The organism is uncultured Thomasclavelia sp. (genome assembly GCF_944324745.1).
Taxonomy (GTDB): Bacteria; Bacillota_I; Bacilli_A; order Erysipelotrichales; family Coprobacillaceae; genus Thomasclavelia.
In genome coordinates this window covers 1-57083 of the sequence record NZ_CALUXO010000051.1, presented here as the reverse complement: position 1 = coordinate 57083, position 57083 = coordinate 1, and the positions used below count along the sequence as shown (strand labels likewise).

Here is a 57083-nt window from a genome sequence, read left to right as displayed (position 1 = left end):
TTTTTAATAATTTCATATTTTTTTAATTCGTTCATTCTTAAATCGACCTTTCTCATAATCAAAACCTCCAATTTAAAATGTGAGGTTTATAGTATAGCATTTTTTTGATAATGTCCCAACATGTTGGAACATTATCAATCTTGTTACATTAAGACATTATCATATTTGAATCAGATGGTGTTTTTTTACGCCGTTTACAATCTTGACTATTATATAAAAATATGTTAAATTTTTTTAAGAAAAGAAACATTATCTTGTGATAATGAAATGTTCTTAGGGCATAAATCTTTTTATAAATATTAAGCAAGGAGTTTATTATGAAGTATAATCGAGTATTATTGAAACTAAGTGGTGAAGCACTTGCCGGTGACGACAAAACTGGTATTAATGCGCATACTGTTGCTGACATTGCTCGCCAAATTAAAGATGCCAAAGAATTAGGAGTTGAAATTGCCATTGTTTGTGGTGGTGGAAATTTATGGCGTGGTAAAACTGGTGCTGATATGGGAATGGATCGCTCAAGTGCTGATTACATGGGAATGTTAGCAACTGTTATGAATGGCTTAGCTGTTCAAAATGCATTAGAAACAATTGGTGTTCCTACTAGATTGCTTACAGCAATTGAAATGCGTCAGGTTGCTGAACCATACATTCGTCGTCGTGCTATTCGTCATCTTGAAAAAGGACGTATCGTTATTTTTGGAGCTGGAACAGGTAGTCCGTTCTTTACTACTGATACTACTGCAGCATTAAGAGCAGCGGAAATTAATGCTGATGTTATTTTAATGGCTAAAAACGGGGTCGATGGTGTTTATTCTGCTGATCCAAAAGTTGATCCTAGTGCAAAACGTTTTGATAGCATCAGTTACTTTGATGTATTACAAAAGGATCTTAAGATTATGGATCAAACAGCAATTACTTTATGTAAAGATAATAATATTGATTTATGCGTATTTAATATGCAAGAAGATGGAAACATTGCTAAAGCTTGTAATGGTGATGTAATTGGTACAATAATTTCAGGAGGAAAATAGAATGATAGATTTGATTTTAGAAGACACTAGTGAAAGAATGACTAAAGCAATCGAAGCTTATCGTCGCGATTTAGCAACAATTAGAACGGGACGTGCTAATCCAAATATGCTTGATCGAGTTATGGTTAATTATTATGGTTCTCCAACTCCAGTTAATCAAATTGCTGGTATTTCAGTTGTTGAAGGTCGTCAATTAGTAATTAAACCATATGATAAATCTAGTATCAAAGATATTGAACATGGCATTTATGAAGCTAATTTAGGACTTACACCACAAAATGATGGTGATTTAATTAGAATTATGGTTCCTGCTTTAACTGAAGAAAGACGTCGTGAGTTTGCAAAAAATGTTTGGAAATTTGCTGAACATGCAAAAGTATCAATTCGTAATATTCGTCGTGAAGCTAATGATGAAATTAAAAAAAGTGATGCCCGCGAAGACGAAATTAAAGATGGTCAAGAGAGAGTACAAAAATTAACAGATAAATTTGTTAAAGAAATTGATGAGATTGGAAAAGAAAAAGAAAAAGATATCATGACTGTATAATATTAGAACACCTGAGGGTGTTCTTTTTGATTTTCGCAAAGCCTTTTTTTTAATGTAGTTTTATGGTATAATCTCGAATAGCTATACGAGGGAGGAAAACTAGATGTTTTTTAAAAAAGATAAAAAAGAAGAAATCAACTATCAAGATCTTGATATGAATAACATTCCTCAACATATTGCTTTTATTATGGATGGAAATGGACGATGGGCCAAAAAAAGAAAAATGCCACGAACTTATGGCCATCACGAAGGAACTAAGACAATTCGTGATATTGCACTATGCTGTAATAGTTTAGGGGTCAAAGCAATGACTGTTTATGCTTTTTCGACAGAAAATTTTGCACGACCTGATTCAGAAGTGCAATATATTTTTAAATTACCGAAAGATTTTTTCGAGGCTTACATGAAAGAATTGATGGAAAATAATGTTAAAATCACGACTATTGGTCATTTAGAAATGGCACCTGATGAAACGCAGAAAATCATCAATCGGGCTATTGAAAAAACAAAAAATAATACCGGAATGATTTTATGCTTTGCATTTATTTATGGTGGTCGTGATGAAATTGTTACAGCCACTAAAAAAATTGCTGGAAAAGTTTTAGAGGGAGAAATTTCGGTTGAAAATATAGATGAAAATATTTTTGCCTCACAATTAATGACTGCTGATTTACCAGATGTTGATTTAATGGTTAGAACCAGTGGTGAACAAAGGTTATCAAATTTCCTTTTGTGGCAGTTGGCTTATGCAGAATTTGTTTTCACTGATGTTCTTTGGCCAGATTTTGATGAAATTGAACTAAAAAAGGCCATTTGGCTATATCAAAATCGTGATCGACGTTTTGGAGGGTTAAAGTAATGAAACAAAGAATAATTACAGCAATTTGTTTGATGCTTGTAGCGATACCATGTGTAGTTTTGGGCGGCTATTATTTTAAGGCTTTAATTGGCGTAATCATGGTTTTATCGGTATATGAAATGTTACATATTTGTGCTCGCCCAAAGATAAAATTATTTTTATATCCAATTGTTTTATTGTTCTTTATTTATGGTTTTATTTTTGATCATCATGATTTATTTATTGCTTCCTATGGGATGATGATTTATTTAATCGTTTTATTTGCGGCTACAATTTTTGACGAAACTTTGACCATAGAGCGAACAGGATACATTTTTACCATGGGAGTTTTGATTTGTGCCGGGTTGCATGCACTGTTAGTTTTAAGAGAAACATATGGTTTCCAGTATGTAATATTATTGGCATTGGCAACTTATGGTAGTGATACTGGTGCCTATTTTAGTGGTGTTTTTTTTGGAAAGCACAAACTAATTCCACGCTTATCACCGAAAAAAACAATTGAAGGCTCAATTGGAGGAATTATTTTAGGTACGATTATGTCTGTTGCCTATGGAACATATTTGGGCTATATTGATAATAATCCAATCTTAATCTCAGCCTTTTTTGTACTAACAATGACAGGACAAATAGGAGATTTAGTTTTTAGTGCTGTTAAACGTTTTTTTGGAGTTAAAGATTACTCTAATTTATTACCAGGTCATGGTGGTATTTTAGATCGAATCGATAGTATTGTTTTTAATGCCGTAGTATTTAGTTTCTTTTTAGTTATGGTGAGGTTATAAGATGAAAAAGATAACAGTTTTAGGAGTAACTGGTTCTATTGGAACACAGACGGTCGATGTTGTTTATCATCACCAAGATAAATTTGAAATCGTTGCAATGTCAGCTGGTTACAATATTAAAAAAGTAGAAGAAATATTAAATTTAATAAAAGTAAAAAATGTCTGTGTCGTAAAACAGGAAGATGCTACTTATTTGCAGGAAAAGTATCCAGATATCAATGTATATTATGGCGAAGATGGATTAGTTAGAATTGCTACTTTAGATGAAGTTGATGTTGTATTAAATGCAATCGTTGGTTTTGCTGGTTTATTACCGACAATTGAAGCAATCAAGGCTAAAAAGGATATTGCCTTAGCTAATAAGGAAACATTAGTCGTTGCCGGACATATAATTACTAAGCTGGTAAAAGAAAATAATGTTCATTTATTACCGGTCGATAGTGAACATTCTGCAATTTTTCAATCTTTAAATGGTGAAAAACATAGTCAAATCAAAAAGATCATTTTAACAGCTAGTGGCGGTAGCTTTCGTGATAAAACTCGTGAAGAACTAGTCGGGGTCAGTGTTCAAGAAGCTTTAAATCATCCTAACTGGTCGATGGGCGCTAAAATTACAATCGATAGTGCTACATTGTTTAACAAAGGACTTGAGGTAATTGAAGCTAAATGGTTATTTGATGTGTCTTATGATCAAATAGAAGTCTTGATTCATCCTGAAAGTATCATTCATTCAATGGTGGAATTTGTTGATACATCTGTTATTGGACAATTGGGGAATCCTGATATGCGTTTACCAATTCAATATGCTTTAACATATCCTGATCGTGATGTATTAGTAAATGGTGAAAGTCTTGATTTAGCTAAAATTGCTACTTTGAACTTTAAAAAACCAGACTTTAATCGTTTTAGAGCTTTGGAAATGGCTTATCAAGCTGGTAGAACTGGTGGCAGTATGCCATGTGTTTTAAACGGAGCGAATGAACAGGCAAATGCTTTATTTAGAGAAAATAAAATTGAATTTTTACAGATTGAAGATTTAGTTGCTAAGGCATTGAAAGCCCATAATTTAGTTGAAAATCCAACTTTAGAACAGTTAATTGAAATTGATGCCTGGGCTCGTAATTTTGTTTTAAAACAGATAGGAGAAGATTAATGCATACTTTAATTACGATAATTGTCTTTATTTTAATTTTAGGAATTGTTGTTTTAATCCATGAATTTGGACATTTTATTACTGCCAAATCATTTGGAGTATATTGTAGTGAATTCTCTATTGGAATGGGACCGAAACTTTTTTCAAAAAAAGTTGGCGAGACTGAATATGAGGTTCGAGCTTTACCGATTGGAGGCTTTGTATCTATGGCTGGTGAAGCTGATAATGAAATTGAAGAGTTAAAAGATGTTCCTTTTGAACGCACTATCAATGGTATTAGCTGTTGGAAAAGGGTAGTTGTTTTTTTAGCTGGTGTCTTTATGAACTTTGTTTTATCCATTGTTATTTTAATTGGGGTTTATTCTTTTATTGAAGTGCAAGATACTAATCCGATAATTGGATCAGTTACAGAAAATGGTCCTGCCATGATGGCTGGTATTGAAGCGGGTGATCGAATAACCAAAATTGTTTATGATGGACAAGAAAGTATAATTGGTTCATATGATGATATTCGAGAAGTTATGGCCGAAATAACAACGGCCGATAATTCTGATGTTACTATTACCGTAGAATTAGTTAGAGATGGAAAAACACAAACTAAACAAGTCAATGCTACCTATAATCAAGAAAGTGGTTCATATATTTTAGGAGTCATTTCAGCAACACGACAATTAAGTTTTTTTGAGGCGATAAATTATGCTCTGTCTCAATTTAAAACACTATCATTATTGATATTTACTACATTAGGTAAATTATTTTCAGATACAGCTAACACTATTGGTCAATTATCAGGACCAGCTGGTATTTTTACTACTACTGCTGAAATTACAGCGACCGGATCGATTAGCCAAATACTGATATTTTTAGCTTTAATTTCTACCAATGTTGGTATTTTTAACTTGTTACCAATACCGGGATTAGATGGTTGTCAGGTAATCTTTGCTTTAGTTGAAAAGTTAATTGGTCGCGAATTACCTTTAAAACTTCGTTATGTTTTGCAGGTGGCTGGATTAGCACTGGTATTTGGTTTGATGATTTATGTAACGATAAATGATATATCAAGAATATTTGGATAAATTAACTTTAAAAGATATTAAGATGTTTAATAACTACCTCGTAACTTGTAGCGAGGTAGTTTCTTATGTTATAATAGTCATCATGATAGAAAAGTAGGGTGGTTAAATGGAAGATAAATTATTAATACTTTTAAAAAATTTACAGATTGATCAAATGGCTGATAAGTTAAAAGAGGGTAGAATTGAAAAAGTAGTTGTGACAAAAGATGATAGTTACATATTCTATTTATCTTTTAAACAGATGCTCCCATTTCATGAATATCAGTTATTATTAAACAATACTGATAATTTCCCTTATCCATCTAGTTTTTATCTACATTATAGTGATAATAACTATGATCAAGAACAATTGATGTTGTATTTAGGTTATCTTTTAGAAAAATTAAAAAATGATTATCCAGCTTTTGCAACTCTTACAACTGAAAACTTCAAAATTGACAATAAGATCAGAATTGGAGCTGGAAATGAAATTCAACTAGAACAGTTAAAACAGTTAAATAGTGAAATTATTCAGATGTTAGATCAGTTAGGAATTACGATGGGGTTAGAATATTTTATTGATTTAGATAATGATGAGTTTAAAAGTATTCAAGATCAAATGGAAAATCCGCAATTACCTGTAATTGAAATGCCAAAAGAAATAAAAAAAGCCCCGGTTACTAATAACAACGATTATAAAAAGAATTATTATAAAAAAAGTAATCCGATATCATTAAAGATTGCGGAAATAACCAATCAAACGATGGAAAGTAATATTGTTATTAGTGGCTATGTTTTTAAAACTGATTTAATCAAGATCAAATCTGGAAAACATATTCAGAGTCTGTGGGTTACTGATTATACTGATTCAATTATCGTAAAACGATTTGAAAATAATTCTAAAAATAGTTTAGAAGAACTTAAATTGATTGGAAAAGGTGGTGTTTGGGTTAAAGTTCGTGGGGATGTCAGATACGATACTTATGCTAAAGAAACTAGCATCATAGCACGAGAATTAGAAATAATTAAAGGCCCTGCTCCCCGTCAAGATCAAGCTGAAGTCAAACGGGTTGAATTGCATATGCATTCTAAGATGTCAACGATGGATGGTATCAGTACCGTAAGTCAATATGTCCAAACAGCAGCTCGGTGGGGCCATCAGGCTATTGCCATTACTGACCATGAAAATGTTCAATCTTTTCCAGAAGCCCAAATTGCAGCTGGTAAAGCTGGAATTAAAATGATCTATGGTATTGAATTTAATATGGTTGATCCAATCTTGGATATTGTTTATAATCCTGTTGATACCTCAATTGAACACGCTGTCTTTGTATCTTTTGACCTAGAAACAACCGGATTATCAGTTATTCATGATGGTATTACGGAATTTGGTGCGGTTAAAATTAAAAATGGCGAAATCGTCGATCGGTTACAGATGTTCATCAATCCAGAAAAAGTTATTTCTACCCGAATTAGTAATTTGACAAATATTACTAATGATATGGTTAAAGATGCACCAACTATTAAAGAAGCTTTGCCAACAATCATGGATTTTTTCGATGATTGTATTCTGGTAGCACATAATGCTAGTTTTGATATCGGTTTTTTAAATGAAAACTTACGCAGAAATAATTTGCCTGAAATTAAAAATCCCGTAATCGATTCATTAGCATTGGCTCGGGCAATTTTAAAACCGTTAAAATCCTATCGATTAGGAAATGTCTGTCGGTTATATCGGGTTAATTATGATGATGAAGTAGCTCACCGTGCCGATTACGATGCTCAAGTTTTAGCTGATGTTTTTACAATGATGCTGCATCAAATCATGCAAAGTGGTAAATATAATTTGTTAGATTTAGTTGCGCTTACTGGTGATGATATTTATAAAATTGTCCATCCTTATCATTTGACGGCTTTAGCTTTAAATAAAGATGGTTTAAAAAATATGTTTAAGTTGGTCAGTGAAGCTAATACTAAATATTTTCATGGAAGTTCTAGAATTCCTAAAGAGCGTTTAGAATATTACCGTGACGGCTTGTTGTATGGTACTAGTTGTTATAATAGTGATGTTTTTGAAGCAGCTCTTAATTTGTCAGATGATAAATTAAAAAAGGCGATGGAGTTTTATGATTATGTAGAAATCCAGCCATTAGAAGACTATCATCATTTAGTAGATCGGGGTAAATTACAAGATCAAGATGAGCTGATTAAATCATTGTTGCGAATTGTAAACTGTGCTAAGGAATTAGATAAAATTATCGTAGCAACAGGGGACGTCCATTTTTTAGATCCTAAGGACAAAATTTTTAGAGATGTCTTTATTTCTAATCCTACTATTGGAATTGGTCATCGGGCTCATCCTCTTTGTGATCGGCGTAATCCAAAAGCTGAAAATCCTTGTCAATATTTTAGAACTACTGATGAGATGTTAAAGTGTTATCCATATTTGCCAGAAGATGAAGTATACGAATATGTAGTTACTAATACTAATAAAATTGCTGATATGGTTAGTGAAATCAAGCCAGTTCATGATAAATTATACACGCCAAAAATTCCTGGAGCTGATGATAAATTGAAAGAAATTTGTTATGATACGGCACATCGTAAATATGGTAATCCATTACCATCAATTGTTGAAAAACGATTAGAAAAGGAATTAAGCAATATCATTAAACATGGTTTTGGGGTAATTTATTATATTTCGCATTTATTAGTAAAGAAATCTAATGATGATGGTTATTTAGTTGGTTCCCGGGGGTCAGTCGGTTCTTCATTTGTTGCTACAATGGCTGGAATCACCGAAGTAAATCCATTGCCACCACATTATATTTGTCCTAATTGCTGTCATAGTGAATTTTTAGATGAAGGGGTAATTAGTGATGGTTATGATCTAGAAGATAAAGTTTGTCCTAAATGTGGAACAGTGATGAAAGGTGAAGGACATAATATTCCTTTTGAAACCTTCCTGGGATTTAATGCTGATAAAGTTCCTGATATTGATTTAAACTTTTCTGGAGAATATCAGGCTAAGGCCCATGCTTTTACTAAAGAAATTTTTGGTGAAGATCATGTTTTCAGAGCGGGAACTATTTCTACCGTAGCTGAAAAAACGGCTTATGGTTATGCCAGAGGCTATGCTGAATTGATGGGAAAAGAAAATACGATTCGTTCGGCTGAATTAGAAAGAATTGCTGCTGGGTGTGGTGGCGTAAAGCGGACAACAGGACAGCATCCTGGTGGTATTATTGTTATCCCAAGTGATATGGATGTTTTTGATTTTACACCTTATCAATATCCAGCTGACGATTTATCAGCGGCCTGGCGGACAACGCACTTTGACTTCCATGCTATCCATGATAATGTATTAAAATTTGATATTTTAGGCCACGTTGATCCAACCGTAATTCGTTTGTTGCAGGATTTAACTGGTGTTGATCCTAAATCAATTCCTACCAATGATAAAAAAGTAATGAGTCTGTTTACTAGTTGTGAAGCTTTAGGCTGCAACTTAGATTTTATCGGCTGTAAAAATGGAGCTTTAGGATTACCAGAGTTTGGTACAACATTTGTTCGCGGAATGCTTGATCAAACACAACCTAAATCATTTAACGATTTAGTCATTATTTCTGGTTTGTCTCATGGTACGGATGTATATTTAGGTAACGCTGAAACTTTGATTAAATCAGGTACTTGTACTCTATCAGAGGTAATTGGATGTCGTGATGATATTATGGTCTATTTGATTGAAAAAGGTTTACCCAATAAAGATGCTTTTGATATCATGGAATGTGTTCGTAAAGGGAAATCACCAGCGGTTTTCCCAGAGAAAAAATATGAAGAGCTGATGAAAAAATACAATGTTCCGCAATGGTATATTGATTCATGTAAAAAAATTAAATACATGTTCCCTAAAGCCCATGCAGTTGCATACGTATTATCAGCTGTACGAGTTGCCTGGTGGAAATTATATTATCCTCGAGAATACTATGCCGTTTATTTTTCTACTCGTTGTGATTTTTATGAAATTGAAACTCTTGTAAAAGGAAAAGATGCTATCATGGCTCGCCGTGAGGAAATCACCAGATTAAGACAGGAACATAGTTCTTCAAATAAAGATGAAGGTTTATGGGATGTCTTTGAAGTGGCTTTAGAAATGATCGAACGTGGCTATCATTTTAATCCCATTAGTTTAGAATACTCACAGGCTAGTAAATTTATTTTAGATCCTAATGATGAAAAGGGATTAATACCCCCATTTAGTTCAATTGATGCTTTAGGCGATGCGGTGGCAACAACAGTAGTTGAAGCTCGCCAACATGGACCATTTTTATCTAAAGAAGATGTTATTAAAAGAACTAAATTAAATAACTCTCATATCAAAACTCTTACTAAAATGGGCGTATTTGATGGAATGCAAGAGAGAAATCAGCTTTCACTTTTTTAAATATTGCATTATTTTGACAATTATGTTATCATATCTATAGTTTCATAGCGAAGCGGAGTGGGGGAACCCACTCTTTATTATTGAATTGAGGTGAGATGATGGAACTTTTACAAAACATTAAAACGATTATTCAACCACTTTTAGTTGAACATGATGTCTATTTAGATGATATCGAATATGTAAATGAAAACGGTGAATGGTATTTAAGAATTTTTGTTGAAAAGAATGTTGGTTCACTTGATATGGACACGTGTGTTGCTGTTAGTGAAGCCATTAGTCAAAAATTAGATGAAGTTGATCCAATTCAAGGTGAATATTATTTAGAAGTTTCTTCACCGGGGATTGAAAAACCATTAAAAACTTTTGAACAGGTGCAAAATTCAATTGGTAAATATGTTTATGCTAAGTTTTATGATCCTAAAGCTGGAATGGATGAAGTTGAAGGATTTATTAAAGGAATTGAAGATAAAACGATTGAATTTGAATATTTAGTTAAGAATATTAAAAAGACGGTTAAAATTGACTATGATAATGTCAAATTTATAAGATTAGCGGTAAAATTTTAGGAGGAAGAAAAAGTGGCTTCAAGTACGAATAAGAATTTTTTGAATGCTTTAAATTTATTAATTGAAGAAAAAGGAATTGAAAAAGACGTTTTCTTAGATATGTTAAAAGAATCAATTGCCAAAGCATATAAAAAGAACTATTTAAGTTCTGACGCTAATGTGCGTGTTGAAATTAATGAAAAAACTGGTAAATTTAGATTATTTGAATTAAGAACTGTTGTTGATGATCTTCAAGATGAAGATATTGAATTGTCATTGGAAGAAGCACAAGCAATTAACCCTAAATATCAAATTGGTGATGTAGTAGAAACTGAAGCTGATGTGGAACATATCGGTCGTTTAGCTGCTATTCAAACTAAACAGTTATTCAGACAGAAAATTCGTGAAACTGAAAAAGAAACATTATATAATGAATTTGCTGATAAAAAAGATGATATCATTACAGGAATCGTTGATCGAGTTGAACCTAATTTTGCCATTATCAACATTGGTAAAACTGGCGCTTTTTTAGCTGGAAATAAACAGATTCCAGGGGAAAAATTAGTTGAAGGACAACATTTAAAAGTTTATGTTAGTGATGTTGATCGTGGAACTAAGGGAACACAAATTGTTGTTAGTAGAACAGAACCAAACTTTGTTAAAAGATTATTTGAATTAGAAGTACCTGAAGTTTATGATGGAACCGTTGAAATTAAAGCTGTTTCCAGAGAACCAGGGGAAAGAAGCAAGATGGCGGTTTATACAAGTAATGAAAATGTTGATCCTATTGGCTCATGTGTTGGACCTAAAGGAAGCCGGGTAAAAAATGTAGTTGATGAATTAAATGGTGAGATGATTGATATTATTTTATGGAACAGTGATCCAGTAGTCTTTATCTCTAATGCCTTAAGTCCTTCAGAAGTAAAACATGTATCAATTGATGAAGAAAAACATAGTGCTTTAGTTATTGTTCCAGATGATCAATTATCATTAGCTATTGGTAAACGTGGCCAAAATGCTCGTCTTGCAGTTAGATTAACAGGTTGGAAAATCGACATCAAATCTTATAGTGAAGCGTTAGAATTAGGATTAATTGATACTACACCAGTAGTTGAAGAAGAACCTTCACCGGTTGATGATGACTTCCAGCAAGAATTTGCTCAAGAGATGCTTGAGGAAACTAATGATGAAAGTGAAGAAAATGTTACAAGTAGTCAAGAAGACTCTGAAGAAATTGAAGAAATCGACGATGGTTTCTACGATAATTATGATGATTTCGATGATTACGATGATGAATATAATAAATACGAAGAAGAAATCGACTATGATCAATATGATGAGTACTATGATGATAAATAAGGAGGGATAATATGCGAAAAATTCCATTAAGAAAATGTTTAGCAACCGGAGAACAGCTGCCCAAACAACAATTGATTCGAATTGTTCGTAACAAAGAAGGAGAAGTCTTTGTAGATCCTACTGGTAAAATGAATGGTCGTGGTGCTTATTTAAAACGAAGTCATGAAGCTTTCGAAAAAGCCAAACAGAAAAAATTACTTGAACGAGCTCTGCAAGTAAAGATCCCTGATGAGATTTTTGAAGAATTAGAGAAATATGCTAACTAACGATTTTTATAATTGTTTAGGTTTGGCATCTCGAGCTCGAAAGGTTACAACTGGTGAAACATTATTACAGAAAATTCGTAGTAATAAAGTTTATTTAGTTATTATTGCTAGTGATGCTAGTGATAATACTAAAAAGAAATTATCAGATAAATGTACCAGTTATAATATCGATTATCATATTGCCGGTGATATAGAACATTTATCTAGAGCTATTGGCAAGCATAATCGTGTTGCAGTCGGTATTTTGGATACTGGCTTTGCAAAATTATTAAAACAAAAGATAGGAGGGTGAATGTATGGCAAAACACAACAAACAAAATAAAAACAGAAATAAAAAAGGAGCCGGAAAAAAGAAACAATTAAAGTCTAATTTTCCAACAAAAAAAGAAGAAACAGCTGTTAAAGATGGCGTTATTGTCTACGAAGAAGGGATTACAGTTGGTCAATTAGCTGAAAAAATTGGTCAAACACCTGCGAATGTTATTAAAGTTTTATTTTTACTTGGAATGATGGTTACGATTAACTCTTCTTTAACTGATGAACAAGTGGAATTGATCTGTCTTGAATATGGTTTTGATGCTGAAAAACATGTTGAAGTCAGTGAAGTTAATTTTGAGGATTTAGAAGTTCAAGACGATGAAAAGGATCTAGTTCCTCGTTGTCCAGTAGTTACTATTATGGGACATGTCGATCATGGTAAAACTACATTGCTAGATACAATTCGTAAATCAGCAATTGTTGAAGGTGAATTTGGTGGTATTACTCAGCATATTGGAGCTTATCAGGTTGATGTTAATGGTAAAAAAGTCACATTCTTAGATACTCCAGGTCACGAAGCATTTACAGCGATGCGTGCTCGTGGTGCTCAAGTTACTGATATAGTAATTATTGTTGTGGCGGCAGATGATGGGGTAATGCCACAAACTAAAGAAGCAATCGATCATGCTAAAGCTGCCAACGTACCAATTGTAGTTGCTATCAATAAAATAGATAAAGAAGGCGCTGACCCTGAAAGAATTAAGGGTGAAATGGCTGAACAAGGGTTATTACCTGAAGAATGGGGTGGAGACACCGTTTATTGCGAAATTTCAGCTAAAAAAGGAATTGGAATTGAAGAATTGCTTGAAACATTAACAGTTGTAGCTGAATTGGCTGATTTAAAAGCTAATCCTAATCGTTTAGCTTACGGTAGTGTTGTTGAAGGTAAACTTGATAAAGGTCGAGGACCGGTTGCTACTTTATTAGTTTCTAATGGAACTTTAAGAACTGGTGATCCAATCGTTGTTGGTACTTGTTATGGACGAGTTCGTCAAATGCTTGATGATCGTGGAAAAGTTATTAAAGAAGCTTTGCCAGCTACACCAGTTGAAATTACTGGATTAAACGATGTACCTATCGCTGGTGATAAATTCATGGTATTTGAAAGTGAAAAACAAGCGCGTAGTATTGGTGAGGCTCGTTTAAAAGCTAAACAAGATAAAGAAAGAAGTACTGGAGCAGCTTTATCGCTAGATGATTTATTCTCACAAATTAAAGAAGGAGAAATTCTTGATTTAAATATTATTGTTAAAGCTGACGTTCAAGGTACCGCTGAAGCAGTAAAAGCATCTTTAGAAAAAATTTCAGTTGAAGGTGTTCGTGTTAATGTTATTCGTTCAACTGCCGGTGGAATCACTGAATCAGATGTATTATTAGCATCAGCATCAAATGCGATTATTTATGGTTTCAATGTTAGACCAAATGCTAAAGTAAGACAAAAAGCTGAAGAAGAAGGCGTTGAAATCAGACTTCATAATATTATTTATAAAATGGTAGAAGAAATTGAAACAGCAATGAAAGGAATGCTGGCTCCTGAAGTTGAAGAAGTAATTACCGGGCAAGCTGAAATTAGAGAGGTTATTAAAATTTCTAAGATTGGTAATATTGCCGGATGTTATGTAACTGATGGATATATTCCACGTAATTGTGGTGTTCGCTTGATTCGTGATGGTGTTGTTGTTTATGAGGGTAAATTAGCATCATTAAGACGTTTCCAAGATGATGTCAAAGAAGTTCAATCAGGTTTTGAATGTGGTTTAAGTATTGAAAATTACAATGATATCAAAGAAGGAGATATTGTTGAAGGGTATATCATGCAAGAAATTGAAAATAAGTAGGTGAAATAAATGGTTTTAAAAAAAGATAAAATGAATGCCATTATTCAACGTGAGTTATCGCAAATCCTGCAATTTGAAGTCAAAAATTCTAAGATAGGATTTTGTACTATTACTGCCGTTGAAACTACTAGAGATTTATCAATTGCTAAAGTTTACGTTACTTTTTTAGGTAAAGAGGATCGAAATGTTGAAAAACGAATGGAAGCTTTAGAACATTCAAAAGGATTTATTCGTTCTTTACTTGCAAAAAGACTGACAATCAGAAAGGTACCTGAATTACACTTTGTATTAGATACTTCTTTAGAATATGGTAATAAAATTGAAAAAATCATTAATGAATTGAATCATCAAGATAAATAGAATTACTAAGCAAAAACATTAAAACTGTTTTTGCTTTTTTTTGTAGTGATTATATTTGTTTCATCTTCTTTTATTTGTGCTATAATATTAAATATGTAGGAGGATTTAATAATGAAATACTGTATTTTAAATGGGAAAGTTATTTTAAAAGATGAAGTTATCGAAGCAAACGTTTATGTTCGAGATGACCGGATTTGTGAGATTTCATCTAGAAAACCACAAGATGAAACGATAATCGATGCTAAGGGACGTTATGTAGCACCAGGATTTATCGATGTTCATAGTCATGGACGTGGTGGTAGTGATACGATGTATCCAACATTTGATGATATCAATACTATTTCTAAAACATCATTAAAAACTGGAGTGACATCAATTCTTCCAACTACTATGACAATGTCTCAAGAAGATACTTATGCTGCAATCAAAAATGTTGCCATCAGCATGGATAAAACTGAAGGTAGCCGAATTCTTGGAGTTCATATGGAAGGACCATTCTTCAATAAAAAATATAAAGGAGCGCAGCCAGAAGAATTTATGATTGCTCCAACTGAAGAAAATTTTAAATCTCTAACGGGTGAATACGCTAATATTGTTAAGAAAATAAGTTTAGCTCCTGAAAGAGAAGGATCTGAAGCGTTAATTGAATACTTAGTTAAAGAAGGGATTGTTGTAAGTATTGGTCATACTGATGCTACTTATGATCAAGCTGTTGCTGGTATTAAAGCTGGAGCAACTTCTGGTACTCATACTTATAATGCTATGACCCCACTTACTCATCGAAGTCCTGGTGTTGTTGGTGCGATTATGGAACATGATCAAGTTTATGCTGAATTAATTTTAGATGGTATACATGTAAGTTATCCAGCTGCCAAGGTATTATTAAAAGCCAAAGGTGTAGATAAAGTAATGTTAATTACTGATTCAATTGAAGCTTCTGGTTTACCAGATGGACAATATAAATTAGGAAATCAACCTGTTTATGTTAAAGATAATGCCGCTCGCTTAAAAGATGGTACCTTGGCTGGTAGCATATTAGCATTAAATGTTGCAGTCAAGAATGCTTATCAACATTTGGGACTAACTATCAATGAAGCTGTTAATCTAGCAAGTTATAATCCAGCTAAAAATTTGAATTTAATCGATCTTGGAGAAATTGCAGTCAATAAAATTGCTGATATCATCATGTTTGATGAAGAAGTAAATGTTGATTTTGTTATGCTTGCTGGAAAAGTGAAAATCGGAGGGTAAAATGGTTGTTTTAAAAAATGATTATCTAGAAGTTACATTGGCTAGTAAAGGAGCCGAAATTATTAAAATAATTGGTCAAGAGGATCATATTAATTATATGTGGCGCCGTGACCCAATTCAATGGGCTAACAGTGCACCAATCTTGTTTCCAATTGTTGGTGCTTTAAAAAATAATGAATGTCGCATTGAAGGTAAAGTATATTCTATGACGCAACATGGTTTTTCACGTCATAATGAATATGATACTAATCAAATCAGTGATGAAGAAGTAGTTTTTACTTTAACTTCAAACGAAGAAATTGCTAAACAATATCCATATTTATTTAAACTTGAAGTTACTTATCGTCTAGAAAAAAATATTTTAGTCTGCAACTGTAAAGTTACTAATATCGATGATAAAACAATTTATTTCCAAATTGGTGGTCATCCTGCTTTTGCTTGTCCGTTTATGGAAAATGAGTCAAGCAATGATTATTATCTAGAATTTAGTGAAAATGAAACATTATCGCAAAAAGTAATTGATGTTGAAAAGAAGGGAATGTCACGAGTTACTTTACCATTTTTTGATAATGAACGAAGATTTTTTGTTCGTCAACGATTATTTGATAATGATGCAATTGTCTTTAAAGATTTTAAATCAGAATCAATTGCTTTAAGATCATTAAATCATAATAAATCAATTGTATTCCATATGAATAATTTTAATCATGTTGGTTTATGGGCTGCTAAACATGTGGGAGGTTTAATTGCCATTGAACCTTGGGTAGGACATAGTGATTATGTTGATTTTGATGGAGAATTTAAAGATAAAGAAGGTATTGTTGCTTTAAATCCAGCTGAAGAATTTGAATGTACATTTAAAGTAGAAATTAACCAATAATGACATATTTCATATCATGATTATTTTATAATCATGATATGAAAGTTAAAATAATCGAAAAAGATCATGAATTAGATTTAGAAGATGAGATTAATGACTTCATTGATGATAAACAGCCAATAATCTTATCAATGCATTATCAAGTAGCTATGACATTTTCTAGTGAATTAGAATATAGTTTTAGTTGCCTGATCGTTTATGAGGATAAATGATTTTCATTTATCCTTTTTTTGTATAATAATATAACTTTGGTTAAAACTATAAAGGGAGGTGATTTGATGGCTAGAGGCGTAAATTGCCAGGTTGACAGTTGCGTTTATAATGAAAATTGCAATTGTACAGCTAAAGAGATTGTCGTTTGCAATTGTCATTGTAATGAAGCAAAAGAAGTGCAAGAAACAGCTTGTAAGACGTTTAAATGTCGATAGGAACTTTATGTTCCTATTTTTTTATAAATGCTGGAAAGCTTTTTTAATGAACTAAAAAATGTGTTATAATAAGCTGGTAGTAATTAATCTACATTAATATTCCCTTAAAAGAATGTGAGGTTACTATGAAAAAATTTTTAATATTATTAATATGTGCTATCTGTTTATGTGGATGTAAACAAGAAGATAACAGTGTAGATGATAAATACTATCAACAATACCAGCAATATGAAGAAAAACTAAATGATAATGATACTTTTGAAACTGCTGTTTCTGATTTTTCAATTCGTTTAATTGTCAATCCTACTGATGATAATCAATATCGCTATGATGTTATTATTGACAGCCCTAATGTAAATATGTATTATTTACAGGCAATAGCCAAAGTTGAAGATGACGATAGTGAGAGTTTACCAACTTTAGGAGTATTGGAAGAAAATAATTATTCTTTGGTTCCTGGTGTAATTGATAAGGAAAACGGTATTTATAAAGGAATAAATTTATCAGGAATTACTACTAAAACAAAATTTAGTGTTTATGTCTATTTGACATATTATTCTTCCAAAGAAAGTAATCAAAAAATTGAAAGGTATATTAGTTTATATGGAAATGCGACTGGACAAGATGCTGGCTAAATATGGATTAGGTTCTCGTAAGCAAGTTAAAAATCTAATTCGTAAGGGTTTTATTACTGTTAATGGCCAGATTATTAAAAATGATGATTATAAAGTTAATTTAAATGAAGATGAAGTTGTTTGTGATGGTGAAGTGATTAACTATCAGCCCTATGTTTATTTAATGTTAAATAAACCTCAAGGGTATGTTTGTGCTACTAAAGATAATGTTCATCCGACAGTTTTAGATTTAATCTTTGGTTATGAAAATTATGAGTTATTTCCAGTGGGAAGATTAGATTTAGATACAGAAGGATTATTACTAATTACTAATGATGGAGATTTTGCTCATCGACTGATGGCTCCTAGTCGTCATCATAGTAAAATTTATCATGCTAGAGTAGATGGTATTATGGATGAAAATGATGTTCAATTATTTAAAAAGGGAATTGTTTTAGATAATGGCCATCATTGTCTGCCAGCTAATTTAAAAATTTTGCAGGCTGATCAAAATAGCTGTGAAGTGGAAATAGAGATTTTTGAAGGAAAATTTCATCAAGTGAAAAAGATGGTAGCCGCCTGCAATAAAGAAGTTGTTCATTTAAAAAGAGTTGCGATAAAAAATTTACAGTTGGATCGTTCTCTAGCTTTAGGAGATTTTAGGGAATTATCTCAAAATGAACTAGTCGACTTGATGAGTGATTTGTGATAGAATATTTTTATATGTAAAGGGGAGTTGTAATGCGTTTAAGAAATAATCCAAAAGCTTATGATATTTTAAAAGAAAATGATGATATAGTGGTATTGAATCCAAATGAATGTTACAATCAATGGAAAGCAGTATTCGGTAATGATCATCCAATCTATATTGAAATTGGAATGGGTAAAGGTGATTTTATTTATCAATCTGCTTGTCGTAATCCAGAGGTTAATTTTATTGGGATTGAAAAATTTCCAAGTGTTTTAGCAGCTGCGGTCAATAAAATCAATACGAATGATTTTAAACCTGAAAATATGAAATTAATTCATTTTGATGCTATTAATTTAGATGAAATCTTTGCCGAAAATGAAGTTAATCATATTTATTTGAATTTTAGTGATCCATGGCCTAAAAAACGCCATGAAAAACGGCGACTTACTTCAAAAAAATTTTTAGATGTGTATCGAAAAATCTTGGTTGCTGATGGTGAAATTGAATTTAAAACCGATAATCGCAGTTTGTTTGAATACTCGATTGTATCGATAAATCAATATCCACTTGATATATTAAGTGTTAATCTGGATTTGCATAATAGTCCTGAAAATGAAATGAATATTATGACTGAATATGAACAAAAATTTTCACAGAAAGGGCCAATTTATAAATTGGTAGCAAGGTATCGTAATAATGGATAAATTAATAGAAATTAAAACAATTGAAGAATTTGATAAAGTTAGAGTTGGTAAAACTATTATAATGTTTACTGCAGACTGGTGTCCTGATTGTATGTTTATTAAACCATATATGGGAGAAATAGTTGACAATAATCCTGAGTTTAAATTTTATGTAATTAATCGTGACAATATGCTTGATTTATGTAAGGATTTAGATATTTTAGGTATCCCTTCGTTTGTTGCCTATAATGATCATGAAGAAATTGGACGTTTTGTCAGCAAACTTAGAAAGACTAAAGAAGAAGTTCAAGCATTTATTGATAGTTTAAAATAAGAGGTGTAACGATGTTATTTCATGGATTTTATAATTTTGAGCAAGTAGGAGATATTTTATTAGCTCGTTTGGGGGAAGGCAAAACTTTCTCTTATGATAAAAAAGATGATTTAGTAGTTTTAAAAGATAAAAATGATAATGTTATTGGTTATAATTTATTAAATGCCAGTAAGTATTTAGGAACAATCAATGATGGCTTAGTGGCATTTAGCGATGAACAGGTTGATAAATTTAATCAAATACTAGATAAATATGATTTGTCACCAGTATCAGTTGATCGAACTCCAAAATTTATTGTGGGAAAAATTGTGGAAATTGAAGATCATCCTGATTCTGATCACTTACATATTTGTCAAGTTGATTTAAAAACTGAAACGAAACAAATTGTATGTGGGGCACCTAATGTTGCTTTAAATCAATTAGTTGTTGTAGCTGTTTCTGGAGCAATCATGCCAAGTGGTATGATTATTAAACCATCTAAATTAAGAAAAGTGCCCTCAGATGGTATGATTTGTTCTGCACGTGAATTAAATCTACCTAACGCACCTCAAAAAAGAGGAATCTTAGTTTTAGATGAAAATCAGTATCAAATTGGTGATTCATTTTTTTAACAGAAAGGGGTAATATCAATGTTTAGAGGTTTGTTTAAAAAACATGAAGAAGATGATGATATTTTTGAAGTAGATCCAGTAGTTGAACAAAGACGAAAAGAAAAGTTTAGTTCTCCTTTGATTTATGACGAAGAATTTCAAGAAAAAAAAGAAGAGAAGGAAAAAACTACCCCAAAATCTAAAACTAAAGAAACTTCCAAACCGGTCGAAAAGAAAGTTAATAATACTGAAAAGCCTAAAATTGTTTATCAGATGACCGAAGTCATTTCACCAATGAATGGTTTAACTAAAAATAATGTAGAAACCCAACCTGCTAAAACTCCAACAAAACGCCCAACACGGCGCAAAAAAACGGATGATTTAGTTCCGGTCATTAGTCCTTTTTTTGGTGATTATGAAGAAAAGAAACCGATTGATTCTCAAGCTTCTTTAACTAGTATTAATGAAGTAAACAGTGAAGATGATGAGGCAACACCTAAAGATTCAGTTACAAAAGTAGAGGAATCAGTTCCAACAGTTGAAGATAATTTACGTAATATTGCCAAAATCATTGAAGAAGAACAAGATCAATTAAAAATTATCGAAGAACGCACTGGTGAGTTTAAGTTAAATTTTGAATCTAGTGAAGAAGACAAAAAAGATTCATTGATTGATGAAATTGATGATAATATGTCTTTAGATGAATTGATGAGTTTATACGAAAAAAAATTTAAAGATTAATATGAGAAAAATGAAAACAACAGTACCTATCACAGACGATTACTGTTGTTTTTTTGTATTTAGGATTTTTAAATCAAATTTTTATTATAAATTATTATAGACTCAATCGGACTTAAATTACATATTTGGTCGTTATTTTGACAAATTTATTAATAAATCCATTAAATTTGAATGTAAACGTAATTTAAATATATTTTTTGACATTGTCGTTTCTTGAAAGAAAATGAAAAATATGATTATATTTTTTCTAAGGAGGGATGATATGCTAAATACAGTAGCGTTAGTTGGAAAGTTAGTAGAAATACCTATAATGCAAACAACGTTAAGTGGGGTTAAAGTTGCTAATGCGAAAATTGAAATCGAACAAGGTTTTAAAAATGGTTTAGGCGTTTTTGAAAGTGATTATATTATGGTGTCGTTATGGCGCGGAATTGCTGAAATGATTATTGATTCTGCCAAACCAGGAACGTTATTGGCAATTAAAGGACGTTTACATTCTAGAAATATTGAATGTAGCGATGCTAAAGCAATTACAACGATTGAAGTTATTGCTGAACGAGTATCTATTTTAGATAAATATTTCGTTAGTCCCGATTAATTATCGATTGTCTTTACTAATTTCTTTTGTTATAATTACTACACGAAAGTGGGTGATTAAATGACTATTGATCAAAGTAAAATTAGAAATTTTTCAATTATTGCTCATATTGATCATGGAAAAAGTACCCTTGCAGACCGAATTTTACAAATTACAGGTGCGGTAGCTGATCGTGATATGAAAGCTCAGTTATTAGACAGTATGGATTTGGAACGAGAACGAGGGATTACCATAAAATTAAATGCCGTTCAACTACATTATAAAGCTAAGGATGGTCAAACGTATTTATTACATTTAATTGATACTCCAGGTCATGTCGATTTTACTTATGAAGTATCACGTTCATTAGCTGCTTGTGAAGGAGCAGTGCTAGTTGTAGATGCTGTTCAAGGTGTTGAAGCACAGACATTGGCTAATGTTTATCTGGCTTTAGATAGTAACTTGGAAATCTTACCAGTTATTAACAAAATTGATTTACCTAGTGCTAATCCAGAACGAGTAATTAAAGAAATTGAAGATGTAATTGGTTTACCAGCGGATCATGCTCCGTTGATTTCAGCTAAAAGTGGTTTGAACGTTGAAGAAGTTTTAGAAAAAATTGTTAAAGAATTTCCAGCACCAAGTGGTAGTGTTGATAATCCTACCCAAGCATTGATATTTGATTCTTATTACGATAGTTATCGAGGAGTAATTGTATTTATTCGTATTAAAGAAGGAAAGATCAAAGTGGGTGATACGATTAAATTTATGGCGACTGGTGCCAGCTATGAAGTAACTGAAGTCGGTGTAAGAACGCCTAATGAAGTCAAAAAAGATGAATTGGTTACTGGTGAAGTTGGCTGGTTGGCGGCTTCAATTAAATCAATCAAGGATGTTCATGTTGGGGATACAATTACCACTTTGGAAAATGAAGCTACAGAACAATTACCTGGTTATCGTCCATTAAATCCAATGGTATATTGTGGTTTATATCCAATTGATAATGCTAAATATAAAGATTTACGAGAAGCTTTAGAAAAAATGCAATTAAGTGATTCATCACTAATGTTTGAACCAGAAACTTCTCAAGCTTTAGGTTTTGGATTTAGATGCGGTTTTTTAGGACTATTACATATGGACGTTATCCAAGAACGCCTGGAAAGAGAATTTAATCTTGATTTAATCGCTACGGCACCGTCAGTAATCTATCATTGTTATCTAACTGATAAATCAATGATTATTGTGGATAACCCGGCTAAAATGCCTGATCCACAAGTTATTGATCATATTGAAGAACCATATGTCAAAGCTTCTATTATGACTCCAAATGAATTTGTTGGAGCTATCATGGAACTTTGTCAGGCTAAACGTGGTGAATATCAGGATATTGAATACATTGATGAAACACGTCAAAATATTATTTACGAAATTCCTTTATCAGAAATTGTTTATGATTTCTTTGATAAATTAAAATCTAGCACTAAAGGCTATGCCTCTCTGGATTATGAAATTATTGGATATCGAACAAGTAAGTTACAGAAAATGGATATTTTGTTAAATGGCGAAGTTGTAGATGCTTTATCGACAATTGTTCATAAAGATTTTGCCTACCATCGTGGAAAAATTATTTGTGAAAAATTAAAAGAATTAATTCCACGTCAAATGTTTGAAGTTCCTGTTCAGGCAGCATTACAAGGAAAGGTTATCGCTCGTACTAATATTAAAGCCATGCGAAAAAATGTCTTGGCTAAATGTTATGGTGGCGATGTTTCACGAAAGAAGAAATTATTAGAGAAACAAAAAGAAGGTAAAAAACGAATGAAAGCAGTTGGTAATGTTGAAATACCGCAAGAAGCTTTCATGGCAATTTTATCAGTCGATGATGAATAAAAAACTGGTTTGACCAGTTTTTTATTTGGGTAAATTATGGTAGATTCTTATTTTTTATGTTAATTCAACGTTTTAATTTACTTAATAATTATTTTAGTCTATAATAATGACAAAAATGGAGGTATGAACATGGCGTTTAATTTTAGAAAAATACCAAAAGTTCGTTTCTATGGTGCTTTAGAGCAAGAACGAGATCAAAAAAATAAACAAGATAATGTTGTAAGTCGTCGTTTGATTGGTTTGTTATGTTTTGTTGTAGCAATTACATCAATCATGGCGTTTAGACTTGGATATATACAATTTGTTCAGGCAGATGAACTTAATGTTAAATTAGAACAGTACGGAACGACAAAATATACTACCGATGCTACTCGTGGTGAAATCGTTGATCGAAATTATACGAAATTAGTAGAAAATGTTAATGTCATAAGTGCTACGTATTATGCACCTAAAAAAATAAAGGATGCAGTCTTACAAGAATCAGCTCAATTTTTAGCTAATAATATCAATTTAGATGTTCATGATGATAAAGTTATCTCTGACCGAGCTAAAAAAGATTATTTCATTTTAATGCATAAAGATGTTGCGAATTCATTAATTACCGATGAAGAACAAGAAGCAATCAGTGGACAAGATAATGCTGAAAAAGTCATTTATAATATGAAAATCGAACGAATCACTGAAGATTTGATCAACCAGTATATGGATGATAATGAAATGAAATATGCGCATTTCTATTATTTGATGAAAAATTGTACTAGTGGTTCAACGGTCGTGGCTGAAGGACTGTCTGATGAAGAAGCTAGTATTATTGGAGAAAATTCTGATATTTTACCTGGTATAACTATTACTTCTGACTGGTCACGCCAAAAAGTGTATGACACTTCCTTTTCACAGGTCTTAGGTAATGTAACAACGAAACAACAGGGGTTACCAGCCGAACTTAGAGATCAGCTATTAGCGCTTGGCTATCAAAACAATTCACGAGTTGGAACTTCGGGACTAGAAAGTCAATATGAAGATATTTTAAGAGGAAGTGACAGCAGCTATACCCTTGATTATGACAGTGATGGAAATCCAATTGTGGTTTCAACTGAAACGGGAATTGCAGGTGAAAATATCCGTCTTTCAATTGACTGGGAACTGCAGCAATATGCTGATTCAGTTATTGAAAATGAATTGAAAGCTATGAATTCCAGCAACCGGTTCTTTAATAAAGTATTTTTAATGTTGATGGATCCTAAAACTGGAGAAATTATTGTTATGTCCGGAAAAACTATTAATAAAGAAACTGGTGAAGTTTCTGATTATGCTGCTGGAAATTATCTGGATGCAAATTTGATAGGGTCAACTATTAAGGGTGGTTCTTTATATGTTGGTTTTAAACATAATTTGATTACTGAAAATACTTATTTTGTCGATGAACCGATTAAATTGAAAAATACTGCTGAAAAAAAATCATGGAAAAGTTTTGGAACTATAAATGAAGTGGATGCAATTGCCTATTCATCAAACGTTTATATGTTTAGAATTGCGATGCTTTTAGGTGGTGCTGAATATATTTATGATGGCCCTTTGAGCATTGATTACACCGCTTTTGATACTTTAAAACAAGATTACGGTGAATTAGGTTTAGGAGTGAAGACAGGACTGGATGTGCCAAATGAAAGTACTGGATATGAAGGTTCAGTTGGTCAAAGAACCAGTGGTCTTTTATTGGATGCTATGATTGGTCAATATCAATCTTATACAATGGTCCAATTAGCTCAATATACTTGTACCTTAGCTAATGGAGGTAAACGAGTACAGCCACATCTATTATTAGATTCTTATACTACTGATGATGAAGGAAATGTTTATACTAAATATTCTAAAAACACAGAAGTTTTAGATGATGTTAGTGAGCAAACAACAGCGTTTTCTCGAGTTAAAGAAGGAATGCGGGCCTGTGTAACAAGAAATGAAGGAACATGTCATTCTTACTGGAGTAGTAAATCATATACTACATATGCTAAAACAGGTACTGCCGAAATCTATACTGATGAAAATGGTAAAACCATCGAAACTGATTATCCTAACCATTTACAAATTGGGTATATCGCTGCTGATGAATCATCAGAACCAGTATTAGCTTTTGCCTGCTTATGTTATCGTCAAACAGTTTCATCAAATGGTGGATCAAGTTCAGCACCAATGATTTCTAGTCAAGTTGTTGATGCTTATGTACAAAAGTATGGTTTAAATTAAAAAAGTTCTAGTAATTATTCAAAGACTATGATATTATATAAGTCGAAAAGTTTGCAAATGGAGGTGTAAATAATGAGAGAAAATATTATTTATAGATGTACTGAATGTGGTGAAGAAAACTATATCAACACAAAAAATAAAAGAAATCATCCTGAAAGAATGGAAATTAACAAATATTGTCCTAGATGTAACAAAAAAACTGTTCATAAGGAAAAGAAATAAGCCCTTGGGCTTTTTTTCTTTATTGGAGGGATTTTAAATGGAAGTGAAACATTTTGTCTTAGGGAATATGCAGACTAATTGTTATTTAATTATTAATGATACTGACTGTATAATTGTTGATCCTGGTGCCCAAGGAAAAAAGTTACATAGATTTTTAACGGAACATGAATTAAGTTTACAGGCGATATTGTTGACCCATGGACATTTTGATCATGTTGGTGCGGTGGATTATTTATATGAAAAATATCATTGTCCTATTTATATCAATCAAGAAGATATAGCAATGTTAAAAAATCCGCGTTTGAATCTATCTACTTTTGAAGAACCTTTTATAGTCAATGCTCCGGTTTTAGCAGCTGAAGAAACCATGAAAATTGCTGGAATTCAGATGCAATGGTTGCATTTGCCGGGTCATTGTCCCGGAGCTTCAATGATATATCTAGTAAATGATGGGATCATTTTTTCTGGGGACGTTTTGTTTAAAGGTTCTATTGGTCGTTTTGATTTTCCAAATTCTTCTAAATATGATACTCTTAAATCAATTGAAAAAATTAAAGCTTTGGATTTTGATGCCATTGTTTATCCTGGACATGGTCCTAGTACTACATTAAAAGAAGAACGGGTGCTTAATCCATATTTACAAAAATCGTAATTTTTTACGATTTTTTTTATTTTTAAAGAGATTTTAAAATTGGTGGTGTAAAAGAATAATAGGAGGTATTTTTATGGATGAACTATTTGAAAAAATGTTATATCATGCAATTGAATCTCATGCTAGCGATATTCATTTATTGTTAAAAGATAAGTGTATTATCTCCTTTCGTCAGCGCGGTGATTTAATTTTTTATAATTCTCTAGAATATCAAACTGGTTCGAAGTTTTTTAATTACATTCGTTTTATTTCTAATATTGATATCAATTTTCGATTAAAGCCACAAACCGGGCATTTAGACTATGCGGTCACGAATAAAATCTATTATTTACGTATTTCTAGTTTACCAGGCAAAGAATTAGACAGTTTAGTAATTAGAATTCTAAATAATCATCACCAGATTACTTTAGAAAAACTAACCGTATTTTCAGATACATTAAATTTTTTAAATCATATTACTAATTTAAAATCGGGATTATTTATTGTTAGTGGAGCAACTGGTTCTGGTAAATCGACAACTCTATATACCTTGTTAGATACGATCAATCAACGTTATAAAAAAAATATCGTGACTTTAGAAGACCCGATTGAAATCAATAAGGATTACTGTCTTCAGCTACAAATCAATGAGAAACTAGGAATCACTTACCAAAATTCTTTAAAACAAATTTTAAGACATGATCCGGATGTTATCATGATTGGGGAAATTCGTGATAAAAAAACAGCTAAACTAGCTATTACTTGTGCGTTGACTGGTCATCTGGTCTTAACGACGATTCATTCTAGTGATTGTTTGATTACGATTAGAAGACTACTTAATCTAGGTGTAATCAAGATTGATTTAGAAGATGTCTTAGTTGGTGTATTAGCTCAAAAGATGCTCTATGATAAAAAAAACCACACACCATTAATTCTCCCAGAATTTTTAAATCGTAAAAATATTTTAAAATATTTCAATAATGAAGCAATGGAATATCGAACATTTAAACAAAATGCCCTCTATTTATTAGAGCACGATTATATCGATTATATACAAATTGCAGGTACTATTAATGAATGATGATTATCGCTTGTTAGAAAACATTGCTTCTTTTTTAAAACAAGGCTACTTAATCGAAGATATTTTATCACTCTGCCAGGTAATCGATAAAAATGCTAAAATCGATTTAATTCATCAATTTCTTAAGCAAGGGATGTCTTTAGATGAAGCCATTATTCAATCGGGGTTTAATCGTACATTTATTGAATATTTTAAATTTTTTCGACTTGAAGATAATCTTGCAGATGCGATTATTAAAAGTTTAAGTATCGTTAGTAAAATTAATATTACTGCTAATAAGATAAAAAAACAATTAACTTATCCAATCGTGTTGATTGCTTTTTTGGTTGGTTTTTCATTGTTTATTGTTTATGGATTATTACCTTCGGTAAATCAATTATTTATCGAATTTGATATCAGTTTAGGTTTGGTAACTAGATTAATTTTTTGGAGTTTTAAAATTATTCCGATCATAATTATATTATTAATTTTACTTTTTAGTACTGCAGTAATAATTACTATTTATGCGATAAAAAGACAATATTTTAAACTTTTAGATTTGCTGGTAAGTTATTGTTTTTTGATCAAAATTATAATTCAAAAATACTACTCGATTAAATTTGCCTTATACTATAATGAATTATTGATCAATGGCTACGATTTTTCAAACATTATTACTACCTTATATCAAAAAATAGACGATAGTGATATTAAAATGCTGGTATATGAAATCTATTTGCAAGTTTTAAAAGGACAGGATTTAGTAATGATTATTAGTGAGTTTGTCTACTTTGAACCTCTTTTTGTTTCTTTTTTTAAGTTATTGATTCATGATACTCGCCAAGATAAATCATTAAATAATTATCTTGAGCTATCACTGGAAACTTTAAATTTTCAGTTGAAAAGAATTATGAAATATGTGGTTGTATTTGTATATTGTTTTACAGCTTTGTTTGTAATTATTGTTTATATTTCAATTATTATACCAATGATGAATGTAGTTGGTAGCTTATAGGAGGAAAGGGTAATGGAAAAAAAGAAAAATGGTTTTACTTTAATTGAAATGATTTTTTGTATTTCAGTTATCTTAGTAATTTTATTGTTAGTGATTCCCAATGTGACCAGTAAAAATCGGGTAGTTAAGGAGAAAAGCTGTGACGCGCAAATCGAAGTAGTCAATAGTCAGATCGTTCTATATGAAATCGAGCATGGAGAACTGCCAAATAGCATTTCTGATTTAACTTCAGGTGATCATCCATATTTAACTCAAAAACAGGCTACTTGTCCTAGTGGATTGTCTATTTATATCAGTGATGGTCAAGCATATGCCAGGTAAAAATGGTTTCACAATGGTAGAAATGCTATTAGTTTTAAGTATTATTATTGTTTTAAGTGCGATTACTAGCAGTTATGTAGTTGTTAATCGACCAAAAATTTCTTTGAATCAGCAGTGTTTAGTAATTGTATCTTTATTAGAAGAGGCTAAAACCCAGGCAATATTAAATCATTGTCAGGTTGATATCGAAATTACTCATCAAATGATTAATTACCAGTATCGTGATCAAAGTCGTAGTGTTAGTTTAGATGCCAGTTATTATTTTGAATCATCTGATAATTTCCATTTTAATCGAAATGGTAATATCAATTTGGGTGGAACATTAAAAATAAGTGATGGGAATAACTCCAGTCAAATAGTTTTAAATGTCGGAAGTGGGGCTTTTTATGTTAGATAGAAAAGGAACAACCTTAATCGAAACTTTACTAGCATTTAGCGTATTTGTAAGTTGTGTGATAGTGCTTTTAAGCTGTTATACTACTGCTTTAAAGCATTATAATGCCAGTTGTGCTGACTATAAGCATTATCTAGAAATTCAAAAAGAAAAGGAGTTGAGTTTATGGCAGACAAGCGATTTAGTTGGAGCAATAAAAGAGGTTTTACCTTAGTGGAAGTATTGTTTTCTTTGACAATTACCTTACTTATTCTTTTTAATCTGGTTCCAATTTTAAAAGTTATTGCGGTTAAAGATGATCTAAAAGTTACGATGAGCAATTATTCTTTAGGGGCCAATCAACTTTCAAAAATTCTATATACGGCTAAAGATATTGAAGTCAACGATTGTTTAACTTATAAAGATCAAGAAGATAAAACATTTACTATTTCTTTACATAATCATCGTCTGGTAAAAGAGCCAGGATTTGATATTTTAATTCATAATGTCAATGATTTAAGCTTTTACCAAATTGACAAAAAAATTTATATGGATATTGAAGATGACAGTAATACTTACACTTATCTAATTGGCTATGATTATCAAATCGAAGTAGTTGATGAAAGTGAAGAATTAGAAAATGAAATGGTTCCAGTTAACCCATAAAGGTTCAATCTTACAGGTTGTTTTAATAGTCTTATTGATTACTATATTGAATATTGGTGTATTTTTTACTAATGTAATGGAAAATAGTCGTGGAATTGTCAGAATCAAAGAACTTGATGAAAATCGTTTAGTTGAATTATCAATTATTTATTATTTTAAAGAAACTATAGCTGATAGTATTTTATTTAGTGATGAGGTTACGATAGAAGATTATCGGATTTACTATACAGTCGATGATATGGGCGATTATTATTATATCGTTACTGATGTCACCAAGAAGACAAATAAATTTTCTTTTGAAATAGAGATAGAGTTAGATAGTTTGATTATCCGTCACTTTGAGTATCAATAACTGTAAAATTTTCTTCACAATATCTCTTATTTTTGATATACTTACTTAGTAAATTACATGTAAGGAGAGATTTTTAATGATAAGTGTAGGAGATTTAAAACCTGGAGTTACATTTGAATACGATGGTAATCTGTATGTTGTTTTAGATTATTCTCATAATAAAACTGCTAGAGCAGCTGCCAATATTAGAGTAAAAATGAAAAATTTACGAACAGGAGCAACTACAGAAATTACTTTTGGTGGTAATGATAAAGTAAAAAGAGCTCATGTTGATAAAAGTAAAATGCAATATTTGTATAATACTGGAGAAGCTTTAGTATTTATGGATAATGAAACTTACGAACAAATTGAAATTCCTGCAGAAAATTTAAAATGGGAAATCAATTTCTTAAAAGAAAGTGATGAAGTAGAAGTTACTAGTTATGAAGGTGAAGTACTAGGTGTAGCTTTACCAATTAATGTCCCATTTAAAGTTATTGAAACGGAACCGGCAGTTAGAGGAGACACTGCAACTGGAGCAACCAAGAATGCTACAATTGAAACAGGTTTCCAAATTAAAGTACCTTTATTTATTTCTGAAGGTGAAGAAGTTATCGTCAACACTGTTGATGGAAAATATCAAGGTAGAGCTTAACACTAGTTTATTTAACTAGTGTTTTTTCATATTTTTTTAACTGATGCATATAGTTAAGTAGTGAGGAGAAAGAATATGAATAGACAAGCTATTACTTTTTTAACTTTATTTAGTTTAATTTTAGTCCTTTCCATTTATTATGTTCTTTTACCACCAGAATCATCTGATGATCAAGTATCTGTCACTAATGATGCTTTGAGTGAAATTGAAACTATGCAAGCAAATCTTGACCAGCAGCGTGCTGATTTAATTAGTGAAAATAATGCTATTATTGCTTCAAGTCAAAGTAGCAGTGATGAAATTGCCAGTGCTCTAGCTTCTATAAATGAAGCTAAAGAAACAGCAGCGTTAGAAAAAGAAATAACTCAGGCAATCAATGATGCTGGCTTTAAAAATGCTTTTGTTGAAGTGAGTGAGCAAACTATTAAAGTAGTAGTCGATAAAAAAGATGCTTCAAGTACTGATGCTGATAATATTATTAAAGCAGTAATGGAAAAAACGGAGAATAAGTATCAAGTTGAAGTTAAGTTTATTAGTGACACTTGAATTTTATCTTAATTTTATATACAATGTGAGTATATAAAGGAGTAGTTAAGATGAGTCAAGAATATTATTCAGTAGAAAGAGAATCTAATTTGGGTGACTTAAATATTGGTTTAAGTGTATTTCAGGCCATTGTAGAAAAAGCAGTCGATTCAATTGACGGAATTCAATTTGAAGGAAATATGATTCCTATTCCTGGTAAAGGTCCTGTTAATGTAACAATTAATAAAAATAATCAGGTTTTCATTACAATAGCAATTTTAGTTGATTATGGTTCTAATGTTACTACACTAACCACTATGTTACAAAACAAAGTTGTTCAAAACTGTTTTGAAATGACAGGAATAAAAAATGTTAAAGTTAACGTTGAAGTTAAGGGAATTAATTTCTAAAGATTATCATTTGATAATCTTTTTATTTGTGGTTATTCATTTATTTTAGAAGTTAAATATGATAAAATCATGGTAGAAGTTTTTGGAAGGACGGTTTTAATGAAAAAATATCGAAAAAAATTAATACGTGAAAAAGCTGTGATTGCAACATATCAAAAATTGTTAGTAGATACAAGTGAAGAAGAAATTGTTGACTATTTAAATAGTGATAAAGAATTATGTGCTGATCGCAGTGATTATGATTATTGTTTATTAATGATTAACAGTATTGTTAAAAATATAGGTAAATATCAAGATGAAATTGCTAAGCATTTGAAAAAAAGCTGGTCAATCGATCGTTTGTCAAAAATTGAGTTAGCAATTTTAATAGTTGCCTGTTATGAACTATTAGAAACAGCTCAAAGCAAAGAAGTAATTATTAATGAAGCAGTAGTCTTATCTAAAAAATATTGTGATCACGATTCGTATAAATTTATTAATGGTTTATTAAATAAAATTAAATAATGGAATCAAGATATTTAACAGTAAGTGCTTTAAATAGATATTTAAAAGTCAAAATTGATTCTGATAGTCAATTACAGCATATTTATATAAAAGGAGAAATCTCTAATTTTAAACATCATCGTTCCGGACATCTCTATTTTACTTTAAAAGATGAGCATTCTAGAGTTAGTGCGGTGATGTTTGCATCAAAAGCTAAAAAACTGGTATTTGAACCCTCTGATGGGATGAATGTATTAATAAGAGCCAGTGTTTCAGTTTATGATGTGGCTGGAACCTATCAATTATATGTAGATTCTATGGAACAAGATGGTTTAGGGGCTCTTTTTTTACGCTATGAACAATTAAAAAAAGACTTAGCTACAAAGGGATTATTTGCTCCCGATAAAAAGAAACCAATTCCTAAATACCCATCTAAAATTGCTATTTTATCAGGAAATCCCAGTGCTGCATTAGCTGATGTGGTTAGAACGATCAAATTGCGATTTCCAGTTGTAAGAATTATCGCATTTCCGATTCCTGTTCAAGGCAAAAATGCTTATCACGAAATTTGCCGCACTTTAAAATTTGTTGACAGTTTGCATTTTGATACGATTATAATTGCCCGTGGTGGTGGTTCGATTGAAGAATTATGGAATTTTAATGAAGAAAAACTGGCTTATACGATTTATTCTTGTCAAACTCCCATCATCAGTGGAGTTGGTCATGAAACCGATTTTACGATTTGTGATTTTGTTGCTGATTTTCGGGCGATAACTCCAACTGCTGCTGCAATCAAGGCAACTCCAGATATCAATGAGCTACAGCAAAACGTTGCTAATGTTCGCTATACATTGAATAATTTAATGAAACAGAAACTTGATTTAGCAAAAGAAAATTATAATCGGTTATCATCATTTTATTTATTGAAAAATCCAAATAAATTATACGAAGATAAGCAAGCACGAATTGATTATCTTTACGATCGATTGAACCATAGTTTTCAAACTAATCTTAAAGAAAAGGTCAATAGAACGAATAGTTTGATTCAAACATTTAATCATCAAACTAAACTGTTTATTAATAATCAGCGGAATTATTTAAATACGATTAACTATATGGCAAATACGGCTATTAAGCGAAAATTGCAGACTAATCAGGAAAAATATCATTTTTTACTATCAAAATTAAATACTTTATCACCCCTGAAAACATTAGAAAGAGGTTATGCAATCGTTTTAAAAGAAAATCAGGTGATTTCGTCGGCCAATGACCTAAGTAGTGGTGATGAAATTGATGTAAAAATGCAAGATGGTATTAAAAAGGCAATCATTAAGTAGGAGGATCATAGAATGGAAAATATAACTTTTGAAGAAGCAATGAAAAAATTAGAAGAAATTGTTTCAGCATTAGAAAATAATCAAATATCTTTAGAAAAAAGCGTTGATTTATTTCAAGAAGGAATTAAGTTATCTAAATTGTGCAATGATAAATTAAATAATATTGAAGATAAAGTTGCCAAGATCTTAGTAGATGACAAATTAGAAGATTTAAAAATCGAGGAAAAAGATGGATAAATTACTTGTTGCAATCAACGCAAGATTAGAAGATATTTTAGATACTTATCAGAATTCTAAAGTTAAAGAGGCAATGAAATATTCATTAAATGCTGGTGGTAAACGGATTCGACCTTTATTAATGCTTCAGGTTATTCGTAGTTATGATCAAGATTGGAAACCATTTCTTGATGCTGCCTGTGCAATTGAAATGATTCATACTTATTCGTTGATTCATGATGATTTACCGGGTATGGATAATGATGAATTACGTCGCGGTAAACCGACTTGTCATATCCGTTATGGTGAAGCAACAGCTATTTTAGCTGGTGATGGATTATTGAATGAGGCTGTCAATGTTATTTTAAATATGGAACTTGATGCGGAATTGAAAGTATCATTGTTAAAGATTTTATATCATGCTTCAGGTATCAATGGGATGATTTTAGGGCAGGATCTTGATCTTAGCTTTGAGCATAAAAAGGCTAGCCAGGATGAATTAAATTTAATTCATCGTCATAAAACCGGCGATCTAATCAGTGCTGCTTTAATGATGGGAGCTTGTATTGCAAACAAAGATGATATTGAAATCTGGCAAAATATTGGATATAAAATTGGTCTGGCTTTCCAGATACAAGATGATGTTTTAGATGTTGTTGGAAACAGTGAAATTTTAGGTAAAAAAGTCGGTAGTGATCAAGAAAATGATAAAAGTACCTATGCTAGTTTGATGGGAGTTGCTCGTTCACAAGAAATTGCTGATCAGTTGTTTAAAGAAGCTGTTGAACTTCTTTATTCACTTAGAATCAACCATGGTTTAATTTTAGGAATAATTGAGAAATTACAGAAAAGAGTGAAATAATGGATCTAACAAAAATTAAAGATCCCTCTTTTTTAAAAGAGATGGATATTCGACAATTAAATGAACTAGCTGAAGAAATTCGTCAATTTTTAATTGATAACATTTCACAAACTGGAGGCCATCTATCTAGTAATTTAGGAGTAGTTGAATTAACGATTGCTTTACATTATGTATTTGATTCTCCTACCGATAAGATCCTATTTGATGTCGGACATCAATCTTATGTACATAAAATATTGACCGGAAGAGCTAGTCAATTTCCAACTTTGAGACAGTATCAAGGAATGTCGGGATTTCAAAAGCGTTGTGAAAGCGAGCATGATTGTTTTGAAGCAGGACATTCTTCTACTGCTTTAAGTGGGGCTATTGGAATGGCAGTTGCTCGTGATTTAAATCGTGAAAATTATCATATTATCCCAGTTATTGGCGATGCTGCTATGGTTGGTGGTGAATCGCTAGAAGCTTTAAATCATTTAGGATTTATTGATAATAAAGTAATTATTATTTTAAATGATAATCAAATGGCTATTGGTAAAAGTATTGGGGGTTTTGGAGAATTTTTATCTTCAGTAAGAATTAGTGGAACTTATAATAATTTAAAAGAAGATTATCGAAATCTAACCTCACATAATAAATTTGGGCAGATGATTTTTAATTTTTCTAAACGAGTTAAAGATTTTATCAAGCACGGTTTAATTGATGATACTATTTTTGAAGATTTTGGCGTTGATTATTTAGGCCCAGTTAATGGTCATAATTTTGATGATTTGATTCGGGTTTTGAATGTTGCTAAAAACGCTAAATCGAGTGTTGTTGTCCATATTGTAACTAAAAAAGGACGAGGTTATAAATTTGCTGAAAATGATATTGAAGGCAAATGGCATGGCATTGCTCCATTTAATATAAAAGATGGAACGATTAAAAACCCACCTGATCCTGGTAAAAAATCATGGTCTAAAATGGTTGCCGATTATATTGAAATGAAAATGGCTAGAGATAAAGATATAGTTACGATAACTCCAGCAATGATTCATGGATCAGCGTTAGACCAAATATTTAAACACTATCCTGATCGTAGTTTTGATGTTGGAATTGCTGAAGAGCATGCATTAACTTTTACAGCTGGTTTATCATTAGCAAATAAAAAACCATTTGTTTCTGTCTATTCTTCATTTTTACAGCGAGCTTATGACCAGGTCAATCATGATATTGCCCGAATGGATCTAAGCTGTTTAATTTGCGTCGATCGTTGTGGTTTTGTTGGGGCAGATGGACCTACCCATCATGGGGTGTTTGATTTAGGGTTTTTAAATCAATTGCCTAATTTAATAATTTGCACTCCAAACAATAGTATCAATGCTAAAATGTTTATTAATACATATCTAAAGTATCATGATCATCCATATGTTTTAAGAATTCCTAAAGGTGATTTAGTAGATTTAGAAATTGGAGATGATGACGTTTTAGAAATAGGTAAATGGGAAATCAACGATATTACTGATTATGATGCAACCGTTATTTGTTATGGTCAAAATGTTACAATGATTGAAGAGTACTTTGCCCATAAAGATATCAAACTTAGAATTGTCAATGCTTTATTTATCAAACCGATGGATTATCAGATGTTAGAGATGATTATTGATGATAAACCATTAATTATTTATGAAACTGATTTAAAAATAAATTCGTTAGCGAGCAATATTGCTTATTATTATTCACAAAATCAGATTAATAAATTTATTTATAGTTTTGGTGTTGATGATCATTATTCAACTCAGGGAACAATAGGGCAAATACTAAAAGATGAAGGATTGGATATGGATAGCTTTTATTTAAAAGTTAAGGAGATAATTAATGAAAAAGGAAAGAATTGATGTTTTATTAGTAGAACAAGGATTTTTTGATTCTCGTGAAAAGGCTAAGCGAGCTATAATGGCTGGAATAGTTCATGATGAACATGATATTATTGATAAACCAGGAACGAAAATACCGGTTGATGCCAAACTATATGTTAAGGGAAATGTATTACCATATGTATCTCGTGGTGGTTTGAAACTTGAAAAAGCTATCAAAGAATTTGATCTTGATTTGAATGATAAGATCATGGTGGATATTGGCAGTTCAACGGGTGGTTTTACTGATTGTGCTTTGCAAAATCATGCCAAACTAGTTTATGCTGTTGATGTGGGGACAAATCAGCTGGTCTGGAAACTTAGAAATGATCCTCGGGTCATTGTTAGAGAAAAAACTAATTTCCGTTATGCTACTAAAGAATTGTTTGATCATGGTCTACCTAGTTTTGCTAGTATTGATGTGTCTTTTATTTCTTTAAAGCATATTTTTAAACCATTAAAAGATATCTTGGCAGATAATGATCAGGTTGTTGCTTTAATTAAACCGCAATTTGAAGCTGGGCGAGAACAAGTTGGTAAAAAAGGGATAATCAAAGATCCAGAAATTCATCGTCAAGTGATCGAAAAAGTTGTTGCATATGGTAAAGAAAATAATTTTGAATTAGAAAAATTAACTTTTTCACCAATTACTGGAGGCGAAGGTAATATTGAATTTTTGGGCTTATTTGTCAAAAATGGCCAAATGAATGATGATATTGACTTCGATGCTGTTATCTTGCAGGCTCATAATTGTTTTACAGGGTAGGTGATTAGATGCTAGAGAGTATTTACATTGAAAATTTTGCTATTATTGATCGTCTAGGAGTTGAATTCAGTGATTCAATGACTGTTTTAACTGGGGAAACTGGTGCTGGTAAATCAATTATTATCGATGCTATTGGGCAATTGATCGGTAATCGTAGTCAAACTAGTTTTATTAAAGCTAACTGTGATGAATGTTTTATTGAAGGTGTTTTTACGATCAATAAAAATTCGCCTATTTTTGATAAATTAAAAGAATATCGAATTGAATATGATGACAAACTAGTGGTATCAAAAGCTATCAATCGTGATAATCGGGCGGTAATTAAAATAAATTATCGCAATGTTTCAAAGATGGTTTTACAAGATATTATGTCTAATTTAATAGATATCCATTCTCAATTTGAAACCCATAGTTTATTTGATGCTAATAATCATCTAGATATTCTAGATCATTTTATTGGAGATAAATTAGAATCATTACATCAAAAATATGTCCTGGCATATCGGACCTATCGGGATATTAATCGTGATTATCAAAAGGCTTTGAATGAAGAATTAAGTGATGAACAATTAGAATTTTATCAAAGTCAATTAGATGAGATCAATGACTTGGATTTAGATGAAATTAATGAAGAACAGTTGGATTTCGAAAAAAAGCAATTACAGGAATATGAAAAAATTAAAGAAAAAATTGCTAATTATCGTCAATATATCAGTGGTGATTATGGGGTATTAACGAATTTAAATAATGCTTTAAGTGAATTGGAAATTGTAAGTGATAATCCTGGTTATCAAGATGCTTATGAAAAAATGTATGACTTATATTATAATTTAATGGATTTAGATGATCAAATCATTAATGAATTTAATAGTGTTGATTTCGATGAGTATCGTTTAAATGAAATTCAGGAAATATTGTTCAAATTAAATCGTTTAAAAAGAAAATATGGTCCATCGATTGAAAGTATCCATGCAGCTAAAGAAGAACTGGAAAATAAGATTGCTGCTTTTAACAATCGAGAAACGTATTTAAACAACCTCAAAAATCAGCTAAATATCGCTTTAGACGAGGTTAAAGAATTAGCTAACCAAATAACCGACTTAAGAAAAAAAGAGGCTGAGAACTTCGTTAAATTGGTTATGGAGCAGTTAAAGTCATTATATTTAGATAAAGTAGTTTTTAAAATAAATTTTGAAAAAATTGATTACCAGTTAAACGGTCAAGATAAAGTTGAGTTTTTAATTTCAACTAATGATGGACAAACTTTAAAACCACTTAATAAAGTTGCTTCTGGTGGTGAATTGTCTCGAATCATGCTGGCAATTAAAATTTTATCATTAACAACCAGTCCAATCGAAACAATTATTTTTGATGAAGCTGATACTGGTGTCAGTGGTAAAGTTGCTGAAAGTATTGGTGCTAAAATGAAACAGATTGCTAAAAGTCATCAGGTTTTATGTATTACTCATTTAGCTCAGGTTGCTTCATTTGCTAAACACCATTATTTAATCAAAAAAATTGTTCAAGATAATAATACTAATGTGTCCGTAAGCAAATTAAATTATGATCAAAGTGTTAATGAAATTGCTAAATTAATTTCAGGTAAAGAAGTATCTAGCGAATCAATCGAGCATGCTCGTAAACTAAAACAAAATAGTGAATAAATTCAAGCATAGTAACCAAACTATAATGTAGCTAAGCTACAAGGAGGTTGCTATGCTTTTTAAAAAGCTAACCCTTTCTTTAATTATTGTTGTTTTAATAACTAATCCGGTTGCCGCATGGGCAATATCATTGATTCCAGGTGGGGATTCAATTGGAATCGAACTTGATTACCAAGGTGTTGTCATTACTGGTGGATATGATATTCAAGTAAATAATCAAAGATACAATCCATTGGATGAAGATTTTCAAATAGGTGATTTAATTATTGCAATCGAAGATCAAACCATTGATAGTATCGCCAGTCTAACTTCAGTTATTAAAGAAACTAATGATGATATGGTTTATGACTTAACAATTAAACGTGATGAGCAAACCCTTCATCAAAATCTACAAGTAGTTTTAGAAAACCAGCAATTTTCAACTGGTTTATATGTCAAAGACTCAATAACTGGAATCGGAACTTTAACTTATTATAATCCAGAATCTGAAACTTTTGGCGCTCTAGGTCATGCAATGAGTGATTCAAAACTAGATAGTGAAAGTTTATTACAAGACGGGAGCATATATGAAAGTAAGGTAACTAGTATTAAAAAAGCTGCATCTGGCTCTTCAGGTAATAAAATTGCTGACATTTCCAATGTTGAAATAGGTAGTATAAACAGTCATAGTCAATTTGGTCTCTATGGAACTTATAATTACGATATTTCCAATCGTGAAATGATGGAAACAGCATCAATTGAAGAAATCAAACTTGGAGAAGCATATTTTTTAACAGTTTTACAAGGAAATGAAATTGTTAAATGTCAAATTGAGATTACAAAATTAAATAAACAAGATACAGCAATGGAAAAAGGAATTGAGTTTACGGTAACAGATCAGGAAGTTTTAAAAAAAGCCAACGGAATTGTTCAAGGAATGAGCGGTTCACCGATAATTCAAAATAATAAAATTATCGGTTGTGTTACGCATGTATCTGGAAACAACCCAATGACTGGTTATGGATTATACATTGACTGGATGTTAGAAATGGAACAACAAGATTAATTATTGGATGCTCAAAGGAGCATCCTTTCTTATATTTCATTTTAGCAGGATTTTTAGTATAATAGAAAAAAGAGGTGAGGGAGTTTGCAGGTTATTTTTCATATTGATTTAAATGCTTTTTATGCTAGTGCTGAAGTAGCACGAAATCCATCATTAGCTAATAAACCAATCGTTATTTCTGGTAAATCGAAACGAAGTATAATTACTACGGCTTCATATGAAGCCCGAAAGTATGGTATTCATTCAGCAATGCCGTTGTTTCAGGCAAAACAGCTATGTAAACATTTAATCATTTTACCAGCTGATTTTGACTTATATCATCGGTTGTCTAATGAATTTTTCACGATTATTGCCTCTTATAGTGAAATCTTAGAAGTTGCGAGCATTGATGAATGTTATTTAGATGTTACTAATGTAATTCAAGAAAAGAAAATTCATCCGATTACTTTGGCAAAAAATATCCAAAATAAAGTCTTAGAACAATTAAATCTTAAATGTTCTATCGGAATTGCCCCCAATAAGTTTCTAGCCAAAATGGCTAGCGATATGAAAAAGCCCATGGGAATTACCGTTTTAACCCGAAATAATATTCAGCAATTAATGTGGCCGCTAGATATTAAAGAAATGTTTGGAATTGGCAAAAAAACCCAACCAAAATTACGCGAAGTCGGCATTAATACTATCGGTGATCTAGCAAAACGGCAAAATTATGATAATTTGAAAAAAGTTATTGGGAAAAATGCTTTATTAGTTTATCGCAAAGCTAATGGAATTGATACAACACCAGTTGATTTTGGACATAATGAACTAAAATCAGTTGGAAATTCAACAACATTACCAGCTGATAGCGATGATGAGGTTTATTTAAAAGAAGTATTAAGCAACTTGGCTAAGCAAGTTTCTTCAAGAGCTGTTAAACGCAATCTAGTTTCTAATTCTATTTCGATAACGATCAAATATACTAGATTTGAAAGTGTTACTAGACAAACAATGGTAAACAAATATATCAATGATTATGAAACAATCTTATCTACTGCAAAAATGCTTTTTGATGCCAATTATAATGGCCGTAAAATTAGATTACTGGGAATTAGTTTGAATAATACCATTAATAAAAAAGATCTAAAGGAGCAAATCAGTATCTTTGAATATGAAGATGATAAAGAAATAAAAAATAAAGACATCGATGAGATTCTAGCCAAAATTAATCAGACTTTTGATCAACCAATGGTTACGAAAGCTTCATCGATAGCTTCAAATGATAAACAAAAGAAATATTTAAAATAAAAGCATAAAAAATAAAAATACTCATAAGTTGTATAAACGGAGGTACACTTATGAGTATTTTAAATAAAGTATATAGAAACGAGAAACTATTGATCAATATCTTTACAACTATTCTTTTTGTTTGTGGAATATTATTTGGAATACTTTTTTATTTTTACGGAAATCCTAAAATTATTGATATTGCCCAATACCTTTTTTTTGGCCATGATAATCAAACTACTAATAATTATAACCTATATTTAACAATCACGGGTCTTTACATATTTTTATCACTAGTTATTTCGACTAGTTTTTTAGGTATAATCTTAAATAGTTTTGTTATTTTTACTAAAGGAATGCAAATCACGATTGCGACTATTTTTTATTTTACTTTAAATGATTTTAATTCATCTATGTTATTTTTAGGATATTTTCCACAGCTATTTTTAGAATTAATTCTAATTTATATAATTTCAATAATCTCTATTCGATTATCACTAAATTGTTTTACTATTTCCTTTTTGACAACTGAAGTATTTAACAGTCGTAAAATAATTAACTATATTTTAGATTATATTATTATTATTTTGATTATTGTAAGTTTATCAATGGCTTTTAAAGTATATCTAGTTTAATGAATTAATTATCAAAAAATGCTATAATATTTACTAAAGGCAGGGATGAAATACTATGACATTACTGGATGCTTTAAAAGAGTATAAACAATATCTGATCGTTGAAAAGGGGTTATCTAAAAATACAATTGCCGCTTATATTAGAGATTTAGTAGCCTTTAGCAATTTCATTATTGAACGTTTTGATATTAATCAAGTTGCTGAAATTGAAAAAGAACATATCCGTTTATATTTAAAAGAACTTGATAAAACTAACAGTACTAACTCAATTTCAAGAAAAATGATTTCTTTACGGATGTTTTATATTTTTCTAGTTAAAGAAAAAATAGTTTCGACTAATTTAATGAGTAGTTTTACACTCCCCAAAAAAGAAAAGAAACTTCCTGCAGTTTTATCAGTGGCTGAAATGAGAGAATTATTAGAAAGTATTGAAATAACTGATGCTGTCAGTGCTCGAAACCGTTGTTTAGTAGAACTCCTTTATGCTACTGGGATGCGAGTTTCTGAATTGCTATCAATAAAATTGAGTGATTTAAATATCAAAATGGGCTTTGTTAAGGTAATTGGCAAAGGGGACAAAGAGAGATTAGTGCCTATCAGTGATTATGTGGGTGATCTATTGAGCTGCTATATTAATCAATATCGTGAAAAACTTAACGTTTATCATGATAATCTCTTATTTTTAAATCAACATGGTAATAAACTTAGTCGACAGGAATTTTATACAATCTTGCAAAATTTATGTGAAACAACTTCGATTACTAAGCATATTTCACCACATACACTTCGACATACATTTGCCACGCATTTATTAGAAAATGGGGCTGATTTACGCTCGATACAAGAATTATTAGGTCATAGCGATATTGCCACAACCACTATTTACACTCATATTTCAAATCAAAAAATCAAACAGGAATATCAGCAGTTTCATCCAAGAATGAAAAAATATAATAAGTAAGTTAGTAGTAATTTTTAGTTATTAATGATATACTAAAAATGATAATTACGACATACATTATGGAGGTTACAATGAGATATAATCGAGTTTTCTTAATAGTTTGTGATTCTTTAGGGATTGGTAATGCCTACGATGCTTCATTATATGATGACTATGGTGCCAATACCTTAAAACATATATGTGAAAAATGCGGGGGCCTTGACTTGCCTAATTTAGAAGGATTAGGTTTAGGAAATCTAGGTGATTTTAAAGGAATTCATCAACTTCATCTGCAATTAGGTTATAGCATGGCTTTAAATGAGATTTCTAATGGTAAAGACACGATGACTGGGCATTGGGAAATGATGGGTTTAAAAACTGAAAAACCATTTATTACCTTTACTGAAACTGGCTTTCCTGATGAATTTATTCAGTTATTTGAACAAAAGACAGGTCGTAAATGTGTTGGTAATATTGCTGCCAGTGGAACTGAAATTATCAAGCAATATGGTCAACATCAAATTAACACTGGTGATTGGATCGTTTATACATCAGCTGATTCCGTTTTTCAGGTAGCAGCTAACGAAGATATCATTCCTTTGGAAGAATTATATCAAGCATGCCAAATCGCTCGTGAAATTGCCATGGATGATCGCTGGAAAGTAGGGAGAGTTATTGCTCGACCTTTTATAAAAAATGAAGCAGGGGAGTTTGTTAGAACGGCTAATCGTCATGATTTAGCATTAGCTCCATTTGATAAAACTGTTTTAGATACTTTAAAAGAAAATAATTTTGATGTTATTGGTGTCGGTAAAATACCAGATATTTTCGTCAATCAAGGAATTACAAAAGGGATCAAGACCGTAAGTAATAAGGACGGAATGGAAAAAACAATTGAATTAGCCAAAACTAACTTCACAGGATTATGCTTTGTTAATCTAGTTGACTTTGATGCTGTTTATGGTCATCGTCGTAATCCTGAAGGATATGGGAAAGCAATTGTAGAATTTGATCAACAACTTGGTGAATTAATGAAATATTTGCAGCCAGATGATTTATTAATGATTACTGCTGATCATGGAAATGATCCTACATATAAAGGAACTGATCATACGCGAGAACAAGTTCCGTTGATTATTTATTCTAAAGAATTAATACAACCACGATTCATGCCACCAATGAATTCTTTTGCGGTTATTGGTGCAACTATTGCCGATAATTTTAATGTTGCTTTACCAGTGATTGGTAAATCAATTTTAAATAATATTATTTAAGGAGCAATGATGGAACAAGAACAAATAAAAAAACTAATTGTGATGTCTATATTAGCTTATGGAATTGCAACATTTTTACTAGCTATGGGTTTATTAACTAAAACAACAATTAGTATTATCTTATTTTATTTAATAGCAATAGCCTTAATAATTTGTGCTATTTTAGCTTTATACAATAATTATAAAAAGAATTCATCAATTAAATTGTTCATTTATTTAATTATCGTTGGTTGTTTCTTTTTAGTTTTAAATACTGTTGCATTTATTAATGTAATTTAAAGATGCTAAAACAGCATCTTTTTTACTATAAAAATTTCATAATATACATTATGCGAAGTTGATAATATATCAATATTTTACAATCATCAATAAAAAGGCTAGTAAGAATAACTCTTACTAGCTTATATTTTTCCCTTTTTTTCTTTATCATGTTCAAAAGCATCATAGATATCAGTAACATAATTACCATTAAAACATGCTAAACATAAACCACATTTATGTTTTTCTGGATCAAAGTGAATTGATTTTTCAATTCCTTTTTCACTAATAAAGGCTAATGAATCAGCTTCAATATATTTACATAATTCATCAACATTTAAACGATTTGAAATTAGTTCATCCATTGTTGACATATCAACTCCATAAAAACATGGATATTTAATAGCTGGAGAAGCAATTCTGACATGGACTTCTTTAGCACCAGCTTCTTTTAATAAACGAACGATACGTTTTGATGTTGTTCCTCTAACAATTGAATCATCAATCATGATTACTCGTTTATCTTTAACAATAGAAGATACGGCTGATAATTTCATTCGTACCCCTTGTTCACGCATTTCTTGAGTTGGTTGAATAAAAGTTCTACCAACATATTTATTTTTTATTAATCCCATTTCATATGGAATCCCTGCCGCTTCAGCATATCCAATTGCAGCAGAAATTGAGGAATCAGGTACACCAATAACTAAGTCAGCTGCAACTGGCGATTCTTTAAATAATTGGCGTCCTGCTAATTTTCTAGTTGTATGAACATTGATTCCATCTAAATTACTATCAGGACGAGAAAAATAAATATATTCCATCGCACAGATTTTATCGACAACATCATTTGTATACAATTTTGATTTGATAGTTCCGTTTTTTACTCTAACAATTTCACCTGGCTCTAAGTCGCGGATAAATTTAGCACCAACTACCTCAAAAGCACAAGTCTCTGAAGAAAAGACATAAGCTCCATTAGGCAATTGACCCATTGAAATTGGTCGTAAACCATATTTATCTCTAGCAACATATAGAGCATTTTCGATTAAAATCAAAAAGGCAAAAGCACCATCCAATTTATTTAAGGAATTACAAATTCGATCAATCATATGACCTTCTTCTCGCATAATTAGATGACCTAGTATTTCAGTATCTGAAGTACTAGAGAAAATACTTCCTTTTTCTTCCAATTCCTTTTTTAAGATATTGGCATTAACAATATTTCCATTATGAGCAATGCCTAATGATCCCCGCAAAGTTCTAAATAATAATGGTTGCACATTAGCAATACCACCACCACCAGCAGTTGAATAACGAACATGACCAATAGCGTAGTCACCTGTCATTTTAGCAATTTTATCTTGATCAAAAACTTCGGTTACTAGTCCCTCTCCTTTTTGAATTGATAAAGCTTCTTTATTCTTTACGATAATACCAGCAGCTTCTTGTCCACGATGTTGTAAAGAATGTAATCCATAATAACACATTGCAGCAGCGTTTTCATAACCACAAACGGCAAAAACACCACATTCTTCATGTAATTCACGATCTTTATAGTCCATCAACTAACCTCCTCTAAAACGTATTTATTTTATAATGTGATTGGCAGTTAGTCAATAAAAAATTATTTTAGAGAGACTCGTTGATATATAAATTATTATCTTGATGATTATTTTTCAAGAAATTTGTCATCATAGTTGTAATATCAGTTGTTTCACCAATTAATTCAGTTTTTAGATCACTTTCAACAATTAACTCTTTGTCTAAATTGACTAAAGTACTAATAATTCTATCTAGATAACCCGTCAAATAAATCAACTCACCTACTTTAATTTGTTTATCATCTTCATGATATATTACATAACCAACCGCTTTAGTATTATCATAAAAGATTTTTAATTCATCTTTATAGGCAGTGCAGCGAGCAATTAAATAATCTTTGTAATAATCCAAATTTCTTTTACGATAACCATTAAAATCTTTGGTGAATTCTTCATATAAACTTAATGATTTAGCATAATCGTAATCTTCAATGGTTTTTAGTTTTTCTTGATGATATTTTTCCTGATCAATTTTTGTTGATTTATGAAAATAATCTTCTTTAAAACCAAAGCCATAATATATTTCTGGATGATATGCCTGCAATAAGATTTTTTGATTTTGGTATTTTGGTAATGATAGTACATAGTTCATTAGTTTTTTCATTAAACCTTGTTTTTGATAATTCTTATTAGTAGCTACTCCTAAAATAAAATATGCTGGTGTTTCTTGAGAATCAAAAACTAAAGTATATGGAACAATTTGTAACATCGAAACTAAAACATCATTGTTAATTAAAAGATAAGTATTTTCTTCTCGATAGCATTTTTCAAAATAAAATCTACTAGAAGCTACATCTTCATCATCAAAGTTATTTTGCCATAGCTTAATAACATCCACTAGATCTCTTCGCTTAGCTTGACGAATACTTTGCTTATTTAAAACGATCGTATATTTTTCTAACATCTTAACTGGATGTAACATTCTTTTAGCTCGTCTTAAAGATTCTAGTCCCATATCTTCTTCACGATTAACTAATTCATAATCAGGATAATTATTTTCTAAGAAAAATTTTCCAATTGCCACATAGAGACCTCGAATATCTTTATTGGCTTTTTCAACATGAATCTGAATAGTTTTATGTTTTAATGGAGAACCAATGATAAATGCTTCTAATTGGTTATTAAGATAAATACAACCAGTTTTGATATTTAATTCATGGCGATGAACTAATAAATAGACAATACCAATAAATTCTGAAATGACACTCTGTTCATGGCGATGATCAACATCCCAGCGTTTTAAACAATTTAAAACATTATCAATATCTTCATCTTCAATTTCTTTATAAACATAATCAGGATATTCTTTAATAAAAGCATTAAAATGGTTTCTTCTTTTTTGCATTTTTTTACCAGATAATGTCTCTAAAGCCCTTTTTTCATAAATATAATCATCATTATCTTCATTGTGTAAATATAAGAAACGATCACCATATATATTTTTTATATAGTCAGTAAATTTATTTACAGCTAAATCGATTCTAAATGGGAAATTATGTTTTTGAGCATAATCCATCATATATTCAACAGCTTCTTGATAATATTCTTCTTTGCAAAAAGGCATAGAAAAGAAGTGTTCATTTAGATATGTATGTAACATGATTAAATAATTTTCTTTTATTTCATAATAAATTTCATATTCATGATCCCACATCATCATAGTTACAAAATTAGAATTATAACCTTCATAATCAGCATCATCCAAATATTTTTTTATTTGTTTGTAATCTGTAATTTGTAATTTTTTCATAAATCTCCTACTCTATTTTCCTAACATCGCGTTGATGAATTGTTTAGCAGTACGTCCTGAAAAACCACCGTGACGAATTTCCCAAGTTAAAGCTTTTTGGTGTAATTCTTCTTTATCCATTTTTAAATTATATTGTTTTGCTAAACCATCAATGATATTTAAATAATTGATGCGATCTGGATGCATATAAAGAATTTTAACTCCAAAACGTGAACTTAGCGATGTTTTTTCTTGCTTAGCATCATTGATATTAATTTCATCTTGATCTTGTCTTTCACTCCATGTTTGTTTAACAATATGACGGCGATTACTTGTTGCATAAATTAAAATATTATCTGGCTTTTTCTCTAAGCCTCCTTCAATCACCGCTTTTAAATATTTATACTCCACTTCAAATTCTTCAAAAGATAAGTCATCCATAAATAAGACAAATTTATAGTTTCGTGATTGAAGCTGTTGAATGATTTTAGGTAAATCAATAAACTGATGTTTATAGACTTCGATCATTCTTAAACCATCTTTATAGTATTCATTTAATAGAGCTTTAATGCTGCTTGATTTGCCCGTACCACTATCACCATATAACAACACATTATTGGCTTTTTTACCAGCTAAAAATGCTTCAGTATTATTTCTTAATGTCTGTTTTTGAGTTTCATAACCAATTAATTGTTCTAAACGACCGTTACCAATATGGATGATTGGAACAATCTGATGATCTTCATAACGAAACGCTTTATTTAAACCAAACTTACCGACTCCATAAGTTAAAAAGAATTTTTCTAATATATTATAAAATGATGTTAAATCTAAACATTTAGTTAATTGATTTTGTAATGTACTAGTTACTTCAAATAACTCTTGATTAATAACTGGTTTTGATGGTGTAAAGTTATTAATTAAATCTCTTTGCATTGGCGATAACATTGAAAAATCAGTATTAAACATTTTAAAAATAGTTTCAAAATCGTTTAATACGATCGTTTTTAAATTATCAGCTATTGTTTTTTTTCTTTCTAACGCTAAAGTAAAAGAATTTTCATTATTGATTAATAAATAAGTTAATAAACTATTAAATAAATTATCATAAAGATTATATTGTTCAGCTAATCTAATTAATAAAGATACGAAACGATTACTATTATTAAGATTACCAGTTATAATTTCATTATACATTTTAAAACAAGATTCAATTTCCTGATCTTGATAAAATGGACTAAATACTATTAATTCATCCATGATATTTCTCCTTTCAAAACAATTAAAAAGACGAAAGTTCGTCTTTTAATTTTTAAAACTATGAATTGGTGCTGGAATACGACCACCACGATTAATAAATTCATCACAGTTAAATTGATTAACTGGCATTATTGGAGCATATCCTAATAATCCTCCAAATTCAACTACTTCACCAACATCTTTTCCAATTACCGGAATAATTCTAACAGCAGTAGTTTTTTGATTAATCATTCCAATGGCCATTTCATCAGCAATTATACCCGAAATAGTCGCTGAAGAAGTTTTTCCTGGAATAGCAATCATATCAAGTCCCACTGAGCAAACACAAGTCATTGATTCAAGTTTTTCTAGTGTTAAAGCGCCACGATTCACCGCATTGATCATTCCTTGATCTTCACTAACTGGAATAAAGGCACCACTTAAACCACCAACATAACTAGAGGCCATGACACCACCTTTTTTTACTTGATCATTTAAAATAGCAAGTGCTGCAGTAGTACCCGGAGCTCCTACACTTTCTAATCCCATTCCCTCTAAACAATCAGCAATACTATCACCAATTGCTGGAGTTGGTGCTAATGATAAATCAATAATACCAAATGGAACATTTAAAGCTTTTGAAGCTTCTAAGGCTACTAATTGACCAACACGAGTAATTTTAAAAGCCGTTTTCTTAATAATTTCACATAACTCACCAAAATCTTTTCCTTTAGCGCTATTAATAGCAGTTTTAACAACCCCTGGGCCACTTACACCAACATTGATAATTGCATCAGCTTCACTGACACCATGGAAAGCTCCAGCCATAAATGGATTATCATCAGGAGCATTACATAATACTACTAGTTTAGCACAACCGATTGAATCATTTTCTTTAGTTAAGTCAGCAGTATCATGAATTATTTCGCCCATTAACTTTACAGCATCCATATTGATCCCGGTTTTAGTTGAACCAACATTGACCGAACTACAAACATTATTAGTTACTTTCATTGCTTCAGGTATCGAACGAATTAATAACTCTTCAGCTTTAGTCATTCCTTTAGAAACAATAGCACTGTAACCACCGATAAAATTAACACCGGTTTCTTGAGCGCATTTATCTAATGTTTTAGCAATTTTAACAAAATCAGCCGTTGTTTTACATGAGTTAGCACCGATAAATCCAATTGGTGTAACTGAAATTCGTTTATTTACAATTGGAATACCATATTTCATTTCGATCTGTTCACCAGTAGCTACCAAATTCTTGGCTACAGTGGTAATTTTCTTATAGATATTTTCGCATACTACATCAACATCTTTATCCATACAATCTAATAAACTGATTCCTAAGGTAATAGTTCGAACATCAAGATTTTCCTGTTCAATCATTTTATTAGTTTCGGCAACTTCAAATAAATTTATCATCTTCCATCTCCTTAAATCCGGTGCATTTTATTGAAAATATCTTCATGTTGTAACTTGATATTAACACCAATTTCATTACCTAATTTATCTAATTCATCACAGACAGCGCCAAATTTATCAATAATAGAAGTTAATTCAACGATCATCATCATATTAAAATAACCTTGAATTATTGTTTGTGAAATGTCTAAAATATTGACTTCTTTTTCGGCTAAAAATGTACAAACCTTGGCAATAATTCCTACCTGATCCTTTCCAACAACAGTAATAATTCCCTTTTGCATTAATCAATTACCTCCTAATTTTTAGGTTATTATATCATAGTAATTATTATTATAAAACCCTAATTATAGAAATGCAAAATAAAAATGGGTAGTTATTACCCATTTTGAATTATTTACCCATTAATTTTTTAGCAAATTCGTATACAGCTTTACCATTCATCATACCGTAATCTTTCATTTCGATTACATCGAATGGAATATCTTTTCCAGTTTCTTTTACTAATTTTTCAACTTCTTTTTTGGCATATCTTACTTGTGGGCCAAGTAAAACACAATCTACTGTATCGATAATTTTTTCACCTTCAGATAAAGGTAATGCAAAGATTTCAACATCTTCACCAGCTTCTTTAGCTGCAACTTCCATTTTAGTTACTAATAAACTAGTAGACATACCTGCAGCACACACTAACATAATTCTTGTTGCCATATTTTTATCTCCTTTTATTACTTCAATATTATAAAAGGTATCTTAAAATACCTTTTTTTATCATTATCCAATTAATTTCATTGCAGATTCAAATACTGCTTTACCGTTCATTGTACCATAATCTCTCATATCGATTACGTCTACAGGGATAGGACCAGCTTTACGACCTGCAGCTAATTTTTCGATTGCAGCTTTTTGGAATCTTACTTGTGGGCCAAGTAAAATGCAATCAACTTCTTCTAATACTCTAGGTGCATCAGAGAATGGTAATGCGAAAATTTTGCATTCAACTCCAGCTTCTTTTGCAGCCCCTTCCATTTTTGTTACTAGTAAACTAGTAGACATACCTGCTGAACATACTAATAAAATAGTTTTCATAATTATATACACTCCTTTTTTTCAACCTAAACTAATTTTACACCGAATAGCCAAGAATGTAAACACTTTCTTGTTTCTTTTCCCCTATTTTTTGCGTTGTTTAAAGATAAAAAAAACAAATTTTATCGATTAAATCTTTTATAATTTTAACGGCAAAAAAATTAAAAATTTATTATTTTGTTTTCGTTATTTAAAGTGTTATGATTAAAATAACTGCTGTTTAAGTTTAGAAAGGAATGTGAATGTTAATGAAATTATTAGTTTTAAGTGATACGCATCTTCAAAATGAATTATTTAAAAAGATCACCGATAAATATCCCAATATGGATTATTATGTTCATTGTGGTGACTCATCTTTAGAAAAAGAAGATCCATTATTAAATAAATATTATGTTGTTAAAGGTAATCATGATAATGCTAATTTTCCTTTGGAAATAAGATTTGCAGCTGGAAATTATCATTGCTTAATCGTTCATGGACACTATTATGATGTTTATCGTGGTGATCAGACTCTTTATGATTATATGGTAGATAATAATATTGATATTTGTTTTCATGGACATACCCATGTTCCATCATTATCAATTATTAATTCTAAATATATAATTAATCCTGGCAGTGTCATGATCAATCGAGGTTCCTATGGTTTTGGCACATATGCAATTGTTACACTTGATGATCATGGTGTTAATGTCGCATATTATAATCATGAAACCCATGAAGAGTGTACAGAGCTAGTCTTAAATGATGGTAAAATTTATTTAGAAGAATTTAAACAATTATTAGATAACTATCAAACTAAAAATAAATAAAGAAACTTTATTTTTTCATGTTATAATATAAATAATAATGATTAACCAAAGGAGATATATTTATGGGTAAAATTGTTTTTTTAGATGTTGATGGAACACTAATTGATTATGATGCTAAATTACCAGCTTCGGCTGCTAAAGCAGTTGATATGGCTAGAGCAAATGGTCACAAAGTTTATATTTGTACTGGATGTTCTAAAGCAGAAATTGAACAACGGAATTTATGTGAACTTGATGGAATGATCGGTGGTAATGGAGCATATGTGGAAGATCATGGAAAAGTCGTTATGCATCAGGGTTTATCAAAAGAAGATGTTAAACATATTGTCGACTGGTGTAATGAACGACATCTAGGTTTCTATCTTGAAGCTAATAGTGGTATGTATTGTAATGACTATATGTATGAACAAGGACCAGAAACAATGGTAAAATATGCTCAAGGAAAAGGAGCTGATTTAGCACATGCTAAAGAATCATCAAAGCGTTTTATTGATGGATTTATCCATCTTCAAGGTGAAGATTTGTATCGGGATGATGTTAATAAAATAAGTTTTATTTTAAGCTCATATCAAGATCATTTAGATTCCAAAAAAGAATTTCCTCATTTAATTGCTAATACATGGGGCGGTAAAGGTGAAGTTGCTTTATATGGTGATTTAGGTCCTGCTGGTATTACTAAACGTCATGCCATTGAAGTATTATTAGATTATCTAAAAGCTGATAGTAAAGATACAATTGCTTTTGGTGATGCTAAAATTGATCTATCAATGTTTGAATGTTGTGCTTTTAATGTTGCTATGGGTAATGGTGGTAAAGAAATTAAGGAAGCCGCTGATTATATAACGACTGATGTTAATGATGATGGCTTATATAATGCTTTCCGTTATTTAAAATTAATTGATTAATGAAAAAGAACTAGTTTTCCTAGTTCTTTTTCTTGATAAAACAAATTCTTTTTGTTTTAAATCTTAACGAATCCCCTGCTTCTATTTCAATAAATATAAAATTGATTATTTTTTCTTAGTTTCATTACGTTTTCTTTTATATTCAATCATAAACATTATTTCTTTTAAATCTTCATCAGGTAATTCAGTTAAAAGACGGGCGATATTGGCAATATTATAATAATCGTATTTCTTACCACTCATTATCTCTTCAACACTGCGACCATATAAATTTGAAAAAATTCTTAATTCACTAACAGTAATATCTCTTTTTCCGTTTTCAATATCTGATATTGCAGAATGCGGAACTTTTAAATATGCGGCCACTTCTTTTTGAGTTAAATGCTTGAAATTACGATAAGCTTTAAGCCGTGCTGCTAAATCCTTATCAATCATCTTTTTTACCTCCACTAAATAAATTTTAGCATTTTCAATAATTTGTTGCAATAATTATTTGAAACTTACTAAACTATTTAGTATTTTAGTAAATTACTTTTACGAATTTAGGTAGATGTTTCCTACTGGTTTATCTGATAATTTAGAAATTTGTCGAATTAATTAAAATAAGATCCTAACAACAATTTGTCAGGATCTTTTGATTAGTCATTAAAATAACCATTTGTAATTTTATCTTTAATGATATTTTTACGTGTTTTATTTTGTAGAATATTATTTTTATAATCGTTGAATACTTTAAGGCATTGTTGACCAGACTCATCGCTAAAAGATAAAAGAACATAATCACAATCAACATCACTAATATTTTCCAAATATAAGTAATGACTATTAAATAATAAGTTATTACAGTTATCGTCAGTTAAGATCGTAAAATGTTCCCCCTTACGATCAACTAAACTGTAATTACCATGATGACAAAGATTACAATGATCTTTTTGACAATTGAAATAATAATCACTAATAATACAATGTTTTAAATGCATATTAATACTTTTACCATATACTGTTAAAATTAATTCTTGTTGTACATTTTTTAAATCATTGATCATTTTTTTACTCATTTCTAATGATAAGACACATGAATGATTTTTGAAATAATCAAAGGCATAACTGTTATACAAATTAAAATTAAAATCTAAAAGACACTGTTTATTAGCAAAGGTATTTAATGCGCCAAAATCTCCAACCAAGATTTGATCAATTTCCGGATATAAATCACTATGTTTAAATTTGATTAAATCTCTATTTTCAGCTAAAAAGCCTGTAAAAGGTACCAGATGTTTATGGTATTGTTTAGCTAGCATATAAGCCTGTTTAAATTGATGATTTAATGGAAAATAAAAGCGATGAATATCTTCAGCAATTAATGATTCTAGTTGCTCTAGATTATATACTCGAACATCTATCCCTTTAATCGTTTTAAAAAGATGGTAAGTTGGTTTATCAGGTAATGGACGAGTATAATTTTGATTTTTAGTTAGTTCAATTTCTAATTGTTGTACTGCTTCTCGTCGCATTGAGTTTAATTCTTTGATTGAAAAAAATGCATTATCACTAAAATTAATTGTGACTGAATTACTAGTAAATGGTGTATTACCCAGTTTAGTTAATTGTTGCCTAATACGCTCTTTATCTAATGGTTGATTGTTAGCTTTAACAACTGGTTGATTAGAAGTAACAGTGACTTCAACATCTCGACATGTTACTGTCAAAGTTGGATTCTGGTTAATTTGACCATTGAAAGTTATAGCAATATTATTTTTTACATGAGAATTTTGATAACTGTTTTGAGCCTGATTAATTAAATCACTATCGATTACTTTATAAATTTTCTCATCAGATTTAATTGGTGATTTTAATTCAATTTCTACAAGATCACCATTACCAGCTTGATTAACTAATTTTCCCTTAAAATATAACTTTGTAATTGTTCTCGTTAATTCGATTGATGGAAAAAAGATGCGATCTCCTTGTTTAAGAGTAGCTGCAAGCTTGATTTTGATACGTTTTCTTTTTTGATCATAACTAACCACCTTACCTACTTCAAGACCACGATTGCCAGGAAAATCTTTGGCCATAAAATTTTGATCATTAAAAATATAGCCATTAGTAAAACCACGGTTAAACATTTTCTTCATTTCTAAAATTGATTGATCTTGATTTGATATAGTATGCTTTGATAAATATTCATCAATCGCCTGACGATAGTTTTTAACAACAACAGCTACATATTCAGGTCGTTTCATCCTTCCTTCAATTTTAAAAGAAGTTACTCCGGCCTCAATTAGATCACCAATATGTTCAATAGTGCATAAATCTTTAGGTGATAATAAATATGCTGGTTTTTCGTTAAGAATTTGATCATCCTTTTCTAATTGATATGCTAGCCGACATGGCTGCCCACAAGCTCCTTTATTACCACTACGTTTAGCAATCATTGATGACATCAAACATTGCCCTGAATAAGACATACATAAAGCACCATGAACAAAGACCTCAATTTCTAGATCGGTATGCTGGCAAATTTTTTTTATTTCTTCTAATGTATTTTCTCGGGCTAAGACAACCCGACTTATTTTTCTATTTTCAAAATATTGAACACCAGCTAAATTACGAATGCTAGTTTGCGTCGATAAATGAATTTCAAATTCTGGAAAATAAGTTTGAATATAGTTGACCAATCCCATATCTTGAATAATTAAGGCATCAACATTAATATTCAACAAAAACAAAAGATAATCATGTAATTGTTTAAATTGATTATCTTCGTATAAAGTATTAATCGTAACATAAATTTTTACATTTCGAAGATGACTATAAGCAACTGCCTGTTTTAATTCATCACGATTAAAATTTGTGGCAAAAGCCCGGGCGCTAAATTCATTACCACCTAAGTAGATGGCATCAGCTCCGTTTTCTACGGCAGCTACAAGAGCCTCATAACTGCCGGCTGGAGCCAGTAATTCAATTTTAGACATGAGAATTTCTCTTTTCTTTGATAATTGACAAGCATAAATCAGCTGAAGCTTTCGATGCTTTAGCTAAAAATTCATCAAATTGCACTGATGAATCACCTTTTCCATAAACATCGCTCAATGATCTGGTAATAATGAATGGGACATTGAATTTATAACATGTTTGACCGATAGCAGCAGCTTCCATTTCAGCACATTTCGCATCAGGAAAATTATTTTTAATTTTATCAACAATTTCCTGATTATCAATAAACTGATCACCAGAAACGATTAAACCAATTTCATTATTTATTTGTAATTTTTCTAAACTTTTTTGGGCTAAAGTTACTAGTTCCTGATCGGCTGGAATTTTTGGTGGTAAACCAGGTACCTCACCAATAACTCGATTTTTAAAAGCAGTAATATCAAAATCATGTTGACAAACTTCCTTAGAAATAACGATATCACCAACATTTTGCATTAATGATAGTCCCCCAGCCGAACCAATATTAATAACATATTCAATTTGATAATTAGTTAATAGTAACGTTGTACAAATTGCTGCATTTACTTTACCGATACCACCTTGTAAAAGTACAACTTCATCTTCATCAATATAACCATGATAAAAAGTACAATCTAGAATTTTTTTAGTATCACTGGTCTTCATATGCTCTTTTAAAGCAGCTACTTCTTCTTCCATAGCTCCAATTATTCCAATCATTTTGTTACCTCCCGTTTTTTGATACAGACAAATATAACTCTTGGACTTTCAATCTTATAATCTTCAAATTCACCGTAATATTCAACGTCATTAAATCCAGCCTGTTTTAATAAATCAAGATATACTTCAACTGGATAAGTCTGCTGGACATGGGTTTCTTCAACTAAATCATCATTTTCTTTATCAATGATCTTAACTTGATGTTCAACTTTGCCAGGCCCGGTTTTTTTAACGGCCCAGCGAAAATAGAAATCATCATCATTTTC

General features: G+C 30.9%; 63 protein-coding genes and 1 pseudogene. 53 read left to right on the top strand and 11 right to left on the bottom strand.

What is annotated here, in order from left to right; all coding sequences use genetic code 11:
- Nucleotides 1-317 precede the first annotated feature (317 nt).
- The 51 genes from pyrH to Q0K54_RS06200 all read left to right on the top strand — a co-directional run bounded on the left by pyrH (nt 318) and on the right by Q0K54_RS06200 (nt 44354).
- A complete protein-coding gene (pyrH, locus tag Q0K54_RS06450; RefSeq protein ID WP_294579274.1) occupies nt 318-1034 on the top strand; it encodes a UMP kinase in 717 nt (238 codons plus the stop codon).
- 1 nt (nt 1035) lies between these two features.
- Entirely contained in the window at nt 1036-1581 is a 546-nt protein-coding gene (gene frr, locus Q0K54_RS06445; protein ID WP_294579272.1) for a ribosome recycling factor, read from the top strand.
- Nucleotides 1582-1684: 103 nt separating this feature from the next.
- On the top strand, nt 1685-2440 hold the full coding sequence (locus Q0K54_RS06440) for an isoprenyl transferase (RefSeq protein WP_294579269.1): 756 nt from the start codon (nt 1685-1687) through the stop codon (nt 2438-2440).
- Nucleotides 2440-3222, top strand: a complete 783-nt coding sequence (locus Q0K54_RS06435; RefSeq protein WP_294579267.1) for a phosphatidate cytidylyltransferase — start codon at nt 2440-2442, stop codon at nt 3220-3222. Before Q0K54_RS06440 ends, Q0K54_RS06435 begins: the two co-directional genes overlap by 1 nt.
- A gap of 1 nt (nt 3223) precedes the next feature.
- A complete protein-coding gene (locus tag Q0K54_RS06430) occupies nt 3224-4375 on the top strand; it encodes a 1-deoxy-D-xylulose-5-phosphate reductoisomerase (RefSeq protein WP_294579265.1) in 1152 nt (383 codons plus the stop codon).
- Nucleotides 4375-5451, top strand: a complete 1077-nt coding sequence (locus Q0K54_RS06425) for an RIP metalloprotease (protein ID WP_294579262.1) — start codon at nt 4375-4377, stop codon at nt 5449-5451. The genes Q0K54_RS06430 and Q0K54_RS06425 overlap by 1 nt, the downstream gene beginning before the upstream one ends.
- Nucleotides 5452-5557: 106 nt before the next feature.
- Nucleotides 5558-9874, top strand: a complete 4317-nt coding sequence (locus tag Q0K54_RS06420; protein ID WP_294579260.1) for a PolC-type DNA polymerase III — start codon at nt 5558-5560, stop codon at nt 9872-9874.
- A 98-nt stretch (nt 9875-9972) separates the two neighbouring features.
- Nucleotides 9973-10440, top strand: coding sequence for a ribosome maturation factor RimP (gene rimP / locus Q0K54_RS06415; protein ID WP_294579257.1), 468 nt, complete (start codon nt 9973-9975; stop codon nt 10438-10440).
- A 12-nt stretch (nt 10441-10452) separates the two neighbouring features.
- Complete coding sequence (gene nusA / locus Q0K54_RS06410) at nt 10453-11778, top strand: transcription termination factor NusA (RefSeq protein WP_294579256.1); 1326 nt, start codon at nt 10453-10455, stop codon at nt 11776-11778.
- Nucleotides 11779-11789: 11 nt separating this feature from the next.
- A complete protein-coding gene (gene rnpM / locus Q0K54_RS06405; protein ID WP_294579254.1) occupies nt 11790-12044 on the top strand; it encodes an RNase P modulator RnpM in 255 nt (84 codons plus the stop codon).
- On the top strand, nt 12034-12336 hold the full coding sequence (locus Q0K54_RS06400; RefSeq protein WP_294579251.1) for a ribosomal L7Ae/L30e/S12e/Gadd45 family protein: 303 nt from the start codon (nt 12034-12036) through the stop codon (nt 12334-12336). The genes rnpM and Q0K54_RS06400 overlap by 11 nt, the downstream gene beginning before the upstream one ends.
- A gap of 4 nt (nt 12337-12340) precedes the next feature.
- Entirely contained in the window at nt 12341-14200 is a 1860-nt protein-coding gene (gene infB, locus Q0K54_RS06395) for a translation initiation factor IF-2 (RefSeq protein ID WP_294579249.1), read from the top strand.
- Between the two features lie 9 nt (nt 14201-14209).
- Entirely contained in the window at nt 14210-14560 is a 351-nt protein-coding gene (gene rbfA / locus Q0K54_RS06390) for a 30S ribosome-binding factor RbfA (RefSeq protein WP_294579246.1), read from the top strand.
- 111 nt (nt 14561-14671) lie between these two features.
- Entirely contained in the window at nt 14672-15811 is a 1140-nt protein-coding gene (gene nagA, locus Q0K54_RS06385) for an N-acetylglucosamine-6-phosphate deacetylase (RefSeq protein WP_294579244.1), read from the top strand.
- A 1-nt stretch (nt 15812) separates the two neighbouring features.
- A complete protein-coding gene (locus Q0K54_RS06380; protein ID WP_294579242.1) occupies nt 15813-16691 on the top strand; it encodes an aldose 1-epimerase family protein in 879 nt (292 codons plus the stop codon).
- Nucleotides 16692-16729: 38 nt separating this feature from the next.
- Complete coding sequence (locus Q0K54_RS06375) at nt 16730-16903, top strand: sporulation protein Cse60 (RefSeq protein WP_294579241.1); 174 nt, start codon at nt 16730-16732, stop codon at nt 16901-16903.
- A 66-nt stretch (nt 16904-16969) separates the two neighbouring features.
- Nucleotides 16970-17119: a DUF1540 domain-containing protein gene (locus Q0K54_RS06370; RefSeq protein ID WP_294579239.1), complete on the top strand. Its 150-nt coding sequence runs from the start codon at nt 16970-16972 to the stop codon at nt 17117-17119.
- Nucleotides 17120-17244: 125 nt separating this feature from the next.
- Complete coding sequence (locus tag Q0K54_RS06365; protein WP_294579238.1) at nt 17245-17754, top strand: hypothetical protein; 510 nt, start codon at nt 17245-17247, stop codon at nt 17752-17754.
- Nucleotides 17723-18442, top strand: a complete 720-nt coding sequence (locus tag Q0K54_RS06360; RefSeq protein ID WP_294579235.1) for a pseudouridine synthase — start codon at nt 17723-17725, stop codon at nt 18440-18442. Before Q0K54_RS06365 ends, Q0K54_RS06360 begins: the two co-directional genes overlap by 32 nt.
- 32 nt (nt 18443-18474) lie before the next feature.
- The gene (trmB, locus tag Q0K54_RS06355) at nt 18475-19128 is read left to right on the top strand and encodes a tRNA (guanosine(46)-N7)-methyltransferase TrmB (protein ID WP_294579233.1); all 654 of its coding nucleotides are present in this window, start codon (nt 18475-18477) and stop codon (nt 19126-19128) included.
- On the top strand, nt 19121-19441 hold the full coding sequence (locus Q0K54_RS06350) for a thioredoxin family protein (protein WP_294579231.1): 321 nt from the start codon (nt 19121-19123) through the stop codon (nt 19439-19441). Before trmB ends, Q0K54_RS06350 begins: the two co-directional genes overlap by 8 nt.
- Before the next feature lie 11 nt (nt 19442-19452).
- Nucleotides 19453-20052 (top strand): YtpR family tRNA-binding protein, encoded by a 600-nt coding sequence (gene ytpR, locus Q0K54_RS06345; RefSeq protein ID WP_294579228.1) that lies wholly within the window; start codon nt 19453-19455, stop codon nt 20050-20052.
- A gap of 18 nt (nt 20053-20070) precedes the next feature.
- A complete protein-coding gene (locus tag Q0K54_RS06340) occupies nt 20071-20772 on the top strand; it encodes a hypothetical protein (protein ID WP_294579226.1) in 702 nt (233 codons plus the stop codon).
- A gap of 262 nt (nt 20773-21034) precedes the next feature.
- Complete coding sequence (locus Q0K54_RS06335) at nt 21035-21370, top strand: single-stranded DNA-binding protein (RefSeq protein WP_294579224.1); 336 nt, start codon at nt 21035-21037, stop codon at nt 21368-21370.
- 60 nt (nt 21371-21430) lie between these two features.
- Nucleotides 21431-23239, top strand: coding sequence for a translation elongation factor 4 (gene lepA, locus Q0K54_RS06330; RefSeq protein ID WP_294579223.1), 1809 nt, complete (start codon nt 21431-21433; stop codon nt 23237-23239).
- A 129-nt stretch (nt 23240-23368) separates the two neighbouring features.
- Complete coding sequence (locus tag Q0K54_RS06325; protein ID WP_294579221.1) at nt 23369-25486, top strand: penicillin-binding protein 2; 2118 nt, start codon at nt 23369-23371, stop codon at nt 25484-25486.
- Nucleotides 25487-25558: 72 nt separating this feature from the next.
- Entirely contained in the window at nt 25559-25708 is a 150-nt protein-coding gene (rpmG, locus tag Q0K54_RS06320) for a 50S ribosomal protein L33 (protein WP_087298491.1), read from the top strand.
- A 37-nt stretch (nt 25709-25745) separates the two neighbouring features.
- Nucleotides 25746-26360: an MBL fold metallo-hydrolase gene (locus Q0K54_RS06315; protein ID WP_294579219.1), complete on the top strand. Its 615-nt coding sequence runs from the start codon at nt 25746-25748 to the stop codon at nt 26358-26360.
- 73 nt (nt 26361-26433) lie between these two features.
- Nucleotides 26434-27420: an ATPase, T2SS/T4P/T4SS family gene (locus Q0K54_RS06310; protein ID WP_294579218.1), complete on the top strand. Its 987-nt coding sequence runs from the start codon at nt 26434-26436 to the stop codon at nt 27418-27420.
- Entirely contained in the window at nt 27413-28414 is a 1002-nt protein-coding gene (locus Q0K54_RS06305; protein ID WP_294579216.1) for a hypothetical protein, read from the top strand. The genes Q0K54_RS06310 and Q0K54_RS06305 overlap by 8 nt, the downstream gene beginning before the upstream one ends.
- 12 nt (nt 28415-28426) lie before the next feature.
- Nucleotides 28427-28735: a competence type IV pilus major pilin ComGC gene (gene comGC, locus Q0K54_RS06300; protein ID WP_294579214.1), complete on the top strand. Its 309-nt coding sequence runs from the start codon at nt 28427-28429 to the stop codon at nt 28733-28735.
- Nucleotides 28725-29132, top strand: coding sequence for a competence type IV pilus minor pilin ComGD (gene comGD / locus Q0K54_RS06295; protein WP_294579213.1), 408 nt, complete (start codon nt 28725-28727; stop codon nt 29130-29132). Before comGC ends, comGD begins: the two co-directional genes overlap by 11 nt.
- The gene (locus Q0K54_RS06290; RefSeq protein ID WP_294579211.1) at nt 29122-29343 is read left to right on the top strand and encodes a hypothetical protein; all 222 of its coding nucleotides are present in this window, start codon (nt 29122-29124) and stop codon (nt 29341-29343) included. The genes comGD and Q0K54_RS06290 overlap by 11 nt, the downstream gene beginning before the upstream one ends.
- On the top strand, nt 29295-29774 hold the full coding sequence (locus tag Q0K54_RS06285; protein ID WP_294579209.1) for a prepilin-type N-terminal cleavage/methylation domain-containing protein: 480 nt from the start codon (nt 29295-29297) through the stop codon (nt 29772-29774). The genes Q0K54_RS06290 and Q0K54_RS06285 overlap by 49 nt, the downstream gene beginning before the upstream one ends.
- Nucleotides 29749-30126, top strand: a complete 378-nt coding sequence (locus Q0K54_RS06280) for a hypothetical protein (protein WP_294579207.1) — start codon at nt 29749-29751, stop codon at nt 30124-30126. The genes Q0K54_RS06285 and Q0K54_RS06280 overlap by 26 nt, the downstream gene beginning before the upstream one ends.
- A gap of 76 nt (nt 30127-30202) precedes the next feature.
- Nucleotides 30203-30760: an elongation factor P gene (efp, locus tag Q0K54_RS06275; RefSeq protein WP_294579205.1), complete on the top strand. Its 558-nt coding sequence runs from the start codon at nt 30203-30205 to the stop codon at nt 30758-30760.
- 75 nt (nt 30761-30835) lie between these two features.
- A complete protein-coding gene (locus Q0K54_RS06270) occupies nt 30836-31306 on the top strand; it encodes a SpoIIIAH-like family protein (protein WP_294579202.1) in 471 nt (156 codons plus the stop codon).
- Nucleotides 31307-31356: 50 nt separating this feature from the next.
- A complete protein-coding gene (locus Q0K54_RS06265) occupies nt 31357-31695 on the top strand; it encodes an Asp23/Gls24 family envelope stress response protein (protein WP_294579199.1) in 339 nt (112 codons plus the stop codon).
- A gap of 99 nt (nt 31696-31794) precedes the next feature.
- Nucleotides 31795-32199: a transcription antitermination factor NusB gene (gene nusB / locus Q0K54_RS06260; RefSeq protein WP_294579198.1), complete on the top strand. Its 405-nt coding sequence runs from the start codon at nt 31795-31797 to the stop codon at nt 32197-32199.
- The gene (xseA, locus tag Q0K54_RS06255; RefSeq protein WP_294579195.1) at nt 32199-33515 is read left to right on the top strand and encodes an exodeoxyribonuclease VII large subunit; all 1317 of its coding nucleotides are present in this window, start codon (nt 32199-32201) and stop codon (nt 33513-33515) included. The genes nusB and xseA overlap by 1 nt, the downstream gene beginning before the upstream one ends.
- 12 nt (nt 33516-33527) lie before the next feature.
- Nucleotides 33528-33752 (top strand): exodeoxyribonuclease VII small subunit, encoded by a 225-nt coding sequence (gene xseB, locus Q0K54_RS06250; protein ID WP_294579193.1) that lies wholly within the window; start codon nt 33528-33530, stop codon nt 33750-33752.
- Complete coding sequence (locus tag Q0K54_RS06245) at nt 33745-34593, top strand: polyprenyl synthetase family protein (RefSeq protein WP_294579190.1); 849 nt, start codon at nt 33745-33747, stop codon at nt 34591-34593. Before xseB ends, Q0K54_RS06245 begins: the two co-directional genes overlap by 8 nt.
- Nucleotides 34593-36467: a 1-deoxy-D-xylulose-5-phosphate synthase gene (gene dxs / locus Q0K54_RS06240; RefSeq protein WP_294579189.1), complete on the top strand. Its 1875-nt coding sequence runs from the start codon at nt 34593-34595 to the stop codon at nt 36465-36467. The genes Q0K54_RS06245 and dxs overlap by 1 nt, the downstream gene beginning before the upstream one ends.
- Nucleotides 36448-37251 carry a TlyA family RNA methyltransferase gene (locus Q0K54_RS06235; protein ID WP_294579188.1) on the top strand — a complete coding sequence of 268 codons (804 nt, stop codon included), beginning with the start codon at nt 36448-36450 and terminating at the stop codon, nt 37249-37251. The genes dxs and Q0K54_RS06235 overlap by 20 nt, the downstream gene beginning before the upstream one ends.
- A gap of 8 nt (nt 37252-37259) precedes the next feature.
- Nucleotides 37260-38915, top strand: a complete 1656-nt coding sequence (recN, locus tag Q0K54_RS06230) for a DNA repair protein RecN (RefSeq protein ID WP_294579187.1) — start codon at nt 37260-37262, stop codon at nt 38913-38915.
- A 52-nt stretch (nt 38916-38967) separates the two neighbouring features.
- Nucleotides 38968-39960 carry a SpoIVB peptidase S55 domain-containing protein gene (locus Q0K54_RS06225; RefSeq protein WP_294579184.1) on the top strand — a complete coding sequence of 331 codons (993 nt, stop codon included), beginning with the start codon at nt 38968-38970 and terminating at the stop codon, nt 39958-39960.
- An 84-nt stretch (nt 39961-40044) separates the two neighbouring features.
- Nucleotides 40045-41247 (top strand): DNA polymerase IV, encoded by a 1203-nt coding sequence (locus Q0K54_RS06220; RefSeq protein ID WP_294579181.1) that lies wholly within the window; start codon nt 40045-40047, stop codon nt 41245-41247.
- Between the two features lie 50 nt (nt 41248-41297).
- The gene (locus Q0K54_RS06215; protein WP_294579179.1) at nt 41298-41861 is read left to right on the top strand and encodes a hypothetical protein; all 564 of its coding nucleotides are present in this window, start codon (nt 41298-41300) and stop codon (nt 41859-41861) included.
- 55 nt (nt 41862-41916) lie between these two features.
- Nucleotides 41917-42822, top strand: coding sequence for a site-specific tyrosine recombinase XerD (gene xerD / locus Q0K54_RS06210; protein WP_294579176.1), 906 nt, complete (start codon nt 41917-41919; stop codon nt 42820-42822).
- Between the two features lie 71 nt (nt 42823-42893).
- On the top strand, nt 42894-44075 hold the full coding sequence (locus tag Q0K54_RS06205) for a phosphopentomutase (RefSeq protein ID WP_294579174.1): 1182 nt from the start codon (nt 42894-42896) through the stop codon (nt 44073-44075).
- A 9-nt stretch (nt 44076-44084) separates the two neighbouring features.
- Nucleotides 44085-44354 (top strand): hypothetical protein, encoded by a 270-nt coding sequence (locus Q0K54_RS06200; protein WP_294579171.1) that lies wholly within the window; start codon nt 44085-44087, stop codon nt 44352-44354.
- Nucleotides 44355-44476: 122 nt separating this feature from the next.
- Here Q0K54_RS06200 and purF read toward each other — a convergent pair whose 3' ends face one another.
- The 7 genes from purF to Q0K54_RS06165 form a co-directional block, all read right to left on the bottom strand.
- Nucleotides 44477-45898 carry an amidophosphoribosyltransferase gene (gene purF, locus Q0K54_RS06195; protein WP_294579169.1) on the bottom strand — a complete coding sequence of 474 codons (1422 nt, stop codon included), beginning with the start codon at nt 45896-45898 and terminating at the stop codon, nt 44477-44479.
- 67 nt (nt 45899-45965) lie between these two features.
- Entirely contained in the window at nt 45966-47687 is a 1722-nt protein-coding gene (locus Q0K54_RS06190; protein WP_294579167.1) for a GNAT family N-acetyltransferase, read from the bottom strand.
- Between the two features lie 12 nt (nt 47688-47699).
- Nucleotides 47700-48926: an ATP-binding protein gene (locus Q0K54_RS06185; protein WP_294579165.1), complete on the bottom strand. Its 1227-nt coding sequence runs from the start codon at nt 48924-48926 to the stop codon at nt 47700-47702.
- 45 nt (nt 48927-48971) lie between these two features.
- The gene (locus tag Q0K54_RS06180; RefSeq protein ID WP_294579164.1) at nt 48972-50336 is read right to left on the bottom strand and encodes a PFL family protein; all 1365 of its coding nucleotides are present in this window, start codon (nt 50334-50336) and stop codon (nt 48972-48974) included.
- A gap of 11 nt (nt 50337-50347) precedes the next feature.
- Complete coding sequence (locus tag Q0K54_RS06175) at nt 50348-50620, bottom strand: ACT domain-containing protein (RefSeq protein WP_294579162.1); 273 nt, start codon at nt 50618-50620, stop codon at nt 50348-50350.
- 109 nt (nt 50621-50729) lie between these two features.
- Nucleotides 50730-51047 (bottom strand): PTS sugar transporter subunit IIB, encoded by a 318-nt coding sequence (locus tag Q0K54_RS06170; RefSeq protein WP_294579159.1) that lies wholly within the window; start codon nt 51045-51047, stop codon nt 50730-50732.
- Nucleotides 51048-51110: 63 nt separating this feature from the next.
- Nucleotides 51111-51425 carry a PTS sugar transporter subunit IIB gene (locus Q0K54_RS06165; protein WP_294579157.1) on the bottom strand — a complete coding sequence of 105 codons (315 nt, stop codon included), beginning with the start codon at nt 51423-51425 and terminating at the stop codon, nt 51111-51113.
- 248 nt (nt 51426-51673) lie between these two features.
- Between Q0K54_RS06165 and Q0K54_RS06160 the strand changes: the two genes are divergently transcribed.
- Together Q0K54_RS06160 and Q0K54_RS06155 are read left to right on the top strand one after the other, a co-directional pair.
- Nucleotides 51674-52237 (top strand): metallophosphoesterase, encoded by a 564-nt coding sequence (locus Q0K54_RS06160; protein WP_294579155.1) that lies wholly within the window; start codon nt 51674-51676, stop codon nt 52235-52237.
- 62 nt (nt 52238-52299) lie between these two features.
- A complete protein-coding gene (locus tag Q0K54_RS06155) occupies nt 52300-53142 on the top strand; it encodes an HAD family hydrolase (RefSeq protein ID WP_294579152.1) in 843 nt (280 codons plus the stop codon).
- A 105-nt stretch (nt 53143-53247) separates the two neighbouring features.
- On the opposite strand, the gene Q0K54_RS06150 is transcribed toward Q0K54_RS06155, so the two are convergent.
- The 4 genes and pseudogenes from Q0K54_RS06150 to Q0K54_RS06135 form a co-directional block, all read right to left on the bottom strand.
- Complete coding sequence (locus Q0K54_RS06150; protein ID WP_294579150.1) at nt 53248-53577, bottom strand: helix-turn-helix domain-containing protein; 330 nt, start codon at nt 53575-53577, stop codon at nt 53248-53250.
- 203 nt (nt 53578-53780) lie between these two features.
- On the bottom strand, nt 53781-56117 hold the full coding sequence (locus tag Q0K54_RS06145; protein ID WP_294579148.1) for a U32 family peptidase: 2337 nt from the start codon (nt 56115-56117) through the stop codon (nt 53781-53783).
- The gene (locus Q0K54_RS06140) at nt 56110-56817 is read right to left on the bottom strand and encodes a 5'-methylthioadenosine/adenosylhomocysteine nucleosidase (RefSeq protein ID WP_294579146.1); all 708 of its coding nucleotides are present in this window, start codon (nt 56815-56817) and stop codon (nt 56110-56112) included. The genes Q0K54_RS06145 and Q0K54_RS06140 overlap by 8 nt, the downstream gene beginning before the upstream one ends.
- A pseudogene (locus tag Q0K54_RS06135) lies at nt 56814-57083 on the bottom strand (class I SAM-dependent methyltransferase); the annotation flags it as partial. The pseudogene Q0K54_RS06135 and the gene Q0K54_RS06140, both read right to left, overlap by 4 nt.

What these genes read in the sequence shown, in the direction of transcription:
- Q0K54_RS06435 (WP_294579267.1), top strand. Translation starts at nt 2,440, where the DNA reads ATGAAACAAAGAATAATTACAGCAATTTGTTTGATGCTTGTAGCGATA.
- pyrH (WP_294579274.1), top strand. Translation starts at nt 318, where the DNA reads ATGAAGTATAATCGAGTATTATTGAAACTAAGTGGTGAAGCACTTGCC.
- Q0K54_RS06140 (WP_294579146.1), bottom strand. Translation starts at nt 56,817, where the DNA reads ATGATTGGAATAATTGGAGCTATGGAAGAAGAAGTAGCTGCTTTAAAA.
- Q0K54_RS06360 (WP_294579235.1), top strand. Translation starts at nt 17,723, where the DNA reads ATGGAAATGCGACTGGACAAGATGCTGGCTAAATATGGATTAGGTTCT.
- Q0K54_RS06160 (WP_294579155.1), top strand. Translation starts at nt 51,674, where the DNA reads ATGAAATTATTAGTTTTAAGTGATACGCATCTTCAAAATGAATTATTT.
- frr (WP_294579272.1), top strand. Translation starts at nt 1,036, where the DNA reads ATGATAGATTTGATTTTAGAAGACACTAGTGAAAGAATGACTAAAGCA.
- efp (WP_294579205.1), top strand. Translation starts at nt 30,203, where the DNA reads ATGATAAGTGTAGGAGATTTAAAACCTGGAGTTACATTTGAATACGAT.
- Q0K54_RS06335 (WP_294579224.1), top strand. Translation starts at nt 21,035, where the DNA reads ATGCTAAATACAGTAGCGTTAGTTGGAAAGTTAGTAGAAATACCTATA.
- Q0K54_RS06225 (WP_294579184.1), top strand. Translation starts at nt 38,968, where the DNA reads ATGCTTTTTAAAAAGCTAACCCTTTCTTTAATTATTGTTGTTTTAATA.
- Q0K54_RS06155 (WP_294579152.1), top strand. Translation starts at nt 52,300, where the DNA reads ATGGGTAAAATTGTTTTTTTAGATGTTGATGGAACACTAATTGATTAT.
- Q0K54_RS06270 (WP_294579202.1), top strand. Translation starts at nt 30,836, where the DNA reads ATGAATAGACAAGCTATTACTTTTTTAACTTTATTTAGTTTAATTTTA.
- Q0K54_RS06420 (WP_294579260.1), top strand. Translation starts at nt 5,558, where the DNA reads ATGGAAGATAAATTATTAATACTTTTAAAAAATTTACAGATTGATCAA.
- Q0K54_RS06150 (WP_294579150.1), bottom strand. Translation starts at nt 53,577, where the DNA reads ATGATTGATAAGGATTTAGCAGCACGGCTTAAAGCTTATCGTAATTTC.
- infB (WP_294579249.1), top strand. Translation starts at nt 12,341, where the DNA reads ATGGCAAAACACAACAAACAAAATAAAAACAGAAATAAAAAAGGAGCC.
- Q0K54_RS06165 (WP_294579157.1), bottom strand. Translation starts at nt 51,425, where the DNA reads ATGAAAACTATTTTATTAGTATGTTCAGCAGGTATGTCTACTAGTTTA.
- xseB (WP_294579193.1), top strand. Translation starts at nt 33,528, where the DNA reads ATGGAAAATATAACTTTTGAAGAAGCAATGAAAAAATTAGAAGAAATT.
- Q0K54_RS06235 (WP_294579188.1), top strand. Translation starts at nt 36,448, where the DNA reads ATGAAAAAGGAAAGAATTGATGTTTTATTAGTAGAACAAGGATTTTTT.
- Q0K54_RS06170 (WP_294579159.1), bottom strand. Translation starts at nt 51,047, where the DNA reads ATGGCAACAAGAATTATGTTAGTGTGTGCTGCAGGTATGTCTACTAGT.
- rnpM (WP_294579254.1), top strand. Translation starts at nt 11,790, where the DNA reads ATGCGAAAAATTCCATTAAGAAAATGTTTAGCAACCGGAGAACAGCTG.
- Q0K54_RS06290 (WP_294579211.1), top strand. Translation starts at nt 29,122, where the DNA reads ATGTTAGATAGAAAAGGAACAACCTTAATCGAAACTTTACTAGCATTT.
- Q0K54_RS06265 (WP_294579199.1), top strand. Translation starts at nt 31,357, where the DNA reads ATGAGTCAAGAATATTATTCAGTAGAAAGAGAATCTAATTTGGGTGAC.
- Q0K54_RS06370 (WP_294579239.1), top strand. Translation starts at nt 16,970, where the DNA reads ATGGCTAGAGGCGTAAATTGCCAGGTTGACAGTTGCGTTTATAATGAA.
- rimP (WP_294579257.1), top strand. Translation starts at nt 9,973, where the DNA reads ATGGAACTTTTACAAAACATTAAAACGATTATTCAACCACTTTTAGTT.
- trmB (WP_294579233.1), top strand. Translation starts at nt 18,475, where the DNA reads ATGCGTTTAAGAAATAATCCAAAAGCTTATGATATTTTAAAAGAAAAT.
- Q0K54_RS06245 (WP_294579190.1), top strand. Translation starts at nt 33,745, where the DNA reads ATGGATAAATTACTTGTTGCAATCAACGCAAGATTAGAAGATATTTTA.
- Q0K54_RS06205 (WP_294579174.1), top strand. Translation starts at nt 42,894, where the DNA reads ATGAGATATAATCGAGTTTTCTTAATAGTTTGTGATTCTTTAGGGATT.
- Q0K54_RS06175 (WP_294579162.1), bottom strand. Translation starts at nt 50,620, where the DNA reads ATGCAAAAGGGAATTATTACTGTTGTTGGAAAGGATCAGGTAGGAATT.
- Q0K54_RS06365 (WP_294579238.1), top strand. Translation starts at nt 17,245, where the DNA reads ATGAAAAAATTTTTAATATTATTAATATGTGCTATCTGTTTATGTGGA.
- Q0K54_RS06400 (WP_294579251.1), top strand. Translation starts at nt 12,034, where the DNA reads ATGCTAACTAACGATTTTTATAATTGTTTAGGTTTGGCATCTCGAGCT.
- rpmG (WP_087298491.1), top strand. Translation starts at nt 25,559, where the DNA reads ATGAGAGAAAATATTATTTATAGATGTACTGAATGTGGTGAAGAAAAC.
- dxs (WP_294579189.1), top strand. Translation starts at nt 34,593, where the DNA reads ATGGATCTAACAAAAATTAAAGATCCCTCTTTTTTAAAAGAGATGGAT.
- Q0K54_RS06215 (WP_294579179.1), top strand. Translation starts at nt 41,298, where the DNA reads ATGAGTATTTTAAATAAAGTATATAGAAACGAGAAACTATTGATCAAT.
- Q0K54_RS06190 (WP_294579167.1), bottom strand. Translation starts at nt 47,687, where the DNA reads ATGAAAAAATTACAAATTACAGATTACAAACAAATAAAAAAATATTTG.
- Q0K54_RS06425 (WP_294579262.1), top strand. Translation starts at nt 4,375, where the DNA reads ATGCATACTTTAATTACGATAATTGTCTTTATTTTAATTTTAGGAATT.
- rbfA (WP_294579246.1), top strand. Translation starts at nt 14,210, where the DNA reads ATGGTTTTAAAAAAAGATAAAATGAATGCCATTATTCAACGTGAGTTA.
- Q0K54_RS06340 (WP_294579226.1), top strand. Translation starts at nt 20,071, where the DNA reads ATGTTTAGAGGTTTGTTTAAAAAACATGAAGAAGATGATGATATTTTT.
- nagA (WP_294579244.1), top strand. Translation starts at nt 14,672, where the DNA reads ATGAAATACTGTATTTTAAATGGGAAAGTTATTTTAAAAGATGAAGTT.
- Q0K54_RS06375 (WP_294579241.1), top strand. Translation starts at nt 16,730, where the DNA reads ATGAAAGTTAAAATAATCGAAAAAGATCATGAATTAGATTTAGAAGAT.
- Q0K54_RS06280 (WP_294579207.1), top strand. Translation starts at nt 29,749, where the DNA reads ATGAAATGGTTCCAGTTAACCCATAAAGGTTCAATCTTACAGGTTGTT.
- Q0K54_RS06200 (WP_294579171.1), top strand. Translation starts at nt 44,085, where the DNA reads ATGGAACAAGAACAAATAAAAAAACTAATTGTGATGTCTATATTAGCT.
- Q0K54_RS06180 (WP_294579164.1), bottom strand. Translation starts at nt 50,336, where the DNA reads ATGATAAATTTATTTGAAGTTGCCGAAACTAATAAAATGATTGAACAG.
- Q0K54_RS06285 (WP_294579209.1), top strand. Translation starts at nt 29,295, where the DNA reads ATGGCAGACAAGCGATTTAGTTGGAGCAATAAAAGAGGTTTTACCTTA.
- Q0K54_RS06430 (WP_294579265.1), top strand. Translation starts at nt 3,224, where the DNA reads ATGAAAAAGATAACAGTTTTAGGAGTAACTGGTTCTATTGGAACACAG.
- Q0K54_RS06380 (WP_294579242.1), top strand. Translation starts at nt 15,813, where the DNA reads ATGGTTGTTTTAAAAAATGATTATCTAGAAGTTACATTGGCTAGTAAA.
- ytpR (WP_294579228.1), top strand. Translation starts at nt 19,453, where the DNA reads ATGTTATTTCATGGATTTTATAATTTTGAGCAAGTAGGAGATATTTTA.
- purF (WP_294579169.1), bottom strand. Translation starts at nt 45,898, where the DNA reads ATGGACTATAAAGATCGTGAATTACATGAAGAATGTGGTGTTTTTGCC.
- recN (WP_294579187.1), top strand. Translation starts at nt 37,260, where the DNA reads ATGCTAGAGAGTATTTACATTGAAAATTTTGCTATTATTGATCGTCTA.
- Q0K54_RS06305 (WP_294579216.1), top strand. Translation starts at nt 27,413, where the DNA reads ATGAATGATGATTATCGCTTGTTAGAAAACATTGCTTCTTTTTTAAAA.
- Q0K54_RS06145 (WP_294579148.1), bottom strand. Translation starts at nt 56,117, where the DNA reads ATGTCTAAAATTGAATTACTGGCTCCAGCCGGCAGTTATGAGGCTCTT.
- Q0K54_RS06325 (WP_294579221.1), top strand. Translation starts at nt 23,369, where the DNA reads ATGGCGTTTAATTTTAGAAAAATACCAAAAGTTCGTTTCTATGGTGCT.
- Q0K54_RS06310 (WP_294579218.1), top strand. Translation starts at nt 26,434, where the DNA reads ATGGATGAACTATTTGAAAAAATGTTATATCATGCAATTGAATCTCAT.
- comGC (WP_294579214.1), top strand. Translation starts at nt 28,427, where the DNA reads ATGGAAAAAAAGAAAAATGGTTTTACTTTAATTGAAATGATTTTTTGT.
- Q0K54_RS06350 (WP_294579231.1), top strand. Translation starts at nt 19,121, where the DNA reads ATGGATAAATTAATAGAAATTAAAACAATTGAAGAATTTGATAAAGTT.
- xseA (WP_294579195.1), top strand. Translation starts at nt 32,199, where the DNA reads ATGGAATCAAGATATTTAACAGTAAGTGCTTTAAATAGATATTTAAAA.
- nusB (WP_294579198.1), top strand. Translation starts at nt 31,795, where the DNA reads ATGAAAAAATATCGAAAAAAATTAATACGTGAAAAAGCTGTGATTGCA.
- xerD (WP_294579176.1), top strand. Translation starts at nt 41,917, where the DNA reads ATGACATTACTGGATGCTTTAAAAGAGTATAAACAATATCTGATCGTT.
- Q0K54_RS06440 (WP_294579269.1), top strand. Translation starts at nt 1,685, where the DNA reads ATGTTTTTTAAAAAAGATAAAAAAGAAGAAATCAACTATCAAGATCTT.
- Q0K54_RS06315 (WP_294579219.1), top strand. Translation starts at nt 25,746, where the DNA reads ATGGAAGTGAAACATTTTGTCTTAGGGAATATGCAGACTAATTGTTAT.
- Q0K54_RS06185 (WP_294579165.1), bottom strand. Translation starts at nt 48,926, where the DNA reads ATGGATGAATTAATAGTATTTAGTCCATTTTATCAAGATCAGGAAATT.
- lepA (WP_294579223.1), top strand. Translation starts at nt 21,431, where the DNA reads ATGACTATTGATCAAAGTAAAATTAGAAATTTTTCAATTATTGCTCAT.
- comGD (WP_294579213.1), top strand. Translation starts at nt 28,725, where the DNA reads ATGCCAGGTAAAAATGGTTTCACAATGGTAGAAATGCTATTAGTTTTA.